Raw genomic sequence first — 57671 nt, 5'->3', positions numbered from 1 at the left:
GCACGTTACAACGACTTACGTGATGCGTTAGAAAAATTAGAGTTAAACGATTCTGCTCTTGAGTTTGAACCAGAAACATCTCAAGCACTAGGATTTGGTTTCCGTTGTGGTTTCTTAGGACTTCTTCACATGGAAATCATTCAAGAACGTATTGAACGTGAATTTAAAATCGATTTAATTACAACAGCACCAAGCGTTATTTATAAAGTTTATTTAACGAACGGTGAAGATGTTATTGTTGATAATCCATCTAATATGCCAGATCCACAGTCTATTGATCGTGTAGAAGAGCCGTTTGTGAAGGCTTCAATTATGGTTCCGAATGACTATGTTGGAGCTGTAATGGAAATTTGCCAAGGTAAACGTGGAACGTTTATTGATATGCAATATTTAGATGAAACACGTGTTACACTAACATACGAAATCCCGTTATCAGAAATCGTATATGACTTCTTCGATCAGTTGAAATCAAATACGAAAGGATATGCATCGTTTGACTACGAGTTAATTGGCTACAAACCATCGAAACTTGTGAAAATGGATATTCTTTTAAATAACGAACAAGTCGATGCTCTATCATTTATCGTACACCGTGATTCAGCGTATGATCGTGGTAAAGTAATCGTAGAGAAATTAAAAGAATTAATTCCAAGACAACAGTTCGAAGTACCAATTCAGGCGACTATCGGAAACAAGGTTGTAGCACGTTCTACAATTAAGGCGATGCGTAAAAACGTACTTGCGAAATGTTACGGTGGTGACATTTCTCGTAAGCGTAAACTTCTTGATAAGCAAAAAGAAGGTAAAAAACGTATGAAGTCTGTTGGTTCTGTAGAAGTACCGCAAGAAGCATTCATGGCTGTACTGAAAATGGATGACAACTAATAATTGATTGTTATTTCATGCGGATTGAGATAAAAAAAGAAGTCGTTTATACGGCTTCTTTTTTATGTATAATTACTTTTTAGACAACGTAGCTTCTCTCATTTACAATAGTGAGGTGGCTATATTTATGAATGATTGATATAGAGTTAGGAGACTATTAATGTCCGAAAATATTCGAAAAGATATTCACGAAAAAATACAAAATGGCAATTTTAATTGTGAAAAGGAATTGACGCTTTCTATTATTAGCGGGAAGTGGAAAGTTGTGATACTGTGGCATCTTGGTGTGGAAGGGCCTCATCGTTTTAGTGAATTACAACGATTATTCCCAAGCATTTCTCATAAAGTTTTGTCGAACCAATTAAAAGAGTTAATGGAAGATGGGATTGTTGACCGAACAGTATACCCAGAAATTCCTCCGCGAGTAGAGTATTATATGACGGAATTAGGCATGTCGCTTTTACCGATCGTTGAAATGATGTATGATTGGGGAAAAATGCGAATGGAACAAATTCGTAATACGTTAGAGAAGTGAAGATTCCTCCGGAGTGCGGAGGTTTTCTTTTTAGAAAGGTAGGAGTTATATTTGGTTCAAGCTGCATATATTCATATTCCATTTTGTCAGCATATTTGTCACTATTGTGATTTTAATAAAGTGTTTATTGAACGCCAACCGGTCGATCAATATTTAGAGTATTTAGAGAAAGAAATAATAAATACAGTTCAAAAAGTACCGTTTGATAGTATGAAAACGATTTTTGTTGGTGGAGGAACTCCGACAGCGTTAAATATGGAACAGACAAAAAAGTTACTAGATATTATAAACCGTCGCTTACGTCCGTTTGCTCCAAATTGTGAATTAACATTTGAAGCGAATCCAGGTGATTTACCAAAAGAGAAGTTAAATGTATTGCTAGAAGGTGGAGTGAACCGAATTAGTTTTGGTGTGCAAACATTTCGGGATGAGTTGCTTGAGAAAATTGGGCGTAAGCATACGAGGGAAGATGCATTTGTAGCAATTAGAGAAGCGCAGGAAGTGGGCTTTAAAAATATAAATGTAGATATTATTTATGCTCTGCCAGGGCAGACGATAGAAGATGTAAAAGAAACATTAGACATTGCTTTTACGCTTGGTGTACAACATTTCTCAGCATATTCATTAATTGTGGAACCGAAAACTGTGTTTTATAACTTAATGAATAAAGGGAAATTAAGACTTCCAGGTGAAGATCATGAAGCAAAAATGTATGAAATGGTAATGGATGAAATGGAGAAACACGGCTATAGCCAGTATGAAATTAGCAATTTCTCAAAAGGTGATAATGAAAGTAGACACAATCTCACATACTGGAATAATGAGGAGTATTATGGATTTGGAGCTGGAGCGCATAGTTATGTAAATGGAGAACGTATTCAAAATGTAGGGCCGCTCAAGCAATATTTCAATAAAATCGATGAAACTGGATTTCCGTATTTAGATGTTCACGCGGTGACGGAGAAAGAAAGAATGGAAGAAGAGTTGTTCTTAGGACTTCGAAAAACACAAGGTGTATCTAAAATATTGTTTCAAAAGAAATTTAATATGGAGATGAATCAAGTTTTCGCGAAGCAGTTGCAAAAAAATCAAGAACAAGGATTGCTTGAAGAGAAAGATGGATATGTTCGTTTAACGCGAAAAGGAAAATTATTAGGGAATGAAGTATTCCAATCATTTTTGATTGACTAATTAAATGTTCCATAAACGTGAAAAAGTTTCATTATTTCGTGACGTTTCCGTTGACAATTGAATGTCAATTTTGGTAAGTTATTAATAGATTTAGCACTCGAAGACAAAGAGTGCTAACAGAGGTGATGATGAGATGCTTACGGAACGTCAGCTCTTAATTTTACAAACAATTATTGATGACTTTATTGGATCAGCGCAACCTGTTGGGTCGAGGACGTTGGCTAAGAAAGATGAAATTACGTTTAGTTCAGCTACTATTCGAAATGAAATGGCTGATTTAGAGGAACTAGGATTTATTGAGAAAACGCATAGTTCTTCAGGACGTGTTCCTTCTGAAAAAGGATATCGTTTTTATGTAGACCATCTTTTAGCGCCGCAAAACTTACCGAACGATGAAATTGTACAAATTAAAGATTTATTTGCTGAAAGAATTTTTGAAGCGGAAAAGATTGCACAGCAATCGGCTCAAATTTTATCAGAGCTTACGAATTATACGGCCATTGTTCTTGGACCGAAGTTAAGCACAAATAAACTTAAAAACGTACAAATTGTACCGCTTGATCGTCAAACTGCAGTCGCTATTATTGTAACTGATACAGGGCATGTACAAAGCAAAACGATTACCGTTCCGGAATCTGTTGATTTATCAGATTTAGAAAAAATGGTTAATATTTTAAATGAAAAGCTGTCGGGTGTACCAATGGCAGAACTGCATAACAAAATCTTTAAAGAGATTGTTACAGTTTTACGTGGATATGTTCATAATTACGATAGTGCAATAAAAATGTTAGATGGTACATTTCAAGTTCCTTTATCGGAAAAGATATACTTTGGAGGCAAAGCAAATATGCTCTCGCAACCAGAGTTCCATGACATTCACAAAGTAAGATCCTTGCTGACGATGATTGATAATGAAGCCGAGTTTTATGACATTTTGCGTCATAAACAAGTAGGTATTCAAGTGAACATTGGTAGGGAAAACTCTGCGACGGCCATGGAAGATTGTAGTTTAATTTCTGCAACATATTCGATTGGAGAAGAACAGCTTGGAACAATTGCTATTTTAGGTCCGACAAGAATGCAATACTCTCGGGTAATTAGTTTGTTACAGTTATTTACGAGACAATTTACTGATGGACTTAAAAAGTAAATGAGAGTAATACATTCGCTCAAGTAATGAAATTTTCATTGCTGTGTGTAATATATAATGCTTAAGGAATTGTGTTCAGCATAATACCTAATACCTTTTAAGGAGGTGAATATTGTGGAAGAGCGTAACGAACAAGTGGTAGAAGAAGTAAAAGAAGCGCAAGTTGAAGAAGCTGTCACGACAGAAAACAGTGAAAAAACTGTAGAAGAAAAAAGTGAGGCTGCTCTTTTACAAGAAAAAGTAGATGAGTTACAAGCGAAGCTAACGGAAACGGAAGGTCGCACATTACGTCTACAAGCTGATTTTGAAAATTATAAGCGTCGTGTCCAAATGGATAAACAGGCTGCTGAAAAATATAGAGCACAAAGTCTAGTTTCAGATATTTTGCCAGCTCTTGATAATTTTGAAAGAGCGATGCAAGTGGAAGCAACTGATGAGCAAACGAAATCCTTGTTACAAGGTATGGAAATGGTGCATCGTCAATTGCTAGAAGCGTTGACTAAAGAAGGCGTTGAAGCGATTGAAGCTGTTGGTAAACAGTTTGATCCTAATGAACACCAAGCTATTATGCAAGTGGAAGATAGTGAATTTGAATCAAACGCGGTAGTTGAAGAATTCCAAAAAGGTTATAAACTAAAAGACCGTGTGATTCGCCCATCAATGGTAAAAGTAAATCAATAATTTACATAAAAGTAGGAGGATTCGCCATGAGTAAAATTATCGGTATTGACTTAGGTACAACAAACTCTTGTGTAGCTGTTATGGAAGGTGGAGAACCAAAGGTTATCCCAAATCCAGAAGGAAACCGTACAACACCTTCTGTTGTAGCTTTCAAAAATGAAGAGCGTCAAGTTGGGGAAGTTGCAAAGCGTCAAGCAATTACAAACCCAAATACAATCATGTCTGTTAAACGTCATATGGGTACAGACTACAAAGTAGAAGTTGAAGGTAAAGATTATACACCTCAAGAAATTTCTGCAATCATTTTACAAAACTTAAAAGCTTCTGCTGAAGCATACTTAGGTGAAACAGTAACGAAAGCTGTTATTACAGTACCTGCATACTTCAACGATGCAGAACGTCAAGCAACAAAAGATGCTGGTCGTATCGCTGGTTTAGAAGTTGAGCGTATCATTAACGAACCAACAGCAGCAGCGCTTGCTTACGGTTTAGAAAAACAAGATGAAGAGCAAAAAATCTTAGTATATGACTTAGGTGGCGGTACATTTGACGTATCTATCCTTGAGTTAGCAGATGGAACATTCGAAGTTATTTCAACTGCTGGTGACAACCGTCTTGGTGGAGATGACTTTGACCAAGTTATTATTGACCACTTAGTAGCTGAGTTCAAAAAAGAAAATAACATTGATTTAAGCCAAGATAAAATGGCACTTCAACGTTTGAAAGATGCAGCTGAAAAAGCGAAAAAAGATCTTTCTGGCGTAACACAAACACAAATTTCATTACCATTCATTAGTGCTGGAGCTGCTGGTCCATTACACTTAGAATTAACGTTAACAAGAGCGAAATTCGAAGAGATTTCAGCAGGTCTTGTTGAAAGAACGTTAGAGCCAACTCGTCGTGCATTAAAAGACGCTGGTTTTGCTCCAAGCGAATTAGATAAAGTTATCCTTGTTGGTGGATCTACTCGTATCCCAGCTGTACAAGAAGCTATTAAACGTGAAACTGGTAAAGAACCATATAAAGGTGTAAACCCTGATGAAGTTGTAGCATTAGGTGCTGCAGTTCAAGGTGGCGTACTTACTGGTGATGTAGAAGGCGTACTATTATTAGACGTAACTCCACTTTCTTTAGGTATTGAAACTATGGGTGGTGTGTTCACGAAATTAATCGAGCGTAACACTACAATTCCAACAAGTAAGTCACAAGTATTCTCAACAGCTGCTGATAACCAACCGGCAGTAGACATTCACGTATTACAAGGTGAGCGTCCAATGTCAGCTGACAACAAAACATTAGGTCGTTTCCAATTAACAGACCTTCCACCAGCACCACGTGGTATTCCACAAATCGAAGTAACATTCGATATTGATGCGAACGGTATCGTTAACGTACGTGCAAAAGACTTAGGAACAAGCAAAGAGCAAACTATTACAATCCAATCTTCTTCAGGTCTTTCTGATGAAGAAGTAGATCGTATGGTACAAGAAGCGGAAGCAAATGCTGACGCTGACCAAAAACGTAAGGAAGAAGTTGAACTTCGTAACGAAGCTGACCAACTTGTATTCCAAACGGATAAAGTTGTAAAAGATTTAGAAGGTAAAGTGGATGCGGCTGAAGTTGCAAAAGCAACAGAAGCGAAAGAAGCATTACAAGCTGCGATCGAGAAGAACGAGCTTGAGGAAATCCGTGCGAAAAAAGACGCTTTACAAGAAATTGTACAACAATTAACTGTTAAATTATACGAGCAAGCTCAAGCAGCTGCAGGGCAAGCAGAAGGTGCACAAGGAGCACAAGATGCTGGCGCGAAGAAAGACAATGTAGTAGACGCTGAGTTCGAAGAAGTAAAAGAAGATAAGTAATATAAATAAGTAAGATGACAAAAAGTCAAAGTCAAGCGTGCCTTGACTTTGGCTTTTTTCACGAATGAAAAGAAAAGTGTGAGGTTCTTAAGTTTTTTACTTTGCATACTGTAAGTGAGGAAACTTTGTTGCAAAGCACTTTCTTTCGGTGTTAAAATTACGTTTATGTGAAAGATTCGGGGGTTGTAAATTTATGAGTAAACGAGACTATTATGAGGTCCTTGGACTTAGCCAGGGTGCTTCAAAAGATGAAATAAAAAAAGCGTATCGTCGTTTGGCTAAAAAATACCATCCAGACGTAAGTAAAGAAGAAAATGCAATTGAAAAGTTTAAAGAAGTACAAGAAGCATACGAAGTATTAAGCGACGATCAAAAGCGCGCGCAATATGATCAATTTGGTCATGCTGGTGCAAATCAAGGTTTCGGTGGCTTTGGCGGCGGAGGAGACTTCGGCGGTGGCTTCGGTTTCGAAGATATCTTTAGTTCGTTCTTTGGCGGCGGTGGCGGTAGACGTCGTGATCCAAATGCTCCGCGTCAAGGTGCTGACTTACAATATCAAGTTACTTTAGAGTTTGAGGAAGCTATTTTTGGTAAAGAATTAAATGTTGAGATTCCAGTAGAAGATCCATGTGATACTTGTAAAGGTAGCGGAGCGAAACCAGGAACTTCAAAAGAAACATGTAAACATTGTTCAGGATCAGGGCAAGTAAGTGTAGAACAAAATACACCATTTGGTCGTATCGTAAACCGTCAAGCTTGTGGTCATTGTTCAGGAACTGGTCAAATGATTAAAGAAAAATGTACGACGTGTCACGGTTCTGGTAAAGTACGTAAACGTAAAAAAATCAATGTTAAAATTCCAGCAGGTATTGATAATGGTCAACAAATTCGTGTATCTGGAAAAGGTGAAGCGGGCGTAAATGGCGGACCGGCAGGAGATTTATATGTTGTTGTTCATGTGAGAAATCATGAATTCTTTGAGCGTGAAGGAGATCACATTATTTGTGAAATGCCATTAACATTTGCGCAAATGGCACTTGGTGCTGAAGTGGAAGTTCCTACTGTTCATGGGAAAGTGAAGCTAAAAATTCCAGCAGGAACACAAACCGGAACAGAATTCCGCTTAAAAGGAAAAGGTGCTCCGAACGTACGTGGATACGGTCAAGGAGATCAATATGTAGTCGTTCGTGTTGTTGTACCGACGAAATTAACTTCACATCAAAAAGAGTTATTACGTGAATTTGCGGGACAAGAAGAGCAGGATGATAGTTTATTTGGAAAGCTTAAACGTGCTTTCAAAGGGGAATAATGGAAATAAAAAATGGAGTTGGTAAATTGTGAAATGGTCAGAAGTTAGTATTCATACAACAGAAGAAGCCGTAGAAGCTGTCTCTCATATTTTACATGAAGCTGGTGCTAGTGGAGTTGCGATTGAGGATCCAGCGGAGTTGACGAAAGAGCGCGAGCAACAATATGGTGAAATTTATGCACTGAACCCAGATGAATATCCGGCGGAAGGTGTATTAATAAAAGCATATTTCCCACAAACGGATTCTTTACAGGAAACGATTGCGGGTGTAAAATCATCTATTGATATGCTTCCATCTTACGACATCGAAATTGGTACTGGAAATATTACCGTTAACGAAGTCAATGAAGAAGATTGGGCTACTGCTTGGAAAAAATATTACCATCCAGTACAAATTTCTGATACATTCACAATTGTGCCGACGTGGGAAGAATATACACCAGCTTCTCCGGAAGAAAAAATTATTGAATTAGATCCAGGTATGGCGTTTGGGACAGGAACTCATCCGACAACAACGATGTGTATTCGTGCTTTAGAAAAAACAGTTCAGCCAGGTGATACTGTCATTGATGTAGGAACAGGTTCTGGTGTACTTAGTATTGCAGCGGCAAAATTAGGTGCGTCTTCTGTTCAAGCGTATGATTTAGATCCGGTTGCAGTGGAAAGTGCAGAAATGAATGTACGTTTAAATAAAACAGATGATATCGTGTCTGTTGGGCAAAATAGTCTTTTAGAAGGTATTGAAGGTCCTGTTGATCTAATCGTAGCTAACTTATTAGCAGAAATTATTCTTTTATTCCCTGAGGATGCAGCAAGAGTTGTGAAGTCGGGCGGATTATTTATTACATCGGGCATTATTGCAGCGAAGGAAAAGATAATTTCTGAAGCGCTAGAAAAAGCTGGATTTACAATTGAAGAAGTATTACGAATGGAAGATTGGGTAGCAATTATTGCACGAAATGCGTAATATAGATTTTAGTTTATAATGAAAAGGGGAGTCTCTCACTATAAGGTGAGGGACTTGCCGTTTGTTATATGAAAAAATGATAACGTTTCGTTCTTTTCGTAAGTGTTGACTTACGAAAGGAACGAAACTCTACTAAGGTGATTATATGCAACGTTATTTTGTAGAAGAGAAATATGTAAATGAGACAAGTATTCGCATTGTAGGTGATGACGTACATCATATCGCAAGAGTGATGCGTATGTCAGCTGGTGATCACATTTATTGCTGTGTAAACGGAAAAACAGCAGTATGTTCAATTGATGAAATTACCAGTGAATTTATTAATACGGCTATTGTAGAATGGGTAGAGGCGTCAAGTGAACTTCCTGTTTTCGTGACGATTGCAAGTGGACTGCCAAAAGGAGACAAGCTAGAGTTAATTTTCCAAAAAGGAACTGAGCTTGGGGCGGCCGCATTTTTACCATTTCAAGCATCTCGCTCTATTGTAAAATGGGATGCGAAAAAAGCTGATAAAAAAGTTGAGCGTTTAAGAAAAATTGTGAAAGAAGCTGCGGAACAATCGCATAGAAGCGAAATTCCAGAAGTGCATGCTCCGGCATCATTTAAGCAATTGCTTTCAATGAGCAATGAGTATGATGTATGTCTTGTTGCGTACGAAGAGGAAGCAAAACAAGGTGAGAAATCCAATTTTGCTAAAGCTTTAACGACGATGAAACCAGGCCAAAAACTATTGATTGTATTTGGACCAGAAGGTGGTTTAGCGGAGGAAGAGATTACTACGCTTCGTGAACATAAATTTGTACCATGTAGTTTAGGACCAAGAATTTTAAGAACAGAAACGGCGCCGTTATATGCGTTAAGTGCTGCTTCGTATCATTTTGAATTGATGGGGTGATGATCAATGTCAACTGTTGCGTTCCATACGTTAGGTTGTAAAGTAAACCACTATGAAACAGAGGCCATTTGGCAATTGTTTAAACAAGGTGGATATGAAAGAACTGAATATGAAAAGAAAGCTGATGTATATGTTATTAATACGTGTACAGTAACGAATACGGGGGATAAGAAAAGCCGTCAAGTTATTAGACGTGCTGTTCGTCAAAATCCGGATGCGGTTATTTGTGTAACGGGATGTTATGCACAAACATCTCCAGCGGAAATTATGGCGATTCCAGGTGTAGATATTGTAGTTGGTACACAGGATCGTGAAAAGATGTTAGGATACATTGAAGAATTCCGCAAAGAGCGTCAACCAATTAATGCGGTCCGCAACATTATGAAAACACGTGTATACGAAGAACTGGATGTACCTTATTTCACGGATCGTACACGTGCATCTTTAAAAATACAAGAAGGTTGTAATAATTTCTGTACATTCTGTATTATTCCTTGGGCACGTGGTTTAATGCGTTCTCGTGATGGAAAAGAAGTTATTAAACAAGCGCAGCAATTAGTAGATGCAGGTTATAAAGAAATCGTATTAACAGGTATTCATACAGGTGGGTACGGTGAAGATATTAAAGATTATAACTTAGCTGGATTACTTCGTGATATGGAAGCGGAAGTAGGCGGATTAAAACGTCTTCGTATTTCTTCTATTGAAGCGAGTCAGATTTCAGATGAAGTAATTGAAGTGTTAGATAAGTCTGAAGTAGTTGTACGCCACTTGCACATTCCATTGCAATCTGGATCTAATACTGTATTAAAGCGTATGCGTCGTAAGTATACGATGGAATTTTTCCAAGAGCGTTTAGATCGATTGAAAGAAGCGTTACCAGGCCTTGCGATTACATCGGATGTAATTGTTGGTTTCCCAGGTGAAACAGAAGAAGAATTCATGGAAACATACAATTTCATTAAAGAGAATCGCTTCTCTGAGTTACACGTATTCCCTTACTCAAAGCGTACAGGAACACCTGCAGCGCGTATGGAAGATCAAGTTCCTGAAGATGTGAAGAATGATCGTGTTCATCGTTTAATTGAATTATCTAACCAATTAGCGAAAGAGTATGCGTCACAGTTTGAAGGGGAAGTGCTTGAGATCATTCCGGAAGAGCAATTTAAAGAGGGCGACCGTAAAGGGTTATATGTAGGCTATACGGATAACTACTTAAAAATTGTATTTGAAGGATCAGAAGAGTTAATTGGTAAGCTAGTGAAAGTGAAAATTACGAAAGCTGGTTATCCATATAACGAAGCGCAATTTGTTCGTGTTCTTGAAGATGATGTAAAAAAAGAATCAGCAAGCGCATAAAATGAAACTTTAATCAGTGGGGTTTTTGTTCCTCCCCACTAATTATCAGCCGGATTCCTACCTAAGTTCTTTGCTTGTGCTGAATTTTGAGGTGGGGGGGCTTACTGCCCGGCAAATAGCGGAATAAAAAAAGCATGCAAACGGAAACGATTTGCATGCTTTCTTTTTTTCGTGGAGAAGTCAAGTACTGAAAAAGGCAGGTACGTCGAATGAGTAGTTGTTTCGTACATTCCTGCATTAAAAAAGATGTAATGATAAAAATATAGTTGTCTTCAGGGGAAATGGATAATAGCTATCTACGTAGCTTTTGAACAGGAAAGGGCATCTATTCTTCTTTTATTCTGCCAAATAGTTGACCTGAAGTGATAAAATGTATTATAATCGTAAAAGACATGCTGAAGAAGGGTTTCTTTTTGCATGCTGAAATTAGTATGTAAGTGTGATGTTTCGGAGGGAGGGAAAGAGAATGTCAAAAACAGTCGTTCGTAAAAACGAGTCTTTGGAGGATGCACTTCGCCGTTTTAAAAGATCGGTTTCTAAAACTGGTACACTTGCTGAAGCAAGAAAGCGCGAGTTTTATGAAAAACCAAGTGTAAAACGTAAGAAGAAATCTGAAGCGGCAAGAAAGCGTAAATTCTAAGAGAGGGTGTAAGTGATGAGTCTTCTCGGTCGTTTAAACGATGATATGAAACAAGCGATGAAGAATAAACAAAAAGAAAAATTAACCGTTATTCGTATGGTTAAGGCTGCTTTACAAAATGAAGGTATTAAACTGCAACATACTCTTACTGAAGAAGAGGAATTAACAGTTTTAGCTCGTGAAGTAAAACAGTATAAGGACTCCCTCCTTGAATTTAAAAAAGCTGGTCGTGAAGACCTTGTTAATAAACTGCAAAGTGAAATTCAGATTTTAAGCGCATATTTGCCGGAGCAATTAACAGAAGAAGAACTAGCGAATGTAATTAAGCAAGTTATTTCTGAAGTTGGTGCAACTTCTAAAGCAGATATGGGTAAGGTGATGACTGCTGTTATGCCGAAAGTAAAAGGTAAAACAGACGGATCACTTGTGAATAAGTTGGTTATCCAGCTATTAGCATAAAAAAACGTCTCATTTCGTATGAGACGTTTTTTTATGCTTTTTTTCAGTTTGGACGTGATATTACAAGCTCTTTTTTCATACATATGGGATGAGAGGGGGTCTTTTGAGATGAAAAAATTAGAACAAATGAAGAATTGGTTAACAAAGCAAATAGACCTGCCAGTGGATGTGCTAATGGATCTACCTCGGATCACGCTTGTTGGGCAAGTGCATATCTATATAGAAAATCATCGGGGTTTATTAGTGTTTTCAGATAAAGAAGTAAGATTGTTATTAAAGCACGGTCAATTATTAATTAAAGGGCAATCCTTTATTATTAAAACAATCCTTCCAGAAGAACTTTTGCTTGAAGGAATAATTGAGCAAGTGACATTTTTAGAAAACGAAAAAAAAGAGGAGTGAGGGAAACTTCCATATGTGAAGTTTTTCTTCGTTATTTTCGTGATTCGACCTTACTATTCAGTTTATCTCGCTATTTATGGGTGGTAGAACTCTTTATTTCATTTTCGTACGAGCTATTTTGCTAATTAAAGTGAAAAAAGTAGTGTGTATACTTTTGGAAAGGTAGTGGAGATAGTAGATGAAAAATAAATGGTTTATAAAGTGGCTTGGATATGTAAAAGTACGAATTGAAGGTAGAGGTGCAGAACGGTTCGTTAACGAATGTGTACGTAGAAAATTATTAGTTTGGGATGTTAAGAAAATTGCTGATGAAACGTTAGTTTTTTGTATGTTATTACGAGATGTGAAGAAAATAAAACCAATTTATAGAAAAAATGAATGTAAATTATATTTTATTGGGCGTTACGGTTTTCCTTTTTTGAATAAGCGTTTAATTAAAAATAGTGGATTCTTAATTGGTTTTTTAATTTTCTTTTTTGGCATGATTGCATTATCCAATATGGTTTGGAAAATTGAAATTACAGGAGCGAAACCTGAAACAGAATATATATTGATGAAAGAATTGGACAAAATGGGTATTAAAAAAGGAAAATTACAATTCCAAATGCCTAATGTAGAAGATGTACAACGTCATTTGACAGACAATATTAATGCGATTACTTGGGCGGGATTAGAAATAAGAGGAACGACGTACCATTTTAAAATTGTTGAAAAAAACGAGCCGAAAAAAGAAAAGGAACAAAGACCGCAAAATTTAGTTGCAAAAAAAGAAGCGATTGTGACAAAAACATTTGTTGAAGTAGGAAAACCAGTTGTCTTGAAAAATGACCATGTCGAAAAAGGACAGCTTCTCGTATCAGGGATATACGGTAATGAGGAGAGTCCGACGATTGTTTCGGCGAAAGGTATTGTATATGGAGAAACGTGGTACACATCTGAGGTGAGTGTACCACTAAAGACGCAATTTCAAGTATATACTGGCAATGCGTATAATGAGCATTACCTTACATTTGGGAGTGCGAAAATAAAAATATGGGGATTTCAACATGATAAGTATAAACGCTCTCGTACTGAAAGTGTAAAACACGATGTGAAACTATTTGGTTTTACACTGCCGATCGCGTATGAAAAAGATATTGTACGAGAAGAGGAAGAAGCGAATCGGGAATATACAGAAAAACAGGCAATGAAAGTAGCGAAAGAGATGGCTGAAAAAGAACTAAAGAAAAAATTGGATGAACATGCTATGATTGTAAGTGATAAGATTTTGAGTAAAGAGGTTGAGGCGGATCAACTAAAAGTCACATTGCATTATACTGTGATCGAAAATATTGCAGAGCCACAACCAATATCCGAATCCGATATTCAAGGAGACTGAGTAATGGCAGAACAATTAGTAGAAATGAACCAACAATTGGAAAATGCTAACGAAGCAATCGCTCTTTTTGGAGTCAATGATGCTCATTTGAAAGTAATTGAACGGGAATTGAATGTATCGATTGTAACTAGAGGTGAAACTGTTCATGCATCTGGAGCAGTTGAAACTGTGACACTCGTAGAAAAAATCTTACAGCAATTACTTGTTGTTATTCGAAAAGGTATATCAATTACTGAAAGAGATGTTGCGTATGCAATTCAGCTCGCACAACAAGGGAAAATTGCTCAATTTGAAGAGTTATATGAAGAAGAAATCTTTAAAACGGCAAAAGGTAAATCCATTCGTGTAAAAACAATGGGGCAAAGAAGATATATTCATGCAATGAAGAAGAATGATATTGTATTTGGAATGGGACCTGCTGGGACTGGGAAAACATACTTAGCTGTAGTAATGGCTGTGAGAGCTTTAAAGCAAGGGTATGTAAAGAAAATTATTTTAACGAGACCGGCTGTAGAAGCTGGAGAAAGTTTAGGTTTTTTACCAGGAGATTTGAAAGAGAAGGTAGATCCGTATTTACGTCCATTGTATGATGCTTTGCACGATATTCTTGGACAAGAATATACGCAACGTATGATGGAGCGAGGGGTAATTGAAATTGCACCTCTTGCTTATATGAGAGGGCGTACGCTCGATGATTCATTTGTTATTTTAGATGAAGCGCAAAATACAACGGGTGCACAAATAAAAATGTTTTTAACTAGATTAGGTTTTAGTTCTAAAATGGTTATTACGGGGGACCCTTCACAAGTAGACTTACCAAAAGGGGTAAAATCAGGGCTTTCGCTAGCTTCTAACATTTTATCTGGTGTATCAGGTCTTTCATTCATTACATTAGAACAAACGGACGTTGTGAGGCATCCGCTGGTGCAACGTATTATTGAGGCATATGATAAAATGGAATGATCCTATTTGTCAGGATCATTTCTTTTTGTATTAAGGTTGGCGAACGGCATATTTTTTACTATCATAAAAGATAAGAGAAATAAACTATAGGTGCTGGTGTATCAAAATGTTACTTAAAAGTATTGTTGGCTAGAAGAAATGAAAGCTATAAATAGTTTCACTTTATTTCTGGAGAGGAGAAGGTATTGAAATCATGTTAAGATCTGAAGAAATTTCTAAGTGGTTTCGTAATTTACAACATTCGAAAAAACTAAGTTGGATTTCTTACGTTTTATTAGGAGCAGTGCTGTTTTTTGCACTTATGAATAATGTAAAACCAGAGCAATTAGATGTTGATATGTATTCTATTGCAAAAAAAACAATTCATTCTCCTATTAAAATTGAAGATAAGGTTATAACGGACAGAAAAAAACAAGAGGCCGCTCAAAAAGTTGGAGATCAATATACATATAGAAGTGAATATAAACAAAATAGAGTAGATATTGTAAATGATGTTTTTGCTAAGGTAAATGAAGCAATTCAAGAGATGAAAGCTGCTGGACCTGAAGAGCAAAAAAAGATGACCGATGCAAATAAATTAGAAAAATTGAAGAAGAAGTTGCCATCTAATTTAACAAAGGAATTATCTGATGAGAATTTATTATATTTTATTAATGCAGAACCGGATCAATTAGAATTAGCAAAGAACGCGGCTCTAACGTCTATTAGTGTTATTATGGGTGGAAATATTAAAATGTCCGAAGAAATAGCAGCAAAAGAGCGATTTGTTAATGAAATGAAAAGCCTCAATGTGAATAGTGGATTGAAGGAAGCTGTGAACGCGCTAGGATCATATGCGATTACAGCAAATTATTTTTATGATCCGGCTGTAACGAAAGAGAAGAAGAAAGCGGAAGAAGATTTAATTCCACCTGTTTATATTCTTCAAGGACAAGTTATTGTTAGAGAAGGTGAAACAATTTCAAGTGATATGTATAATCAGTTGAAATTAGTCGGTTTATTAGAGAAAGGTAATAGTTTTCAGCCTTATGTTGGATTAGCAGTGCTCATTGGTGTGTTACTGTACTTTATGCATAAGCAGTTTGAAGTATTTTTACAGCGTAAAAGAGAAGATAGACCGTATATTTTAGCGTATATTACAATTTTATCTATCACGATTGTTTTAATGAAAACGATTAGTTTGTTTCAAAAGCTTGAATATGCAGGAATTGCGTATGTTGTCCCGGTTGCGATGGGAACAATACTTGTAAAACTAATGATTGGCGACCGATTTGTATTTTTAACAAGTATGATTTTTTCTGTGTGCGGAAGTATTATGTTTAATGAAGGGGTAACAAGTACACTGAATTATAGTGTAGGTATTTATGTGTTGTTAAGTTCATTATCAGTAAGCATTTTCTTAAGAGAAAAAAATCGTCGTACGATGATTTTGCAAGCTGGTATACTCGTTTCTATCTTAAATGTGGTCGTCTTAGCGGCGTTATTATTATTACGTAATGGGAATTTTTCACCTCTTGAAATTGGAACGCAATTATTGATGGCTTCCGTTTCAGGAATTATCTCATCCGTTTTGGCTATGGGGATATTACCATATTTAGAGAGTGGACTTGGAATTGTATCAAGCATGAAGCTTATGGAACTATCAAGTCCGAATCATCCGCTTTTACGTAGAATTTTGTTAGAAGCGCCAGGAACGTATCACCACAGTGTAATGGTAGCGAATCTTTCTGAGGCAGCGTGTGAAGCGGTTGGAGCAAATGGTGTATTAGCACGTGTAGGGGCGTATTATCATGATGTAGGAAAAACAGTACAACCGCAATTCTTTATTGAAAACCAGATGGGAATTGAAAATCCACATGATAAATTAGATCCTGTGACGAGTAAAGATATTATCATTGCTCATGTAACAGATGGAGTCAGAATGCTCGAAGAATACCATATTCCGCAAGAAATTATCGATATTGCTGGACAACACCATGGTACAACATTACTTAAATATTTTTATTATAAGGCGATTAAAGAAGATAAAGAAAAATATACAGAAGAGATGTTTCGCTATCCAGGATCAAAAGCAACTTCTAAAGAGTCGGCAATTGTTGGTATTGCTGATAGTGTTGAGGCGGCAGTACGTTCTATGAATCACCCAACGCCAGATCAAATTAATAATTTAGTACAAAGTATTATTAAAGATCGCCTGCAAGATGGGCAATTTAGTGAATGTGATTTGACGTTTAAGGAACTACAAATCGTTGGAAAAACGTTATGTGAAACGTTAAATGGTATTTTCCATTCGCGTATTACATATCCGGAACCACCGGAAGAGAAGGAGAAAGAATGAGTTTATTAATTGATTTCATTGATGAAACAGAAGAAGTGAAAGAAGAATATGTGAATTTAATTCGTGAGATATTAGAAAAAGCAGCTCAAATGGAAAAAATAGAGGATGGTGCGGAGTTATCAGTGACATTTGTAGATAACGAACGCATTCGCGAGATTAATCGTGATTACCGAGATAAGGATCAGCCTACTGATGTCATTTCCTTTGCTATGGAAGAAATGGGAGAAGGAGAAATGGAAATTGTAGGTGCAGAGATGCCTCGTATGTTAGGTGACCTTATTATTTCTATTCCGAGAGCGAAAGAACAAGCTGAAGAGTATGGACATTCTTTTGATCGTGAACTTGGCTTTTTAGCGTTACATGGCTTTTTACATTTACTTGGTTATGACCACATGACAGAAGAGGATGAAAAAGAAATGTTTGGAAGACAAAAAGAAATTTTAGAGGCATTTGGATTAGGTCGATGAAAAAAGGAAAACTTATAAATAGTTTTGGATATGCTATAGCAGGTATATTCTTTTGTCTTCGTCATGAACGCAATATGAAAATTCATTATGTAGCCGCAGTCATTGTTATATGCTGCGGCTTTTATTTCCATATTACGAAAGTAGAGTGGATAGTATTACTTATTGTAATAGGAATTGTAATGAGTTTAGAGATGGTAAATACGGCTGTGGAAAAAACAGTAGATTTAGCGACTACCGATAGACATCCGTTTGCGAAAATTGCAAAGGATGTCGCAGCCGGATCGGTTTTATTGTTTGCGATAATAGCCGTTATAATTGGTGCTATTATCTTTTTGCCGTATGTGGTATAGTTGCATTCCAAAGCTTTTATGAAGCTTTGAAAGTGCCGTAAAGGCCTTTAATGAGAGAGTGTATCTATTCACAGCTGTGGACAGGAAGGATGCGGGAATATGAATAGTAAACAATTAATTCAAGAAGCAATCGAAGCGCGTAAACAAGCGTACGTACCATATTCTAAATTTCAAGTAGGTGCAGCATTATTAACACAGGATGGAAAAGTATATCGTGGATGTAATGTTGAGAATGCATCATATGGCTTATGTAACTGTGCAGAAAGAACAGCTTTATTTAAGGCGGTTTCTGAAGGAGATAAAGAGTTTGTAGCTATCGCGATTGTGGCGGATACAAAGCGTCCAGTACCTCCTTGTGGAGCATGTCGACAAGTTATGGTAGAATTATGTAAACAGGATACGAAAGTATACCTATCAAATTTACATGGTGACGTTCAAGAGACGACAGTCGGAGAATTGTTACCAGGAGCATTTTTAGCGGAGGATTTACATGAATAGAAAAGGTTATAAATCAGGTTTTGTCTCTATTATTGGCAGACCGAATGTTGGGAAATCTACATTTTTAAATCGTATTATCGGCCAGAAAATTGCCATTATGAGTGATAAGCCACAAACAACTCGTAATAAAATTCAAGGCGTATATACAGAAAATGATTCACAAGTAATTTTTATTGATACACCAGGAATACATAAACCTAAACATAAATTAGGCGACTTCATGGTGAAGATGGCTCAAACGACATTAAAAGAAGTTGATATTGTTCTGTTTATGGTCAATGCAGTTGAAGGATTTGGTCGCGGTGAGGAATTCATTATTGAGAAATTAAAAGAAACGAAACAACCAGTATTTTTAGTAATTAATAAAATTGACCAACTTCATCCAGAGCAATTATTAGAGTTAATTGATCAATACCGTAAACTATATGAGTTTGCAGAGATTGTACCAATTTCTGCATTAGACGGCAATAATGTGGATGCTTTAATTGGAACAATTAAAAAGTATTTACCAGAAGGACCGCAATACTATCCAGATAATCAAGTAACGGATCATCCAGAGCGATTTATTATTTCAGAGCTTATTCGTGAAAAAGTATTACATTTAACACGTGAAGAAGTGCCGCACTCTGTAGCGGTTGTTATTGATGCAATTCAAAAACGTGAGGGCGGAGCGGTTTATATAAACGCAACGATTGTTGTTGAACGTGCATCACAAAAAGGAATTATTATAGGTAAGCAAGGAAAGATGTTAAAAGAAGTCGGTAAGCGAGCTCGTTTTGACATTGAAGCATTACTTGGTTCTAAAGTATTTTTAGAAGTATGGGTAAAAGTGCAAAAAGATTGGCGTAATAAAATGTCTCAGCTTCGTGACCTTGGTTTCCGCGAAGACGAGTACTAAAATAGAGTAAATCTGTAATCAGCGGATGTTTTGTTCATCCGCTGATTATTGGTTTTTATGAGTTTTGATAAATTAGGAAAAATTTTTCTCACATGAAAATGGACAAAATGGGTCAATTTAATAACAACAAAGGAAATTGGTTTATAGGCTACGCTTATTGAGAAAGGTGGATTCTTATGCTAGATTTTACCTGGAAGTTTTTCTCCAAAACAGGAAGCATTGAAACGTACTTGCTTTTGAAAGAAATGGAAAAAGACGTAAACGATGAGATGGATCAACATGAAGAGGAGCTAGCGCATCTAGACTCTCCAATTTCTTGACCCGTTTTGTTCAAACCTTGGATGGTGACGAACATGTTTCAAAAAGTTGAGGGCATCGTTATCCGTACGACAGATTACGGAGAAACGAACAAGATTGTTACAATATTCTCAAGAGAATTGGGTAAGGTAAGTGCAATGGCAAGAGGAGCGAAAAAACCGAAAAGCCGGTTAGCATCTGTTTCGCAACTTATGACCCATGGTAATTTTCTTATTCAAATGGGATCTGGACTTGGAACTTTGCAACAAGGCGAGATTATTTCAACTATGAAAGAAATTCGCGAGGATATATTTTTAACTGCTTATGCATCATTTATTGTTGAGTTAACTGATAAAGCAACAGAAGATAAAAAACATAATCCATATTTATTTGAAATGTTATATCAAACGTTGCATTATATGTGTGAGGGTGTTGATTCAGAAGTATTATCATTAATTTATCAAACGAAAATGCTTCCGGTATTAGGGATGCGCCCGTACTTTGATACATGTGCGATTTGTCATCAAGAAACAGATTTTGTCGCCTTCTCTGTCCGGGAAGGCGGTTTTCTGTGCTCGCGTCATGCTGAGCAAGACCAGTATCGTATACCAGTGGGGGAAGCTGTTCATAAATTATTACGTCTTTTCTACCACTTCGATTTACATAGACTTGGCAATGTATCGGTGAAGGATAGCACAAAAAAACAAATGCGTTTAGTATTGAATACATATTATGATGAATATTGCGGGATTTATTTGAAGTCAAGACGTTTCTTAGAACAACTTGATAAGTTTCAAATATAATTTGGGGCCGTATACGGTCCTTTTTACATCCTATCTTTTTCAAATAGCATATTTAGTATATAATATTTAAGAGATAGTATAACTTTTTTCGTTGTGCATTAAAGGTGGTGATTATCATAGAGCTGAATAAACGGCAAGAACATATCATTCAGATTGTAAAAGATCACGGTCCTATTACAGGGGAGTCAATTGCTGCGCAATTAGGATTAACACGTGCAACACTAAGACCAGACTTAGCAATTTTAACGATGGCTGGTTATTTAGAAGCGCGTCCACGCGTAGGTTATTTTTATACGGGTAAAACCGGGGGGCAGCTATTATCTGAGGCTGTTAAGAAAATTAAAGTACAAGATTATCAATCTAGACCAGCTGTAATTGATAAAAATGTATCAGTATACGATGCGATTTGTACAATGTTTTTAGAGGACGTAGGTACCTTATTTGTTGTAGATCAGGCGATTCTATTAGTTGGTGTTGTGTCTCGTAAAGATTTATTAAGAGCTAGCCTTGGAAAGCAGGATTTAACCTCTCTTCCGGTTAATATTATCATGACAAGGATGCCAAACATTACGATGTGTCGTAGAGAGGATTCTTTATATGATATTGCGATGGAATTAATAGAAAGACAGATTGATGCGATGCCGGTTGTGAAAGATACGAAGCAAGGTTTAGAAGTGATTGGACGAATTACAAAAACAAATATTACACGTGCGTTTGTAAACTTAGTAAATAACGAATAAGTGTAATTTGTTTAAAGTGAGGTAATATAATGGATAATAAAATCGTATATGTCGTATCTGACTCTGTTGGAGAAACGGCTGATTTGGTTGTTCGAGCAGCGATGGGGCAATTCCCATTTGCTCCTGATATTAGACGTGTACCGTATGTAGAAGATACAGGGACATTAAAAGAAGTGATTTCGATTGCTAAGAGCAATCAAGCGCTTATTTGTTTTACGTTAGTAAAGCCTGACATGCGTCAGTATTTAGTGACAGAGGCTGCGAAAGAAGGCGTAGAGGCATATGATATTATCGGGCCTCTTATCGATCAAATTGAAGAAATTACAGGGCAAGTACCAAGATATGAGCCGGGTGTTGTTCGTAGATTAGATGAAGAATACTTTAAAAAGATTGAAGCGATTGAGTTTGCTGTAAAGTATGATGATGGTAGAGACGCGCGTGGTATTTTAAAAGCAGATATCGTGTTGATTGGGATTTCGCGCACATCAAAAACACCACTTTCTCAATATTTAGCTCATAACAAACGTTTGAAAGTTGCTAATGTACCGCTCGTACCAGAAGTAGATCCGCCTGAAGAGTTATATCAAGTGGCTAAAGAAAAATGCTTCGGTTTGAAAATTACGCCAGAGAAGTTGAATCATATTCGAAAAGAGCGATTGAAATCACTTGGACTAAGTGATGGTGCAACATATGCCAATATTAATCGTATTAAAGAAGAAATTGATCACTTTGAGAATGTAGTTGGTAAAATAAATTGTCAAGTAATTGATGTATCGAATAAAGCGATTGAAGAAACAGCCAACATTATTGTGAATGCAGTGCAAAACCAAAAATTGTTTTAGCACATTTACCAAAGGTGAATGTGCTTTTTTCGCTCGTGAGAAACACAATACCTGTTGATTTCGTAATAGATTATAGCGGAGTGGTTATACTTATATTCTTCTGTCTTTTTATTATGCTAAAGGCAGGGTTTCGTTATCCTGAAATAGAAGATGAAAAAATAAAGGGATATGTAGCGTAGTTGAAGAAAATATATTATAATAAAAAATTGTGATAAAAACCTATATTTTACGTTTAGACTTTAATTTTTCAGAATAAACTAGGGATAGGATTTACGAAAAGACATGTAATTACGTTAAATCGACAAAATCTATACAAGAAAACGCACATTATGGAAGGATTCGCAGAAGGGATGTAGAATACAGAAATATGCAAAACATCAATATCGTATTAGTTGATGCAGATGCATAGCCTGTGAATGCTGAAAACTGTGCAAGTTGGAACGAAAGTTCATGTCGAAATTTTGTTTGTCACATCGTATGCTCATCGTTTAAGGAAGAAGCAAGGGAAATTGGATCTATGTAGATACTGAATAAGCTAAAGTTGATTTTTTATATGTATCAACATGCAAAAAACAGATCTCGTGATCACATAGGATATGGTGCTTGCTAGTCTTCTTGTAAAAAAGTGTATATGTATTGTCTCCAGGAGGTACATTTGTAACAGGTGAGCAAATGGATACAATTTTATATAGTAGGTACGTATCTGCGAAATTACGCAGAAAAGGGCCTACAAAATCGTTTGATAACGTGATCGACAACACTTTCTAATAAGTTTAGAAAAAATATTGTCGAATTATAAAGGAATTTTTTAATTTTTATCGAATACAAAATACGACACGGAGATGGATTTATGGGGAACAGAATTCCCGAAGAAGTTGTTGAACAGATTCGGACGTCATCGGATATTGTAGAAGTGATTGGTGAATACGTTCAACTTAGAAAACAGGGGCGTAACTATTTCGGCCTTTGTCCATTTCATGGTGAGAATTCTCCTTCATTCTCTGTTTCATCTGATAAGCAAATTTTTCATTGCTTCGGATGTGGAGAAGGTGGAAATGTATTTTCCTTTCTAATGAAAATGGAAGGATTGGCTTTTACCGAGGCTGTTCAAAAGCTAGGTGAAAGAAATGGAATGGCGGTTGCAGAGTATACATCAGGGCAAGGACAACAAGAAGACATATCTGATGACACTGTCATCATGCAACAGGCTCATGAACTTTTGAAAAAGTATTATCATCATTTATTAGTAAATACAGAAGAAGGAAATGAAGCACTTTCGTATTTGTTAAAACGTGGTATTACGAAAGAGATGATTGAGAAGTTTGAAATTGGTTATGCGTCACCTGCTTGGGATGCAGCAACGAAAATTTTACAAAAAAGAGGTTTATCGCTGTCTAGTATGGAACAAGCTGGTCTTCTCATAAGAAGCGAGAAGGATGGTAGTCATTATGATCGCTTCCGTGGAAGAGTTATGTTTCCAATCTATACGTTACAAGGTAAAGTGATAGCGTTTAGTGGAAGGGCATTAGGAGATGACACTCCGAAATATTTAAATAGCCCTGAAACACCGATTTTTCATAAAAGTAAATTGTTGTATAACTTCCACCAAGCGAGACCGTTTATTAGAAAACGTGGGCAAGTGGTCCTTTTTGAAGGGTATGCCGACGTAATGGCTGCGGTAAAAAGTGGTGTGGAAGAAGCTGTCGCGACAATGGGAACAGCTTTAACTGAAGAACAAGCAAAACTTCTGCGACGTAACGTTGAAACTGTTGTTCTTTGCTATGATGGTGATAAAGCAGGGCGAGAAGCAACGATGAAAGCAGGGCAATTATTGCTAAAAGTTGGTTGCCAAGTGAAAGTTACATCCTTGCCAGATAAGCTTGATCCTGATGAATATGTGCAACAATATGGGACAACTGCTTTTGAAAATCTTGTGAAATCAAGTATAAGTTTTGTTGGTTTTAAAATAAATTATTTGCGTTTAGGGAAAAATTTGCAAGATGAGTCTGGCAAAGAAGAATATGTGAAAAGTGTTTTAAAAGAGTTATCGTTGCTACAGGATGCGATGCAGGCAGAATCATATTTGAAGTCATTATCGCAAGAATTTTCGTATTCAATGGAAACTCTTTTGAATCAATTGCACCAATATCGCAAAGAACAAAAGGTACAGCAAAAACAAGTAAAGCAGGTTTCTAAGCCGTCTCAAATTGTTCAAACAAAACCGAAGTTAACAGGTTTTGAAAGGGCAGAAAGAGAAATTATTTATCATATGTTGCAAAGTCCAGAAGTGGCTGTTCGTATGGAATCCCACATAGAAGATTTTCATACAGAAGAACATAAAGGGATTTTATATGAACTATACGCATATTATGAAAAGGGAAATGAACCTTCAGTCGGAACATTTTTAAGTTGGCTCTCTGATGAGAAGTTGAAAAATATTATCACTGATATTTCGACGGATGAATTTATTAATCCAGAATACACAGAAGAAGTGTTACAAGGCCATTTAGAGACGCTCAGCCGTCATCAAGAAAAACTTGAAAAGATGGAAATCATCTTTAAGGTAAAACAAATGGAAAAAACAGATCCTGTAGAGGCTGCTAAATATTATGTAGCATATTTACAAAATCAAAAAGCGAGAAAATAGCTTTTTTGATAAATTTTTAGTATAATGAATGTTTGTATCTCGCGTAAGGAGGGGAACAGATGGCTGACAAACCAGCTCGTTCTAAACAAATTGAAACTGAAATGACCCTTGAGCAAGTGAAAGAACAACTCACTGAGCTCGGAAAAAAACGTGGCGTTCTTACATATGAAGAGATTGCAGAACGCATGAATGGATTTGAAATTGAATCCGATCAAATGGATGAATACTATGAATATTTAGGTGAACAAGGGATTGACTTAGTTGGTGACAATGATAACGACGAAGGTCCTAATAATCGCCAAATTACAAAAGCGGAAGAAGAATTCGACCTTAATGATTTAAGTGTACCACCTGGGGTTAAAATCAATGATCCTGTTCGTATGTATTTAAAAGAAATTGGTCGTGTAGATTTACTATCTGCAGAAGAAGAAATTCGACTTGCAACGCGTATTGAAGAAGGCGATGAAGAAGCGAAACGTCGTCTTGCAGAAGCAAACTTACGTCTTGTAGTAAGTATTGCAAAGCGCTACGTAGGCCGTGGTATGCTTTTCTTAGACTTAATCCAAGAAGGGAATATGGGTCTAATTAAAGCGGTTGAAAAGTTCGATTATCGTAAAGGTTTCAAATTTAGTACGTATGCAACTTGGTGGATTCGCCAAGCGATTACACGTGCGATTGCAGACCAAGCACGAACAATTCGTATTCCAGTTCATATGGTTGAAACGATTAATAAGTTAATTCGTGTACAACGTCAATTACTACAAGATTTAGGACGCGAACCATCTCCTGAAGAGATTGGTGAAGAAATGGATCTTGCTCCAGAAAAAGTACGCGAAATTTTAAAAATTGCACAGGAGCCAGTTTCTCTTGAAACACCGATTGGTGAAGAAGATGACTCCCATTTAGGTGATTTTATTGAAGACCAAGAAGCAACATCGCCTGCGGACCATGCAGCGTATGAATTGCTAAAAGAACAATTAGAAGATGTGTTAGATACACTAACAGATCGTGAAGAAAATGTTCTACGTCTTCGTTTTGGTTTAGATGATGGACGAACTCGTACGCTTGAAGAAGTTGGGAAAGTATTCGGCGTAACGAGAGAACGTATCCGTCAAATTGAAGCAAAAGCACTTCGTAAATTAAGACATCCAAGCCGTAGTAAGCGTCTTAAGGATTTCTTAGAATAGGCTACTTTTAAGTTTACTTCACCTTTGTGAAGTAAACTTTTTTATTTTGTTAACTTTTGTTAAACTTTAGCTATCGGCAACGATTACAATTTCTTGTAATTTATTTTACAGAATTGTCTTTTGATTTGCAAATGCTCATTTTTCGATTTTTCGATTAATTTTGTGTATTCTATACAAAAATATATGTAGAAAAGTGAAAAATATGATGAGAAACGTTAATAATTATCGAAATAATAAGCGATATAACAATAAAAAACAATAAACTGAATTTATGGAATATTTTTAACGATTGGTAGTTTACTCTTTTCTGATAGAGCGTTTTCAAGTACAATGTAAATGACTGAATCATCTAACTATTTAGGGGTATAGAGGGGGGAGAAGAGATATGAAACGTAATCCGCTGATTCCGTTCGCTCTTATTGCAGCATTAGGTATTATCGTTATGTTTGTATTTTCATTTCAGGGGCTAAATAAATCTAAAGAGTTAGCTGATGCAAAAAATGGCGGGAAGCCAGCACAAACAGCATCAAAACCAGAGGATATTGTGAAGCAAAGCTGTACGAGCTGCCACGGTGACCAGTTACAAGGGGCAGTAGGACCTAATTTACAAAAAATTGGTGGGAAACTTTCAAAAGATGAAATTAAAGAAATTCTTTCGAAAGGAAAAGGAAATATGCCTGCCAATATAGTTCCAGCTGATCAAGCCGCTAAAGTAGCTGATTGGTTATCGAAGAAAAAATAAAGTTCCGTATGACAAGTCTTTTGCTTATGCAAAGGGCTTGTTTTTCTATATTTTCTAAAATACGATGAGTGATAGAGAAGTGAATTGTTTTTATAGGCTTGCAACAACTACTATAAATTCATTATCATGGAGACAGACTGACAAGAGAAGGAGTAATGGAAATACATGAATGAAGTAAAGCTTTCAAAACGATTAGAAGAAGTAGTGCGTGAAATACCAGTAGGATCTACAGTAGCTGATATTGGATCGGATCATGCGTATTTACCGTGTTATACAATTATAAATAATATTGCTACAAAAGCAGTTGCTGGAGAGGTTGTAGATGGACCATTTCGCTCTGCACAAGCAACTGTAGCTGAAAGTGGCTTACAAGATAAAATAGATGTGCGTAAAGGGAATGGATTAGCTGTTATCGCGCCAGGAGAAGTAGATGTAATTACGGTTGCTGGAATGGGTGGAGCGTTAATTCGTGACATTTTAGAAAGTGGTAAAGAAAAATTAGAAGGGGTAACTCGTTTAATTTTACAGCCGAATATTGCAGCGCATCACATTCGTGAATGGTTTATTGAGAATGGATGGGAGCTTATCCATGAAAAAATCGTAAAAGAAGATGGGAAAATTTATGAGATTTTAGTAGGCGAGCGAGGAAACATCGCGGTGCCTTATTCTGAGAATAAACAAGCGGAATTATTTATGGGGCCATTTTTAATAAAAGAAAAAGGTGAAGCTTTCGTTGAAAAATGGGAAGGGGAATTAAAAAACTTCCAAAATATTTTAAAGCAGTTAGAACGTGCGGCTGATTCTGAAGAAACAAAAGCGAAGCGTGCGGAAGTAGAAGCGAAAATGAAAATGATACGGGAGGTTTTATCATGAGTAAAATTCCAAATGGCCATGAAATTATTTCTTTATTTGAAAGTATGTATCCGAAGCATTTGGCGATGGAAGGAGATAAGATTGGCCTGCAAATTGGAGCGCTTAATAAACCCGTACAACACGTATTGATTGCGTTAGATGTAACGGAGGAAGTTGTGGATGAAGCAATTCAATTAGGGGCGAATGTCATTATTGCGCATCACCCTTTAATTTTTAATCCGTTAAAAGCGATTCATACAGATAAAGCGTACGGAAGAATTATTGAAACGTGTATTAAAAATGATATTGCCATTTATGCAGCACATACAAATGTGGATGTTGCTAAGGGCGGGGTAAATGATTTACTTGCTGAGGCGTTAGGATTGCAAAATACAGAAGTTTTGGCACCGACATATGCAGAAGAAATGAAAAAAGTTGTTGTGTTTGTGCCAGTAACTCATGCAGAAGAAGTACGAAAAGCATTAGGAGACGCAGGTGCTGGTCATATCGGCAATTATAGCCACTGTACGTTTAATAGCGAGGGTACAGGTACGTTTGTACCTCAAGAGGGAACAAATCCTTATATCGGGGAAACTGGGCAGTTAGAACGCGTAGAAGAAGTGCGAATCGAAACGATAATTCCAGCTTCACTACAGCGAAAAGTGATTAAAGCAATGGTAACGGCACATCCATATGAAGAAGTAGCATATGATGTGTATCCACTTGATAACAAAGGTGAAACATTAGGGCTTGGAAAAATAGGATATTTACAAGAAGAAATGACACTTGGACAGTTTGCGGAACATGTAAAGAAATCATTAGATGTAAAGGGTGCACGAGTTGTTGGGGATTTAAATGATAAAGTGCGCAAAGTAGCTGTACTTGGTGGCGATGGTAACAAATACATCAATCAAGCTAAATTTAAAGGAGCGGATGTATATGTAACAGGTGACATGTATTATCATGTTGCTCATGATGCGATGATGCTCGGTTTAAATATAGTTGACCCAGGACATAACGTTGAAAAAGTAATGAAGCAAGGTGTACAAAAGCAATTACAAGAAAAATTGGATGAAAAGAAACTCAATGTACACATTCATGCTTCGCAATTACATACAGATCCATTTACATTTGTATAAGAAAAATAAAAACCGTTGCTTATAGGCAACGGTTTTTATTATTGTTCTTTTTTCACTTTTACACGAGGCAATATTTTTTGTAATGGTACTTTTCGAACTCTCTCCCATGTAGCGGGATTCATTGGATCATATTGATCTAAGAAAGCGATAACTTCTTTTGTAATTGGAGTTGGAGTAGAAGCACCTGCTGTAACAGCTACGTTTTCTACACCTTGTAGCCACTCTAATTTTATCTCACTTACGTCTGCAACGCGGTATGCTTTCGTACCAGCGATTTCTTGTGATACTTGTGCTAAACGGTTTGAGTTGTTACTTTTCGGATCACCGACAACAATTGTTAAGTCTGCAACATCAGCTTGTTTAGCGACAGCTTCTTGGCGAACTTGAGTTGCTAAACAAATTTCCTTATGGAATTCTGCTGTTGGGAATTTCTTCTGAATGTCCTCCATTAAATGTTGAACATCCCATTGGCTCATCGTTGTTTGATTTGTAACTAAAATTTTATCTGTTGGAATTTCTAATGTTTTTAAATCATCAGCTCTTTCGATAAGGTGAACGATGTCAGGTGCAATACCAACTGCACCTTCTGGTTCTGGATGATTTTTTTTGCCGATATAAATGACATGGTAACCTTCAGCTTTCTTTGCTTCAATAAGGTCATGTGTTTTTGTAACATCTGGACAAGTGGCATCGATTGTCGTTAAACCTTTTTCTTTTGCACGTTGTTTAACTTCTGGAGAAACACCGTGTGCAGTGAAAATAACAGTACCAGAATCGATTTTATCTAAAATTTCTAATCGACTTGGACCGTCTAATGTAATGATGCCATCTTCTTCAAATGCATCTGTTACATGTTTGTTGTGAACAATCATACCTAAAATATAAATAGGTCTTGGTAATGATGTATCTAATGCGGCGTTACGTGCAATAACCATCGCGTCCACAACACCGTAGCAATAACCACGAGGGGAAATTTTAACAATTTTCATATGAGTAATCCTCTCCTTCTAAACAAGGGATACTTTTGTGCATAGTCTTTTACATTATAAAGGAGGAATGGATAGAAAACAAAGGATTGTTACACATATAGTTTTGGTTTTGTTGCTATTTTTTGAACAGGCTCCTCTCGTAATTCTTTTTCTATGACAGGCTCAATCACTATTTTTTTTCTTTTTCTTTTTTTTTGTGGAGGAGGCGGAGTTGCTACCTCAACCTTTTCTGTTATGTCTTCAGTTGGATTTTTAGTTGGATCTTCTTCCGTACTTTTTCCAGAGGTGAGGATTTTAACAATGCTTGGTAGGTTACGCATAATAGGACCGTACTGTTCGACGACAGGGCTTACAGATTGAACGACTTGGGATACTTTTTCAATATTGTTTATCATATTAGTTGGATTCGAAATTAAATTTGCAAAAAAACTGCCGATGCCGCTACTTGATGCTGCTGTAGTTGCTGCACCGCCGCGCGTTTCATTTGATTCATACATTTGAGGGGGAATCATTTGCTCTGGATGTTGCTGCATGTATGGTTGATATTGTTGTGAGTATTGCTGCGGGTATTGTTGTTGGTATTGGTATTGTTGTTGATATTGGGGCGGCGGTTGCTGGTGCATCATTGGCGGTGGTCCATCCATTTGTCGATAAGGTGGAACCATTTGCATGAAAGGCTCGGTTGGATCGTGTTTTTTAAAGAGTTTAGCAAGGAACCCTTTCTTTTTTTGTGCCATCGGTGGTAGTTGTGGAATTGGATATGGTGTATAAGGTTGCTGTCCTTGATTCGGATACATTTGCCTTGTATGGGATTTTGGAAACATGTGAGAAATCCTCCTTTCTTCAGTTAGGTATATACACATACAATATGCAATAAGAGGGAAGAAGGTTAGTTTTTGAAGTAAAAACCTAAACTAAAGATGGATTTTACTTGTAGATTTCGATATAATGTAGACTTGGCTGATTTGTGCGCGCAGTAGAAATTTAGAAAGAAGGTGTAACTTATGACACAACAAACTTTTACACAGTATGATTTTAAACCATTTTTAATAGATGCAGTTCGTGAACTACGCTTTACAGAGCCGACAGGAATTCAAAAGAAAATTTTCCCGGTCGTGAAAAAAGGTGTAAGTGTAATTGGACAATCCCAAACAGGTTCTGGGAAAACACATGCATACTTACTTCCTACATTGAACAGAATTAATGCAAGTCGTGAAGAAGTACAACTTGTTATTACAGCGCCTACTCGTGAGTTAGCACAACAAATTTACGAAGAAATCGTGAAATTAACAAAGTTTTGTGCGGAAGATCAAATGATTACAGCACGTTGCTTAATTGGTGGAACTGATAAACAACGATCAATTGAAAAGTTGAAAAAACAACCTCATATTGTAGTTGGAACACCAGGACGTATTAAAGATTTAGTGGAAGCACAAGCATTATTTGTTCATAAAGCAAATACTATTATTGTCGATGAAGCAGACTTAATGCTTGATATGGGATTCATTCATGATGTAGACAAAATTGCATCACGCATGCCTAGAAACCTGCAAATGCTAGTTTTCTCTGCAACAATTCCTCAAAAACTAAAACCGTTTCTGAAGAAATATATGGAGAATCCAGAGCATATTCATATCAATCCAAAACAAGTTGCGGCTGGGAATATTGAGCATTATTTAGTACCTTCTAAACATCGTAACAAAATCGATTTAGTGAACAAAATGTTGCTACAATTTAAACCGTATTTAGCAGTTGTTTTCACGAATACGAAGAAGATGGCGGATCAGGTTGCTGACGGATTAATGGAACGTGGCTTAAAAGTTGGACGAATTCACGGAGATTTATCACCGCGTGATCGTAAAAAAATGATGAAACAAATTCGTGATCTTGAATTCCAATATATTGTTGCAACTGATTTAGCAGCACGTGGTATTGATATTGAAGGAATTAGTCATGTTATTAACTACGAACTTCCATCAGATTTAGATTTCTTCGTTCACCGCGTTGGAAGAACAGCACGTGCGGGGCATTCAGGTATTGCAGTGACGATTTATGATCCAGCAAACGAAGAAGCGTTAGATAGTTTAGAAAAACAACGTCATATTGAGTTCAAGCATGTAGAGTTACGCGGAGATGAGTGGGCGGATTTAGGTGAACGTCGTCGTCGTAAGAGCCGTAAAAAACCAAATGATGAACTTGATGTTATGGCAACGAAAGTTATTAAAAAGCCGAAAAAAGTAAAACCAAACTATAAACGTAAACTTGCAACAGAACGTGATAAAGTGAAGAAAAAATATAGCAATAAAAAAAGATAAGGGGAGCCCCCCTTATCTTTTTTTATCCGGATATTTGCGGGATAATAATCGGTGGGGAATGAAAAAACACTGATTAAAGTTTCGGTGTAGCTAGTTACAATTTGCGTAGTGTTTTAGGAACAAACAATTCGCTACATATTTCTACAAATTATGCTATCATTATATCTATTGTATATTGAAGAGGTGATTGTATGTTAAAGATTGGATCTCATGTTTCTATGAGTGGTAAGAAAATGTTATTAGCAGCAAGTGAAGAGGCTGTTTCATACGGTGCAACGACGTTTATGATTTATACAGGTGCACCGCAAAATACACGAAGAAAACCAATTGAAGAATTGAACATAGAAGCAGGAAGAAAACATATGGAACTAAACGGTATTGAGGAAATTATCGTACATGCACCATATATTATTAATCTTGGGAATACGACGAAGCCAGAAACATTCCAATTAGGTGTAGACTTCCTTCGCATGGAAATTGAAAGAACATCGGCATTAGGTGTAGCGAAACAAATCGTTCTTCACCCAGGTGCGCACGTTGGTGCAGGAGCGGATGCTGGTATTCAACAAATTATTAAAGGGCTTAATGAAGTATTAATGCCAGAGCAGACGGTTAACATTGCGTTAGAAACGATGGCAGGAAAAGGAACAGAATGCGGTCGTAGCTTTGAAGAAATTGCAAAGATTATTGATGGTGTAAAATATAATGAAAAATTATCAGTATGCTTTGATACGTGTCATACGCACGATGCAGGATATGATATTGTAAATGATTTTGACGGCGTATTAAATGAATTTGATAAGATTGTTGGTATGGATCGTTTGCAAGTACTTCATATTAATGATAGTAAAAATGTATGCGGCGCAGGAAAGGACCGTCATGAAAATATCGGCTTCGGTCATATCGGTTATAAAGCGTTACATCATATTGTGCATCATCCGCAGTTAATGCACGTACCAAAAATTCTTGAAACGCCATATGTAGGTGAAGATAAAAAAGATAAGAAGCCACCATATAAATTAGAAATCGAAATGCTGAAAAATGGTACTTTTGATGAAGGAATTCTTGAGAAAATTAAAGCGCAATAAGCAATAAGGAGGGGATTTTCCCCTCCTTATTTTAGTAGTTGCTGAAATAAAGTATTTACTTGTTGGGCAGTAGCAGGGGAGGTTACTTTTGCTATTTGTTTTAAGAGCTCTAGCCGTTCGTCATTATCGTAAATGTTAATATTCTTTCCTTTCATAAGTAAAACAATTTGATCCGCTTGTGCAGTCGTAATAGAAACTTCATATTCTTTACTATATTTCAATAACTCTTTTGTAGAAATATGATTTAATTTTTTATTTACAAGTTGTTTAATGAGGTTCATCGAGTTATCCTCCTTCACACGTTCTTCTATCGAAATATATGAGTACGTAGCTTGTACATATTCGTATAGAGTTTCTTTTTCCATGAGAAAAAGAAGCGTATGTTATAATATAAGGACAAAACTATAGAAAAAGAGTATAAGGAGGACCTATGGAACAAAAGCAACATCGAAAAGAAAGTGTTATCCATCTTATTTATCGTTTAGTTATGATTATTTTTGGGGCAGCATGCGCAGCGGTAGCGATTGAACTATTTTTAATGCCAAATAAAATTATTGATGGTGGAATTATTGGTATTTCTCTTATATTAGATTATCTTACTCCTAATATTTGGTGGTTAAGTTTCTCTACTTTAGTCGTTATTCTCAATATCCCATTTATGTATTCAGGTTATAAGCAAATTGGGAAAACGTTCATGTTATCTTCGGCGTTCGGTATTGTAGCTTTAGCGTTTATTGAATCAACGTTACATGCTGTTCCGCCATTTACAACAGAGCCGATTTTAGCAACAGTGTTTGGTGGTCTTATTTTAGGTATTGGTGTAGGGCTCGTTATTCGCCATGGTGGATCAATGGACGGAACAGAAATTATGGGTATTTTATTAACGAAGAAATTACCTTTCTCTGTTGGCGAATTTGTAATGTTTGTGAACTTATTCATTTTTGCATGGGCAGCATTTGTATTTGGTGTTGAACAAGCTATGTATTCTGTTATGACGTACTATATCGCATTCAAAACAATTGATACAGTCATTCAAGGTTTAGATGAAACGAAAGCAGTTTTAATTGTATCAGATCAATATGAGGAAGTATCAAATGCGATTTTGCATCGTCTTGGTCGTGGAACTACAAAGCTTGTAGCGAAAGGCGGTTACACGGATAAAGAAAAAGAAGTTATTTATGCAGTTGTAACGCGTCTGGAAGTGACGAAGTTAAAATCAATTGTGTATGAAATTGATGCGAATGCGTTTGTTACGATTATGAATACACAAGAGACAAATGGTGGCAAGTTTAAATCGGCTATCCACTAGAAAATTTATCCGGTAAAAACCCTCGCCAATCGTTAGGGGATGGCCTCATCTGATTAAGGTTTCATTTTATAGGAATATTTTTCGGAAGCAGAGAATTTTTCTCTGCTTTTTGTTATAATAGTAAGGTTTCTTGAAAAAATTGATATATTTTAGGCAGATTGGTTTACAACTATAATAAGCTGTACTATAATTCAAATAGATATAAATCGGAATCATTCTGAATTAAAATAGGTGAGATGCTATGAATAATATATTAGAAATAGAAGGATTGTCATTTCGATATGAAGATCGAAATGTGTTAGAAGATATTAATTTGCAAGTTCCGAAGGGAGCTTTTTTAGGTTTAGTTGGGCCAAATGGTTCTGGGAAATCTACTTTGCTAAAATGTTTATTAGGCGTTTTAAAGCCAAAACAGGGAAGTATTCGTTTGTTTGGTGTTGACAGTAAGAAGTTTAAAGAATGGAACAAAGTTGGTTATGTGTCGCAAAAGGCAAATAGCTTTAATTCTGGTTTTCCGGCCACTGTTTTTGAAGTTGTATCAATGGGACTCGTTTCGAAAAAAGGGCTGTTTCGCTTTTTCACGAAAAACGATAAGGAAAAGGTAGAAAAAGCGATTGCTGATGTAGGGATGAGTGCGTTTCAAGGGCGCAATATCGGAGAACTTTCTGGTGGACAACAACAGCGTGTATTTATTGCTCGTGCGCTCGTTAGTGATCCTGAATTACTTATTTTGGACGAGCCCACTGTTGGAATCGATGTGAAGAATGTAGAAAGTTTTTATGAGATATTAGAGGATTTAAACAAAAGGTTAGGAATCACATTAATTCTCGTTACTCATGATATGGGAGCTGTTACAGAGAAGGTAACACATGTTGCATGCTTAAACCAACATCTACATTTCCATGGAAATGTAGAGAAGTTCCGAGAGTTAGAAGATGCAGAAATGTCCGTCTTATATGGACATCATGTTCATCGTTTAGAACACGAGCATGAGCATCACGGGAGGATATAATGATACAAGATTTTTTACAATATGACTTTTTACGGAACTCTTTATATGCAGGGATTTTAATAGGACTTGTTGCGCCGCTTATCGGTGTATTTGTTGTCATTCGCCGAATGTCGCTTATTGCGGATGCTTTAAGTCACGTGACATTATCGGGTATTGCTGCAAGTTTACTACTAGAAAAAACAATTTTCACAGGAGGATTTTTAAATCCGTTATATATGGGAATGATTTTTTCTATTGGTGGGGCGTTACTAATTGAAAAATTACGTACTGTATATAAACATTATCAAGAATTAGCAATTCCGATTATTCTTTCAGCAGGAATGGGGATTGGGGTTATTTTTATATCACTTGCAAATGGATTTAACACTGATTTATTTAGTTATTTATTTGGGAGTGTAAGTGCTGTAACAAGTACGGATTTAATAATCATCGGCATTGTAGCAATTGTTGTTATTGTAACGATCACTTTATTATACAAAGAGTTATTTTTACTATCGTTTGATGAGGAATATGCTGTATCAACCGGTTTGAGTGCAAAGTGGATTCACTTTATTTTCATTATATTGGTTGCTCTTGTTATTGCAGTATCAATGCGTGTAGTAGGGGTTCTTCTCGTATCATCATTAATGACGTTACCAGTTGCAGCAAGTATTCGTATTGCGAATGGATTTAAACAAACAATTTTCTTTTCCATTTTATTTGGTGAAATTGCAGTAATTGGTGGAATGTTTGCTTCATATCAACTTGATCTAGCACCAGGTGGTACAATTGTTATGATAGCAGTTCTTATTTTAATTGGTGCGATTTTATGGAAAAAGAAAAAAACTGCATAAAGTAGGGATAGATATGAATCTAACAGAAGCTTTACGCCTAATGAAAGATAAAGGATACAAACATACGGGGAAAAGGGAAGAAATGCTCAGGTTATTTGCAGCTCACAATCGTTATTTAACGGCGAAAGACGTTTTAGAGCATATGAAGGATGATTATCCAGGTCTTAGCTTTGATACGATTTATCGTAACTTAACGGTGTTTGCTGAAATCGGTGTTTTAGAACAAACGGAATTAAATGGTGAAAAACATTTTCGTTTTACATGTTCTATTATGGAACATCATCATCATTTTATTTGTTTAGATTGCGGGGGAACGAAAGAGATCACTTCCTGCCCGATGGATTTTATGAATAAAGATTTTAACGGTTATGAAGTAACCGGTCATAAGTTTGAAATATATGGCCGTTGTCCAAAATGTGCAAAATAAGAACTCGTCGGTTACATAACTGACGAGCTTTTTTACGTAAAAAAGAAGGTTGCCCACAAATATTGTGGCAACCTTCTTTTTATTGTTCTTGTGTTTCTTTTTCTTTTTCTCGTTCAGCAGCCATTTCAGCAGCAATTACATCAATTTCTTTTTTCAGTTCTTCTACCATTATTTCTTCTGGTACTTTACGAACAACTTGCCCTTTACGGAATAATAATCCTTCTCCACGTGCACCGGCAATACCGATATCAGCTTCACGAGCTTCACCAGGACCGTTTACAGCGCAACCAAGTACTGCAACTTTAATTGGTACTTTTAGTGTAGAGATGTATTCTTCCACCTCGTTAGCGATGCTAATTAAATCAATTTCAATACGACCACAAGTTGGACAAGAAATAAGTGTTGCTGCATTAGATGCAAGACCGAATGACTTTAATAGTTCACGCGCAACTTTTACTTCTTCAACTGGGTCAGCACTTAATGAAATGCGTAGTGTATTTCCGATGCCTTTATTTAAGATTGCGCCAAGACCAGCGGCACTTTTTACAGTTCCGGCAAATAATGTTCCGGATTCTGTAATACCTAAATGTAATGGGTAATCAAAAGCACGAGCAGCTTTTTCATATGCTTCAATTGCTAAGTTAACATCAGAGGCTTTCATAGATACGATAATATCGTGGAAATCTAAATCCTCTAAAATTTTAATGTGATGTAGGGCGCTCTCGACCATACCATCTGCAGTTGGGTATCCGTACTTTTCTAAAATGTGACGTTCTAATGAACCTGCGTTTACACCGATACGGATTGGAATACCGCGTTCTTTTGCTGCATTTACAACAGCTTCTACTTTATGGCGACGACCAATGTTACCTGGATTGATACGTACTTTATCAATGCCACCTTCAATTGCTTTTAAAGCAAGACGATAATCAAAATGAATATCAGCAACAAGTGGAATGTTGATTTGTTTTTTAATATCAGCAATAGCATTTGCTGCGCGTTCGTCTGGAACAGCAACACGGACGACTTGACAGCCAGCTTCTTCTAAACGTTTAATTTCAGCAACTGTTGCTTCAACATCATGTGTTTTTGTTGTTGTCATACTTTGTATAATTAATTCATTATTACCGCCAATTGTTAAATTACCGACTTTAACTGGACGTGTTTTTGTACGATGAGTCATTTCATTCACGAATAGATCGCTCTCCTTATAAAAGAAGTTTCTTATTTAGTCCCTCATATCAATGAAAGTATACGTGATACAGGGCTATAGAAACCGAAGTGCTCGGTTTCACTTTTACTATTGTATCAGCGCCTTTATGTAATTGACAAGGATTAAGTGATTGCTCATTGATATAACGGGAATTTATAAGACTTTCCAATTTGTATTTTTGTAGCAGATGTACTTTTGTTTAGTTGTTTAAAGTCATCAATTACCTTTTCAATGGAAGGGATTTTTTTCTTATTAATTTGTTCGGTAATAGAAAGAACTGTCTCACCTGTTTTGACTTCGATTGTTTTATAAGTTACATCTGTTTCTTTTTCTGCTTTGTTCTCTTTCTTTTGTTTTGTATCTGTATTTTCTTGCTTTATCGTTTGGGCAGCGGTTGTTTTTTTATATGAACTTAACATCGGTAAAGTGCCGATTTTTATATCGTAATAAAATATATAACCAAGAACAAGCACGAATAAGAATATACCTAATCTTTTCATATTCTTCACTCCTTTGCTAGGAATATATGCTTGTCCAAAAAAAAAATGCCTATTTAGGCATTTTTTCGTTTTTATTTTTCTTTCGGTTTTGGAACTTCTTTAATCGTTAAGTAAAGAACAATTAAAACAACTGCGATATAAATGAATGTTGAACCAGGTACAACAATTTTGAATAGATCCATAATCATAAAGAAGATTGTTGGAATTGTGTAGCTGTATGCAGTTAACGTCCATACTTGCTTATAAGATAATTTACGTTGACCGCTCATAGCAGAACCTATAAACGCAAGTAAAGTAATTCCTAAGAAAGTAATAAACAATTGGAATAGATATACTAACACGCCGATAACAGCTAGTAAAATTGGATAAATACTATCGAATACAGAAATGAAATCTTGCAAGTCTTTCTTCTCAAGAGATGTCCCTAATAAATCATTATAGGAGTATGTTTGTGTTTGACCATTTCCTATAGAAACTACTTTATCTTTTAAAATAAATAAACCAGTTTTGTTTTGATATGTTTCTATATCTGTTGTATTGGGATCAAATACGAAAAGAGCATCTCCTTCTTCCTTTAGAATAGGTTGTTCAATATCTGCTTTTAGTTCACCGTTTTCGATTTTAAAATCAGGTAAATCTTTTTCAATTGCTTGATTTACCATGGTAACACTATCTTGAATAAAGCTGCCGTAAAAGAATGTTCTTGGAATAGTAGTGATTAGACAAAGTAGCATAATATACAAAATGGTTTTTCCGATTTTTTGAAAACGGAATAACGCCATATCTTTAGGCGAATATACGCTTTTTGCTAATTGGGTAAATATGGACATAGATTCACTTCCTTTATGTATGTATAAAATCATTGTAACGTAGGAATCTAGGGAACCACAAGATATATTGTGGTTTTATGTTTATATTTAGAAAGGTACTAAATGGGTGAAAAAGAAATAAGTAGTTCAGATTCACGAGGAAGTTTTGCTGCTAATTTTAAGTTGAGTATATCTATAAATATTATAAAAAGAGGCATTAAAAATACTATTTTTAAATTTCTATTTGCAAAAACTTATAATAGTGTATATTTCGGTGATTAATTTGAAATGCACGAACTATTATAACCTTCAATTAAATGGTGTTTATTGGAAGGGAGGGCAAGAAAGATAATGAATAAGGATTTAACTTAAGAAAGGGGCATGATTTCCTATAGGGAAAGGTTGTGTAAATTACGATGTTCTACGATTGAGTAGAGTTTCGTGGGTGATAAAGAACTGCATAGCCATTTTTATCACTTTTTCTTATTTTATACTTATGAAAAATCAAATCATTTCCAGAGTATTGGTGCATATTCCTTTTTTGGTATTTGATTCTTGAATTGGTATTTTTGGGTTGTTGGTTACGGAAACTTGTGATAGAATACACTATGTAAATATATATATATATAGTTTTGGAGGGAAGGACATGAAAAAAATCTTTAAAAATTTAACTATCGCAGCTGTAGCTGTAGCAAGTTTGGTAACGCTGACACCAAATGATAAAGCTGAAGCGGCTACGACTGGTTGGCAAACGTTATGGGGAAATTGCCAAGTACGAATTTGGGTGGATGCTTATACTTATACTAAAGGGGCTACGACAATTGACACGTGGGCTGAACAAAATGGAGCTTGTGGGCGCCTGGATTATGAGGCTTATTTGAGAGTAGGTCAAGGGCATTTTACAGAAAGCCAAGTGACTGGTTCTTTTAATAAAAAAAGTTCTACTAAATCATTAAATTTAAGAGCAATTCGTAATGCAGGATTAAATTCGGGTTCAAGTGCACGAGTAGAATATAATTTCTATAATGGGAATTTTGCACAATCGCATAACATTACAGTTTACTAAAATATAGGAAAGGGTACCTTGAACTGTTGGTACCCTTTTTTATATGGTTAAATAGTTTAAATTAGGTTAGATAGAGTTTCAATCAAAATATAAAAGTGGCTTACTAGGTACGTAAAGTTTATGACTTTTTTCTATATTTTAAGTTTTGAATAATGGTGGTAGTCCGCGCAATAATTTTCTTACTGTTGTTTGATAAATAATTGAGATGTAAAGTGAATTGGATGTCATATTTGTGGGAATTTCGCATAAATATAATTGACATATCTTAATTTTATAAAATATAATATGTGTTATAAAATAATTTGTGGATAGTTTTAAAAGGATACATCTCATACTTATTCTTTTGATTAGTACATACATAATTGTGGACCCTTAGCTCAGCTGGTTAGAGCAGACGGCTCATAACCGTCCGGTCGTAGGTTCGAGTCCTACAGGGTCCATATCCATTTCGCATGTTTATTACGTAAGCGGGAAGCTTCCTTGTAGAAGGGAGCTTTTTTTACGGAATATATGAGCATTTTAATTGAAAAGAAGTGGGATTTTTGCTACGTTAATGATAGCAAGACAATGTGATTTATTTGTTTGCACCCTATGGCAATTAGGGTAGAATGAAGTTGTATGTCACTTAAGTGGCAATACATAAACTGGGAGGAATATAACAATGGCAAAACACGAATTACCAAATTTACCTTATGCGTATGATGCTTTAGAGCCTCACTTTGACAAAGAAACAATGAACATCCATCATACAAAACATCATAACACTTACATTACAAACTTAAACGCTGCTTTAGAAGGTCATGCAGAATTAGCTGACAAAAGCGTAGAAGAATTAGTTGCAAACTTAAACGAAGTACCAGAAGCAATCCGTACAGCAGTACGTAACAATGGTGGCGGACATGCTAACCATACATTCTTCTGGACAATCTTATCTCCAAACGGCGGCGGACAACCAGTAGGCGAACTTGCAACTGCAATTGAAGCGAAATTCGGTAGCTTCGATGCATTCAAAGAAGAATTCGCAAAAGCTGGCGCAACTCGTTTCGGTTCTGGTTGGGCTTGGTTAGTAGTAAACAATGGTGAGTTAGAAGTAACAAGCACGCCAAACCAAGATTCTCCTCTAACTGAAGGTAAAACTCCAGTTGTAGGTTTAGATGTTTGGGAACATGCTTACTACCTAAATTACCAAAACCGTCGTCCTGACTACATCGGTGCATTCTGGAACGTTGTAGATTGGAACGCTGCTGAAAAACGTTACCAAGAAGCAAAATAATTGTAATAACGATAGAAAAAGCTAGGAGAATGCTCCTAGCTTTTTTCTATGCTTTCCTTTTACATAATTGGGCTTGTCTTTGGAAGACTAGAACATGAAGTAAAGGAGAGTTGTGTATGAAGTGGAAACATATAATTGGTGACGTTGAAGTGAATCGGGATTTAGTGTTGTTGCTCCTTATTGGAGGTTTATACACGCTCGCAATTTCTTTATCGAATACGTTTGTTAATATTTATTTATGGAAACAAACACAAAATTATGTGAATCTTGGCTTGTATAATTTGGCCAGCGTTGTATTGCAGCCTCTCACATTTCTTATAGGTGGGAAATTAGCGAAGCGTATTGATCGCTCAATCTTGTTACGAATAGGTGTAGGCACGTTAGCTATTTTTTTTATCGTTGTTTTAGTAGCGGGAAAAAGCGCTTCTCACTATATTTTATTAATGGGGGCTCTTTTAGGAGTCGGATATGGTTTTTACTGGCTTGCGTTTAACTTATTAACATTTGAGATTACAGAACCAGAAACAAGAGATTTCTTTAATGGGTTTCTTGGACTTCTTACATCCTTCTCTGGCATGATTGGACCGATAGCAGCTGGATACACAATTTCACGTATGGAAAAATGGAGTGGCTATACGGTCATATTCTTTCTTTCGTTAGTGTTATTTGCAATTGCTGTTATTTTAAGCTTTTTTGTATCTAAGAGAGAATGTGAAGGACGGTATGAAATTGTACAAGTATTGAAAGAGCGGCAGATTGATAAAAATTGGGGAAGAATTACACGTGCTCATTTTTTCCAAGGGTTGAGAGAGGGAACGTTTATTTTTGTGATTTCCGTGTACGTGTATTTAGCGACGGATAGCGAACTCGCCTTAGGAAAATATAGCTTAGTGAATTCTGCTGTATCATTTGTATGTTACTACTTAGTCACTCGTATGTTAAAGAAAGAGTGGCGGAAAAAAGCAATTTTGCTTGGAGGCATTATTTTATATGCTGTCGTATTTTTAGTTATATTCGACGTTACATACGCAAAATTACTTATTTATGCAGCGTGTATTGCGGTTGCATACCCTATTTTGCTCGTTCCGTACGGGTCCATGACATATGATGTAATTGGCAGAGCGAAAAATGCGAGAGAGTGGCGTGTAGAGTATGTAGTTGTCCGGGAATTATGGTTAAATGCAGGAAGAATTTGTTCGATTTTAAGTTTTTTATGTGCTGTATTATTCTTTCCGCCTGAAAAAAGTTTACCTTACTTATTATGTATTTTAGGTGCAGGACATTTCCTTATTTATTTTGCAGTTAAAAATGTCAAATATGATGAGGGAAATGCAAGTAAAACAAGTGTTGTAAGGCAAGGGACTGCGCAGAATCAAACAGAACCAGAAGGTTAACTTCTCGGTTGTTTTATGCTAGAATAGAAAAAGATGTAAGACAGCAGTGAGGACACCTGTATGAAGGTGTCCCTTTCACATTACATAGCTGTTGGTAGAGGGGGTTTGTATGAGCAAGAAGCAGAAACAACAAAAGAAAAAGACTCACGTTCCTTTTCGGTTAAACGTGCTGTTTTTCTGCGTGTTTTTAATGTTCTCCGCGGTCATTGTAAGGCTTGGTTATGTACAAATTGTTCGCGGTGAGGAATATAAGAATGAAGTGGAGAGGAAAGAAAACTCGACGATAAGTAATCCTGTACCACGTGGGAAAATATTTGACCGTTTTGGGCGAGCTGTAGTAGATAATGCAGCTGTACGTACGATTACATTTACAAAAATGAAAGGGTCAACTGCAGAGGCTCGCTTAGAAACAGCGGAAAAGTTAGCAGATTTGATTGAAGTCCCGACAGATAAATTAACAGATCGCGATAAAAAAGACTATTGGCTTGCTACGCACAAAGAGGAAGCTAAAGAAAAAATTACGAATAAAGATCGTCAAGAGTTAAAAGATAAAAAAATTGACGATAAAGAATTAGATGAGCGTCAACGAAATCGCGTGACAGAAGAAGAAGTGAATCAATTATCCGCAAAAGATTTAGAAGTGCTAGCGATTAAAAGCAAAATGGACGGCGGATATGCGATGACGCCACAAGTCATTAAAAAGGATGCTACAGAAAAAGAATACGCGATTATTAGTGAAAATCTAGCAACATTACCGGGTGTAGATACAAATGTTGATTGGGATCGAAAGTATATTTATGATGATTTATTCCGAAGTGTACTTGGCGGGGTGTCAACGTCTGATGAAGGTTTACCGAGAGAAAGACTAGATTACTATCTTGTTCGTGATTATAATCGAAATGAACGAGTAGGAAAAAGTTATCTTGAACAGCAATATGAAGATAGCCTACATGGTACGAAAGCGGAAGTGAAAAATATTACAGATAAAAACGGTAATATTTTAGAAACGATTAATGTATCAAAAGGGCAAAGTGGTAATGATCTGAATTTAACAATTGATATGGAATTACAAAAGCGTGTAGAAGAAATTATCACTAAAAGTTTATTGAAATATAAAGGTGGGCAACCACTTTTAGATCGTGCATTCGTTGTAATGATGAATCCGAAAAATGGTGAAGTTTTATCTATGGCAGGGAAACAGTTAGTGAATGAAAATGGCGAAACGAAAGTACAAGATTTCGCATTAGGAACGATGACAAGTTCTTATCCGATGGGATCAACTGTAAAAGGCGCGACAATACTTACTGGATATCAAACAGGCGCGATTCAACCAGGTTCAGTTCAACTCGATGAACCAATTGTATTAAAAGGACCGCTAAAAAAATCTTCTTGGAAGCCAATGGGATCTATTAATGATCTTACAGCGTTAAAAATGTCTTCAAACGTTTATATGTTTAAAACAGCGATGAATATTGCTGGTGTTCCCTATGTACGAGGCGGTACGTTAGATATAAAACAAAAATCATATGATACGATGCGTTACTATTTCGGTCAATTTGGACTTGGTGTAAAAACTGGCATCGATTTACCGAATGAAACGGCTGGACAAAGAGGTAGAACAGATCATATGCCAGGTTTCTTATTGGATTTATCAATTGGACAGTATGATACGTATACACCACTTCAATTAGCACAATATGTTTCAACAATTGCAAATGGTGGTTACCGTATGCAGCCGCAAGTTGTAAAAGAAATTCGTCAACCGGCAGTGAAACCAGATGAAGTTGGAAAAGTTGTTCATTCAATGGAACCGAAAGTACTAAACCGTGTAGATATGCCTGAATCACAAATTAAACGTGTTCAGGAAGGATTTAAGCAAGTGTTTAACAGTCCGGGTGGTACGGCTTTAAGCTATTTTTCGACTGCAAAATATACAGCTGCTGGTAAAACAGGTACAGCTCAAACTGTGTATGGCGGAGATAAAGAGATTGGTAGAAATGCAAAAGGTGAGCGCAAAGAGACATATAACTTAACTTTAGTAGGTTATGCGCCATTTGAAGACCCTGAAGTAGCATTTTCTGTTGTTGTACCTTGGGTAGATGATAAATCAGGTATTAATGGATATATTAGCCGTGATATCATGGATGCGTACTTTGATTTGAAAAAGGTAGAAAATGGCGAAGCTACAAAAGATGAAATAGATAAGAAAAATAAAGAGCAAGATGATGAATAAAAAAGTTGTAAAAAAAGCACACTATCTGAAAAGATAGTGTGCTTTTTTTTATGGTTGATGCATACGTTTTAATAAAGTGGACAAGCATATCATAGCGGGAAATTAAGGGGCCTCATAAATGATACTTATGCATCTTTCTGGAGGATAACGGTTTTATGGACCAATCATCAGTGAAGATGAACGGTGGCTACGGATTCAAGTTTCCCCTTATGTTGATTCTTGTGGAACTTTACAAAACTTTTACAAACAATTAAAACCGAATTAATAGTTTAGCAGTATTCTTATATCTGTAATCCTGTTATTTCCGGTTACTTCTAGGAGGAAGAACACGTGAAATGGATAAGTGCATCGATTAAAGTTTTCATACTGTCGACATGTTTTCTTTATGTTGGCACGTCTACTGCATTTGCTGTGAATGAAATGGGAGAAGTGAGAGTTGATGGATCCTCAACAGTTTTCCCTATTATAGAAGCAGTAGCGGAGGAATATACAAAGGCGCATCCAAACGTGAAAATTTCTATCAGTGTTTCTGGAACAGGAGGAGGATTTAATCGTTTCAGTAAAGGAGAAGTAGATATAAATAATGCTTCGAGAGCAATGAAACAAGTGGAAGAAAATGAGATGAAAAAAAACTCCATTCAGTTTACACCGTTTGAAGTCGCTTACGATGGCCTTACGATCGTTGTGAGTCGCCAAAATACTTGGGTAGACAATATGACGGTAGACGAGTTACGTCTATTATGGAGTGAAGATGGAAACGAAAAGCGATGGTCACAAATTCATTCTTCATGGCCACGTGAACAGGTGAAGTTTTATGCGCCAGGTGTAGATTCTGGTACGTATGATTATTTTCAAAATGTCATCTTACAAAATAGTCGCATTGTAAAAAAAGTCTCTTTGTCTGAAGATGATCAAGTTATTATGCAAGGGGTAATGAATGATAAAAATGCCATTGCTTTTGTAGGATATGCTTATTATATGGCCAATCGAGATAAGGTGAGAGCAATAAAAGTAAATAGTGTACTTCCGACGAAAGATACCATTCAATCAGGTAAGTATGAGCCATTATCTAGGCCACTATTTGCTTATGTGAATGATGCCTCTATCCGAAATAAAATGAATGTAGCAAATTATATTGAGTTTATGATTCAGCATGTTGGTAATCTCGCTGAAGAGGTTGGATATGTAAAATTACCAAAAGAAAAATATAATGAACAGCTGCGGATGTTAACAGAAATAAAAAGGTAATGTCAGGGTGGAAAGGGGTTTTCATCTTTGGCTCATAATGACAAAAGTCAAATTACATTTTCTGTACAACATTTGATTGAAAGAAATACAAAACAAAGAAAAAAAACGCAGCGAATCAATCGAATAGTTCCGTTATTACTAAAAATAATTGCTAGCGTGTCTATTGTAACGACACTTGGAATTATTTTTACATTGGCAAATGAAACAATGATGTTTTTTCAAAAAATACCATTACACTCCTTTTTGACGGGAAAAGAATGGTTACCTTTTTTTGAAAATCCTAAATTCGGTATATTACCACTTATATGTGGAACGTTCCTTGTAACAGCAATTGCTATGTTCGTAGCAATTCCTATCGGTTTAGCCTGTGCCGTATTTTTAAGCGAATATGCTTCAAACGGTGCAAGGAAAGTATTAAAACCGATGTTAGAACTATTAGCAGGTATTCCGACAATTGTATATGGTTTTTTTGCATTAACAGTTGTCACACCACTTTTACAACGGATTATACCAGATTTACAGTTTTTTAATGCGATTAGTCCAGGTATTGTTATTGGCTTTATGATGATACCTACAATTGCATCTCTATCTGAAGACGCGATGAGAGCTGTAGCGAAAGGAACGAAAGAAGCTTCGTTAGCACTTGGAGCAACTCGGTTTGAGGTGGTAAAACAAGTCGTGTTTCCTTCGGCTTTTACAGGGATTATGGCAGCAATCCTATTAGCTGCTTCCAGAGCAATTGGCGAAACGATGATAGTTGTAATTGCAGCGGGATCTACACCGAATGTATCGCTCGATCCGACACACTCTATTCAAACGCTAACAGCCTATATTGTGCAAGTGAGCTTAGGTGATGCTCCGCATGGAACAATTACGTATTACAGCATGTACGCTGTAGGCGCAACGTTATTCTTTTTTACTCTTATAATGAACATCATTTCACACTCTATTATGCGCCGTTTTAGGAGGGTGACATAATATGCGCATGTTGAATCATAAAAAAATACAAGAAAATATGGCATCACGTTTTTTAAAAGACCGAGTTTACAAGTTGTTATTTTATATAGCAATTTTGTTTTCAATAGTAATACTGCTTATTTTACTTTTTCAAATTTTTGAAAAAGGTATAAGTTACCTTTCGTTAGATTTCTTTACAAACTTCGCTTCGCGTAATCCGAAAGAAGCTGGGATTGCTGCAGCTTTGTCAGGAACAATATTATTTATGAGTATTGTTATACCAGTCTCTTTTATATTTGGAGTTGGAACTGCTCTTTATTTGGAGCAATATGCGAAGGAATCTATATTTAAAAAGGTAATAGAAATTAATAATCAAACGTTAGCAGGAGTACCTTCCGTTGTATTTGGATTACTCGGCTTAACTATTTTTGTATATGCTCTTCATTTAGGAGAGAGTATTATTGCGGCGGCACTGACGATGAGTTTACTCGTTTTACCGACAGTTGTTGTAGCGAGTCAAGAAGCGATACGATCTGTACCAAGTTCATTATTAGAAGCTTCTTACGGATTAGGTGCTACGAAGTGGCAAACGATGTATCAAATTGTATTGCCATCTGCTTTCTCAGGAATTATAACGGGTTGTACGTTAGCGATATCAAGGGCGATTGGAGAAGCGGCACCGCTATTAGTTATCGGGGCACTTGCATTTGCAAATTATGTTCCATTTAGTATGTTTGATAGATTTACAGTTTTACCAATTCAAATTTTTAATTGGATGAGTAGACCGCAAGAAGAATTTCAGTATGTAGCAGCTGCTGGGATGATTGTTTTGTTAGGTTTATTACTCTTTATCAATATATTTGTCTTATGGTTACGAAATCGAAAATAAGTTGGAAATGGATGAAAGGGGAATTCAAATGGTAGCAACAGTAGTAAATGTACAGGTGAAAAACGAGGAGAAAATCGAGACTGCACCAAAGAAAGTAGTATTTGATACGAAAAACTTAAATTTATGGTACGGAGAAGACCATGCTTTAAAAGATATTAACTTAAGCATTCATGAGAATGAAGTTACAGCAATTATCGGGCCAAGTGGTTGTGGTAAATCAACGTACTTAAAAACATTAAATCGTATGGTAGAGTTAGTACCAATCGTGCGAACTACAGGTGTAATTGAATATAGAGAGCGCAATATATTTGAAAAATCATACCCAGTTGAAGAATTAAGAACTCATGTGGGAATGGTGTTCCAAAAGCCAAACCCATTTCCGAAATCTATTTATGAAAATGTAGCATATGGCCCGAAAATTCATGGTATTCGTGATAAAAAAACATTGGATGAAATTGTTGAAAAAAGTTTACGTGGAGCAGCGATTTGGGATGAGTTAAAAGATCGTTTGCATGATAATGCATACGGTTTATCTGGTGGACAGCAACAGCGTCTATGTATCGCACGTTGTTTAGCAATTGAACCAGACGTTATTTTAATGGATGAGCCAACATCGGCACTAGATCCAATTTCAACATTAAAAGTAGAAGAATTAATTCAAGAGTTAAAGAAAGACTTTAGTATTGTGATCGTAACGCATAACATGCAACAAGCGGCACGTATTTCAGATAAAACTGCTTTCTTCTTAAGTGGAGAAGTTGTGGAATATACAGATACAAATAAATTATTTACGACACCTTCAGATAAGCGTACAGAAGATTATATTACAGGCCGATTCGGTTGATATCGTTGCAAGGCTAAGAGCAAATACCCTCTTAACAGAGGGTATTTCTTATTTTTACCTCATTTAATTAGAGAAGTAATACTTCTCCTATCTTAAGGCTTATTACAAGTAGGCTAGGTAGGAGATCTATATATAATGGCACATAATATTGAGGGGGAAGAAACAATGGTAAGAGAACAGTTTCAATGTGATTTAAAAATGTTACAGCAAAAGGTGATTGAGCTTGGAGAGCTAGCGAGGGAAGCTTTATTGCTTGCTATGGAAGGTCTTCATAAAAGGGATGTAGAGAAAGCGTTAGAGGTAATAGATGGTGATTATCGTATGGATAATTTAGAAGAGGAAATAAATGATCTTGCGCTTATGCTTATTACGAAGCAGCAACCTGTAGCAAGTGATTTAAGAAGGATTTTCATTTCAATTAAAACAGCGACAGATTTAGAGCGTATTGCAGATCATGCTGTTAATATTGCGAAATCAACAATTCGTCTTGGGGAAAAAGAGGTGGTTGTTAGTTTGCACAATCTTGATGAAATGTTTGCAATTGCAAATAAGATGTTACAGTTAGCGTTAGAAGCATATGAGCAAGAGAATCTAACTTTTGCGAAACAAATTGCCGAAATGGATGATTCAGTTGATGAAATATATGGGAAAGCGATTCGTGAATTTATATCTTCAGTTCCAGAACAACCAGAAGCAATTACACAAATTACACAATTATCCTTTGTGGCGAGATATATCGAGCGTGTAGCAGATCATATTACAAATATTGCTGAAAATGTTTTTTATTTAGTAAAAGGAAAGCATTACTTATTAAATGAATAAAGAAAAAAGGCAGGTGAAACATCACCTGCTTTTTTTAGTCAAAACATGACAAAAAAAGCTCGTTGTTTCCTTTAGTTTATGATGATAAGATGTATCATAATATAATGGAAAAAATAGGACATATATGTTGTTCACTTATTAAGGGATATTTTACTAAGTTAATGGTAAGCGCTTTCTTTTGTGGTGTTGAAAAGGTACATGTATATAGGGAGTTTTACTGCCTGTAAAAGCCAGATTCGAGTGGTCAAGGCTAATAATCAGTGGGAGATGCACAAAATCCCTACTAATTAAAGTTTCATTTTATACTGCTAGTTAATGCGGGGGAGATAATATACATATCGTATATGAAGTTACTGATCATTATATAAGTGGAGGCTGAAGTATATGAAGGGGGTTATTTTAGCTGGAGGAAAAGGACGACGCCTTAGACCATTAACATGTAATACTCCAAAGCCGATGTTACCGTTATTAGAAAAGCCAGTTTTGGAATACAATATTGAATTATTACGTCAGCATGGGATTCGTGAAATTGCAATTACTGTTCAGTATATGAGTACGGCCATTAAGCAATATTTTGGAGACGGTAGCAAATGGGGAGTTAACTTGTACTACTTTGAAGATTCTCCCCCGCTTGGAACCGCAGGGAGTATTAAACAAGCGGAAACATTTTTAGATGAAACGTTTGTTGTGATAAGCGGGGATGCGTTAACTGATTTTCAATTATCAGAAGGAATTACGTTTCATGAACAAAAGAAAAGAATGGTAACTATGTTTGTAAAGGAAGTAGAAAACCCACTCTCATTCGGTTTAGTTGTAATGAACAAAGAACAAGAGGTTACACGATATATAGAAAAACCGAGCTGGAATGAAGTAGTCTCTAATATTGTGAATACAGGTATATATATTATGGAGCCAGAAATTTTTTCTTACATACCGCCCCGAGAGTTTTTTGATTTCAGTCAAGATGTGTTTCCGCTCTTGGCAAATAAGAACGCGTTATTTGCATATTTGTCAGAAGGTTATTGGTTAGATATCGGTACATTTGATCAATATCGACAAGCACAATTTGATTTGTTAACGAAAAAATTGCAAGTACCTATTCCTTACACGGAAGTATTGCCGATGGTGTGGATGGGGGAAGGTGTGACGATTGGAAAAGGAACGAAAATTCACGGTCCTTCTTTTATTGGAGAAGGAGCAAAGATTGGTGTTGGAGCTGTAATTGAGCCATACTCTATTATCGGGAAAAATAGTGTTGTTTCAAGTTATTCTCATCTTCAAAAAAGTATTGTTTTTGCAAATGCGCACATTGGTCAGTATTGCGAGCTATTAGAAACGACCATAGGAGAGCATACAATGGTGGAAGATGACGTTACACTGTTTCAAAAAAGCATTGTAGCGGATCATTGTCATATAGGGAAAAGTACGGTAATTAAGCAAAAGGGAAAACTATGGCCATATAAGGCAATTGACAGCTATTCAGTAGTAGGATCGGCTGGTGTTCAAGAAAGTGAAAAGAGTGCAGGATGGTTGCAAAAAAGCCGCATTGTAGGAAGAGGTAATGTTGAAATCACTCCTCAATTTATTGTGAAGGTTGCGATGGCGTATGGATCTCTTTTTGCCAAAGGAGAAAGTATATTAATTGGGAGTCAAGAACATATAGAAACGACTTCTTATAAAAATCTCTTTCTTCATGCGATTCATGGTATCGGGGTTCATACGATGGAATGCAAAGAAATGAACGAATCGCTTTTTCAGTATAGCATTCAGGATTTACAATGTGCTGGTGGGGTTTTCATTCAAGTAGAAAATGAAAAAGAGGTTGTTATAAAGTTATATGGTAAGGATGGGGTACAATTAACGTATAAGCAGCAAAAAGCGATAGAACAAGTATATATGTCTGAGTCGTTTTATTACGTATGTGAGAAAGAAATGGGACGGAATAAGCTAGTCCACGTTTCTTTACATGATTATATAGAGGCTGTATTAGAGCGCGTTGATATTGAGAAAATACAAAAACAAAAGTTTCATCTTCTTATTAATAAGAGGAATGATATGTTACAACATTTATTGATGCTCTTTTTACAAAGGCTCGGATGCACAGTTACATGGATTTATGCGGGCGAACAAAAGGATCATGTGAAAGCTTTGATGAAATCAAGTAAAGCAAATATGGCACTTATGTTTTCAGAGCAAGGAAATTATTTCGAGTTATATGATAATCATAGTAATATTTACCAAGGAACAGATTTTGAAGAGGTGGATATTCCAGATTTATTACTTGAATCGGCAGGAAATATTTACCCGATGTCTTTGAAATTAGGAGAATGTTACCTTCTATTTTATACGCAGGATGAAAAAAAGTCGTTTCAAGCGAGATGGAAGCGAGATATTTTATATCGAATTGGAAAATTATTCGAGTTAATAGCATTGCAGGGGAAAACATTTCTCAGCATAGTAGAGCAATCACCGCCGCTCTATCTACTTTGTGATGAAGTTGTATGTTCATGGAATGAAAAAGGAAAAGTAATGAGGAAATTATTGGCTGATATGGAAAGAAAGGAAGAAGGTATATTTGAAGGAGTACAGTTCAAATATACCGAAAAAGAGTGGTCTTATATCGTTTCTGACACAAAACAACCGAAATTTTTAGTGTATTCGCATGCCAGAAACCCAGTAATAGCAAGGGAAAACATGAAAAATCTTATAGAAAAAATTAGACAATATCAAAAGGTGTAGAATTTTTATTTTAAAAGTGGTATTATAGTATAGTCTGATTTAAGTTATTAGTACTGGAGGGAATAAGAATGCGTGTGAATATTACTCTAGCATGTACAGAATGCGGAGATCGTAACTATATCTCAAAGAAAAACAAACGTAACAACGCTGAGCGTATCGAGCTTAAAAAGTATTGCAAGCGTGACAAGAAGTCTACGTTACACCGTGAAACAAAGTAAGCAGTAGGAATATTTTCCTACTGTTTCTTTTTTTATTCGATTCCTCTGTTAAAAGTGATACACTATCATCGTAGAGCAAAGTATCACTGTGAGGGGGAAAGTGTGTGAGAGAAGAGAAAGTACGTTTACGTAAACAAATAATAGAGCACATGAATTCTTTATCAGAAGAACGGTATACAACTTTATCAGAGCAAATTGCATTTTCGTTGTATGCGCAAAAAGAGTGGGCTGAAGCTAAAACAATTGGAATCACTCTCTCAATGGAAAATGAAGTGAATACATATGCTATTATCGAAAAAGCTTGGGAAGAAGGAAAGAAAGTTGTTGTTCCAAAGTGTAACAAAGGAACACGAACAATGTCTTTCCGGCAAATTAGTAATTTTGATCAATTAGAAATAGTGTATATGAATTTACGTGAACCAATTCCAGCGCGTACGGAAGAAGTGAATGCAGATGACATTGATCTTCAAATCGTGCCAGGCGTAGCTTATACAGAGCGAGGAGAACGGATTGGATATGGCGGTGGGTATTATGATCGTTATCTCGTGCATTATAAAGGGAAAACGCTATCATTAGCTTATAGTTTTCAAATAGTAGAACATATTCCAGTAGAGCCGTTTGATAAAAACGTAGAAAAAATTATTACAGAAAAAGGAACAGTGGTTAAAAATGGGCTTGTATAGACAAATAAAAATTGACGAGACTTTTTCTTCTTGATTATAATAAAATATGTGAACGTTTTCTTATTATAATTTTTTATAGTAAGTGAGCATAGAGGGTGATAAAATGGTATCTATTTATGATATTCAGCAATTGCTAAAGAAATTTGGTACGATTATTTATACGGGTGATCGAATTGCAGATTTGCAATTAATGCAAGATGAATTGCGTGAATTAAATCAATCACAGTTAATCGATCCACAAGACTATCAAACAGCTTTATTTTTATTGAAGCAAGAAATTCAAAAAGAGCTAAATAAGAATTAGATAAAGGTAGGTAAGCAACATGGAAGAGAAATGGTTAGTTGGGGTTGACCTTGGTGGTACAACAATTAAATTAGCATTTATTAATGTGTACGGTGAAATTTTACATAAGTGGGAAATCCCTACGAATACAAATGAGCAAGGAAAACATATTACGCTTGATGTAGCGAAAGCTATTGATAAAAAGTTAGAAGAGTTAGGTGAATTGAAAAGCAAGTTAATCGGTATTGGTATGGGAGCTCCTGGTCCTGTACACGTGGCGTCTGGAATGATTTATGAAGCGGTCAATTTAGGATGGAAAAACTATCCGTTAAAAGATTTATTAGAAGTAGAAACAGGATTACCTGTTGTTATTGATAATGATGCAAACTTAGCAGCACTTGGTGAAATGTGGAAAGGTGCTGGTGAAGGAGCAAAAGATTTAATCTGTATGACACTTGGCACTGGTGTTGGTGGTGGTGTAATCGCCAATGGTGAGATTGTACACGGCGTAAGCGGAGCTGCTGGTGAGATTGGACATATTACAGTAGTTACAGAGAATGCTTTCCCATGTAATTGCGGGAAGTCTGGTTGCTTAGAAACTGTAGCATCTGCAACGGGTATTGTGCGTGTTGCTATGCAAAAAATACAAGAGACTAATAAAGAGAGTGTTCTACGTTCTATGTTAGCAGAAGAAGGGCGTATTACATCAAAAGATGTGTTTGAAGCACTTGGACAAGGTGACGAGCTAGCAGGCGAAGTAGTAGAAAAAGTAGCTTCTTATTTAGGGTTAGCTGTAGCGAACCTTGCTAGTACGTTGAACCCAGAGAAAATTGTTATTGGCGGGGGCGTGTCTAAAGCTGGAGATGCACTATTAGAGCCAATTCAACGTTATTTCGAGCAATATGCTTTCTCACGTGCTGTAAAGAGTACAAAGTTAGCGATTGCAATACTTGGTAATGATGCAGGTGTTATCGGAGGAGCTTGGCTTGTAAAAAAGCACAAATACGAAGCGAAGATGGTATAAGTTGTGAAATATGAAAAGAGGAAGGGGAAACCCTTCCTCTTTTTGTGTGAAATCTTGATGAAGAATAACATGTAAATGAATTAAGCTGCTGGTGGGTACCCGTTATATAGAACAGTCATGATCGTAAACCATCCGAAAACGAGTACAGTTGCAATTGCAAAGCCGCCCGCGAATAAGTTTTTTTCGCGAAGAGTTCTAAGCGTAGCGAATACAGCTAACAGAGTGACTAGCGCAAAAATAATAACAAGGCCCATACAATATCCTCCTCTGTCTACCCATTCCTTAATATGAGTTTTTAGAATATTAACTCTTTTCTATTGTACATGTTTTAAAAATGATTGTCGAGATAGCATCCTTTCTTTTCCTAAGAGAAAAAAATGTTGTATCATTGAAAGTAAGTTTAATAATTGGAGGAGATTTTCATATGAAATGGATACAAATGCCGTTAGGCCCATTACAAACGAATGCTTATATTTTAACGAATGATCAAAATGAGTGTATTATCTTTGATCCTGGTCACGAAGGAGAGAAGCTCGTTACATATTTACAAGAAGAACAATTAAAGCCACTTGCTGTTTTATTAACACATGCTCACTTTGATCATATTGGTGCTGTTGACGCGGTAAGAGACGCTTTTCATATTCCTGTGTACGTACATAAAGAAGAAGCAGATTGGTTAGGCGATGCAACTGTAAATGGCTCTCAAATTTTTATGATGAATCGCAGTATTACAGCAAAACCAGCAGATCATATTATTGATGCAGAAGGTGCATTAGCAATTGGTTCATTTAATTTTGAGATTTTTGAGACGCCAGGACATTCTCCAGGCAGTATTTCTTATTATTGTAAAGAGGCGAATGCTGTATTTTCTGGTGATGTATTGTTCCAAATGAGCATCGGAAGAACAGATTTACCCGGTGGAAGTTTTGCTGAATTGATTGGAAGTATTGAAGGAAAATTATTTGTATTACCAGATGAAACAGCGGTGCTATGTGGACATGGTCCAGAAACAAGCATTGGTTTTGAAAAAGAAAATAATCCATTTTTACAGTAAGGAGCTAGTATGGAGATGGAGCTCATTTTAAAAGAATGGATGGAGAAAGAGAAGGATTATTCAATTTCATATAGTACGTATATGAACCTCGTATTGTACACAGAGGGACATGGCTATTATATGAAGGAACGTGAAAAAATTGGAAGACAAGGGGATTTTTTTACAAGTAGCAACGTATCCTCTGTTTTTGCAAAAACATTTGCTAAATTTTTTATTCGTCTTGTTGAAAATGGTGAAGTTGCTCCGAATATTTGTGAGATTGGTGGGGGAACAGGAAGGTTTGCCTATGATGTTTTACAAGAGTGGAAGCAAGTATCTCCAGAAACCTTTATTGATTTAAACTATTCAATGATTGAAATGAGCCCTTTTCATAGAAACTTACAGCAGAAAAATCTTTGTTCGTTTTCTAATGTGTCGTATTATACGTCGCATAGTGAAATGGGAGAATCGTTCGAAGGGATTCTTTTTTCGAATGAGTTATTTGATGCATTTCCTGTTGAAGTAATTGAGAAGAGAAATGGAATATTGTATGAAGTACGTGTTACGTACACAGAGGAAGGGAAACTCGCAGAAGTATGTAGACCGCTACAGAAAAGTATTGGTCGATACTTATTGAAATATAATATTCATCTTGCTGAAGGTCAGCGTTTTGAAGTGCCACTTGCGATGGAAGAATATATAGAAGAAATTGCGAAATGGTTTCAACGAGGTGTATGTATTACCGTTGATTATGGATACACAAAAGAAGAATGGATGCATCCTGCACATCAAGAAGGAAGTTTACGAGGATATTACGAGCATAAGTTAATCCGTAATCCTTTAGCGCATCCAGGTGAAATGGATCTTACTACTCATATTCATTGGGACGAGCTGAAAGAGATGTTTAGCCTGCAAGGCATGAATATAGTTTGGCATAAGAAGCAATCTGAGTTTTTGTTAGCAGCAGGAATATTAGATCAGCTTACGGGTCACCAAGATCGAAATCCTTTTTCTGAAACTCAAAAACAAAATCGTGCAGTTCGTTCTATGATTTTGAGCGGAGGGTTAGGGAGTGCATTTGATGTTGTGATACATACGAAACATATGCAACAGTTACACTTGGATCAGTATTTGAAAATATAAAAAAACAAGACACAGCATATTTCTGTGTCTTGTTTTTTAATACGACTTTTTAATTATGTAGCATCATATATTTTCTCTCATGATATATATTTATATTAAAGATATGAGATGAAAAATATAAAATACGCCCTTTTTCTCTGTTTATGAGCTCTTAACCTAATAATACGCGCACGAGTTGAATAATTGTCTCGTTTTCTACTTTGTAATAAATTTCCAATCCTTTTCTTTCACTGGAAACGATTTTAGCACTTTTTAATTTTGCTAAATGCTGTGAAATTGTAGATTGTGGCATATTTAAGCCAGTGTACATTGTAGAAACGTTGCTTGGACCACGTTCAATTAATCCTTTTACAATACATAAGCGAACAGGATGAGCAAGTACTTTCAATAATTCTGCATTGCTTTCATATAGTTCTATTTCTTTTTGAAAGGTTTCTAACATGTTCTTTTCCACCTCCGTGTGAGCTGTTATACCATACTATACATACCAAAAAATTAAAGAAAAGAAAACAGTTGTTGCAGAAAAAAAGTCCTAAAGTAAAGAAATTGTAAGAAAAGAGACCCTGATGTAAATAAAGTAGATAAATTTGCATGGTTTTGTAAAATGCCATTTTTGGGTGAAAATTTCAATGCGTTTTAAAAATTGAAAGATATAGATATATTTGTAACACAATTTTATCATGATTTTCTTATTCTTTCAAATGAATATACAAAATTTTTAAAATAATAAGAAAAAGGAATTATAATGTTATATATAGAATATAAAACAGGTTAAAAGAAAAGAAGCTGAATGTAGTCAGCTTCTTTATGGTGATAACAAAATATTTGAGTATAGCTGATAAATTTTAGAA

At 36.1% G+C, this 57671-nt stretch carries 59 protein-coding genes and 1 tRNA gene (1 of these 60 running past the window's edge); 52 read left to right on the top strand and 8 right to left on the bottom strand.

Going from position 1 to position 57671, the window contains the following annotated elements; genetic code table 11:
• The 29 genes from lepA to DM800_RS21260 all read left to right on the top strand — a co-directional run.
• Positions 1-885: the 3' portion of an elongation factor 4 gene (gene lepA, locus DM800_RS21400; RefSeq protein ID WP_001030960.1), read on the top strand. 939 nt of this gene lie to the left of the window's left edge; the window shows 885 of its 1824 coding nt (coding positions 940-1824); the start codon falls outside the window, past its left edge; its stop codon occupies positions 883-885.
• Positions 886-1045: 160 nt separating this feature from the next.
• Positions 1046-1420 (top strand): winged helix-turn-helix transcriptional regulator, encoded by a 375-nt coding sequence (locus DM800_RS21395; RefSeq protein WP_001293536.1) that lies wholly within the window; start codon positions 1046-1048, stop codon positions 1418-1420.
• A 51-nt stretch (positions 1421-1471) separates the two neighbouring features.
• Positions 1472-2611, top strand: a complete 1140-nt coding sequence (hemW, locus tag DM800_RS21390) for a radical SAM family heme chaperone HemW (protein ID WP_000249446.1) — start codon at positions 1472-1474, stop codon at positions 2609-2611.
• A gap of 133 nt (positions 2612-2744) precedes the next feature.
• A complete protein-coding gene (hrcA, locus tag DM800_RS21385; RefSeq protein ID WP_000954947.1) occupies positions 2745-3761 on the top strand; it encodes a heat-inducible transcriptional repressor HrcA in 1017 nt (338 codons plus the stop codon).
• A gap of 114 nt (positions 3762-3875) precedes the next feature.
• Positions 3876-4442 (top strand): nucleotide exchange factor GrpE, encoded by a 567-nt coding sequence (gene grpE, locus DM800_RS21380; protein WP_000392716.1) that lies wholly within the window; start codon positions 3876-3878, stop codon positions 4440-4442.
• Between the two features lie 26 nt (positions 4443-4468).
• Positions 4469-6304 (top strand): chaperone protein DnaK, encoded by a 1836-nt coding sequence (gene dnaK, locus DM800_RS21375; protein ID WP_000034697.1) that lies wholly within the window; start codon positions 4469-4471, stop codon positions 6302-6304.
• A gap of 193 nt (positions 6305-6497) precedes the next feature.
• On the top strand, positions 6498-7613 hold the full coding sequence (dnaJ, locus tag DM800_RS21370) for a chaperone protein DnaJ (protein WP_000043954.1): 1116 nt from the start codon (positions 6498-6500) through the stop codon (positions 7611-7613).
• Positions 7614-7641: 28 nt separating this feature from the next.
• A complete protein-coding gene (gene prmA, locus DM800_RS21365; protein ID WP_000872122.1) occupies positions 7642-8580 on the top strand; it encodes a 50S ribosomal protein L11 methyltransferase in 939 nt (312 codons plus the stop codon).
• A gap of 145 nt (positions 8581-8725) precedes the next feature.
• Positions 8726-9475, top strand: coding sequence for a 16S rRNA (uracil(1498)-N(3))-methyltransferase (locus DM800_RS21360; RefSeq protein WP_064474770.1), 750 nt, complete (start codon positions 8726-8728; stop codon positions 9473-9475).
• 6 nt (positions 9476-9481) lie between these two features.
• Complete coding sequence (gene mtaB / locus DM800_RS21355) at positions 9482-10834, top strand: tRNA (N(6)-L-threonylcarbamoyladenosine(37)-C(2))-methylthiotransferase MtaB (RefSeq protein ID WP_000108688.1); 1353 nt, start codon at positions 9482-9484, stop codon at positions 10832-10834.
• 466 nt (positions 10835-11300) lie between these two features.
• Complete coding sequence (gene rpsU, locus DM800_RS21350; protein WP_000048061.1) at positions 11301-11474, top strand: 30S ribosomal protein S21; 174 nt, start codon at positions 11301-11303, stop codon at positions 11472-11474.
• Between the two features lie 15 nt (positions 11475-11489).
• Positions 11490-11933, top strand: a complete 444-nt coding sequence (locus tag DM800_RS21345; RefSeq protein WP_000054579.1) for a GatB/YqeY domain-containing protein — start codon at positions 11490-11492, stop codon at positions 11931-11933.
• Between the two features lie 108 nt (positions 11934-12041).
• Entirely contained in the window at positions 12042-12335 is a 294-nt protein-coding gene (gene yqfC, locus DM800_RS21340) for a sporulation protein YqfC (protein ID WP_000732264.1), read from the top strand.
• 178 nt (positions 12336-12513) lie between these two features.
• Positions 12514-13713: a sporulation protein YqfD gene (yqfD, locus tag DM800_RS21335; protein ID WP_000792473.1), complete on the top strand. Its 1200-nt coding sequence runs from the start codon at positions 12514-12516 to the stop codon at positions 13711-13713.
• 3 nt (positions 13714-13716) lie between these two features.
• Entirely contained in the window at positions 13717-14676 is a 960-nt protein-coding gene (locus tag DM800_RS21330) for a PhoH family protein (RefSeq protein WP_000840500.1), read from the top strand.
• Positions 14677-14869: 193 nt separating this feature from the next.
• Entirely contained in the window at positions 14870-17014 is a 2145-nt protein-coding gene (locus DM800_RS21325) for an HD family phosphohydrolase (protein WP_048541521.1), read from the top strand.
• Positions 17011-17481: an rRNA maturation RNase YbeY gene (gene ybeY / locus DM800_RS21320; RefSeq protein ID WP_000054689.1), complete on the top strand. Its 471-nt coding sequence runs from the start codon at positions 17011-17013 to the stop codon at positions 17479-17481. The genes DM800_RS21325 and ybeY overlap by 4 nt, the downstream gene beginning before the upstream one ends.
• A complete protein-coding gene (locus tag DM800_RS21315; RefSeq protein WP_147787553.1) occupies positions 17478-17831 on the top strand; it encodes a diacylglycerol kinase family protein in 354 nt (117 codons plus the stop codon). The genes ybeY and DM800_RS21315 overlap by 4 nt, the downstream gene beginning before the upstream one ends.
• A gap of 99 nt (positions 17832-17930) precedes the next feature.
• Positions 17931-18329, top strand: coding sequence for a cytidine deaminase (locus DM800_RS21310; RefSeq protein WP_001086294.1), 399 nt, complete (start codon positions 17931-17933; stop codon positions 18327-18329).
• Positions 18322-19227, top strand: coding sequence for a GTPase Era (gene era / locus DM800_RS21305; RefSeq protein ID WP_001080239.1), 906 nt, complete (start codon positions 18322-18324; stop codon positions 19225-19227). Before DM800_RS21310 ends, era begins: the two co-directional genes overlap by 8 nt.
• Before the next feature lie 176 nt (positions 19228-19403).
• Positions 19404-19547, top strand: a complete 144-nt coding sequence (locus tag DM800_RS21300; RefSeq protein ID WP_000883924.1) for a YqzL family protein — start codon at positions 19404-19406, stop codon at positions 19545-19547.
• 33 nt (positions 19548-19580) lie between these two features.
• The gene (gene recO, locus DM800_RS21295; protein ID WP_000487012.1) at positions 19581-20327 is read left to right on the top strand and encodes a DNA repair protein RecO; all 747 of its coding nucleotides are present in this window, start codon (positions 19581-19583) and stop codon (positions 20325-20327) included.
• 107 nt (positions 20328-20434) lie between these two features.
• On the top strand, positions 20435-21067 hold the full coding sequence (locus DM800_RS21290; RefSeq protein WP_000583754.1) for a transcriptional regulator CcpN: 633 nt from the start codon (positions 20435-20437) through the stop codon (positions 21065-21067).
• Positions 21068-21096: 29 nt separating this feature from the next.
• Positions 21097-21909, top strand: a complete 813-nt coding sequence (locus DM800_RS21285) for a pyruvate, water dikinase regulatory protein (RefSeq protein WP_000368941.1) — start codon at positions 21097-21099, stop codon at positions 21907-21909.
• Positions 21910-22759: 850 nt separating this feature from the next.
• Positions 22760-24556, top strand: coding sequence for a DNA primase (gene dnaG, locus DM800_RS21280; RefSeq protein ID WP_000528234.1), 1797 nt, complete (start codon positions 22760-22762; stop codon positions 24554-24556).
• A gap of 59 nt (positions 24557-24615) precedes the next feature.
• Positions 24616-25743, top strand: coding sequence for an RNA polymerase sigma factor RpoD (rpoD, locus tag DM800_RS21275; protein WP_000764061.1), 1128 nt, complete (start codon positions 24616-24618; stop codon positions 25741-25743).
• A 385-nt stretch (positions 25744-26128) separates the two neighbouring features.
• Positions 26129-26485 carry a cytochrome c550 gene (cccA, locus tag DM800_RS21270; protein ID WP_000828141.1) on the top strand — a complete coding sequence of 119 codons (357 nt, stop codon included), beginning with the start codon at positions 26129-26131 and terminating at the stop codon, positions 26483-26485.
• A gap of 165 nt (positions 26486-26650) precedes the next feature.
• Positions 26651-27358, top strand: coding sequence for a tRNA (adenine(22)-N(1))-methyltransferase (locus DM800_RS21265; RefSeq protein WP_001006534.1), 708 nt, complete (start codon positions 26651-26653; stop codon positions 27356-27358).
• Positions 27355-28476 (top strand): Nif3-like dinuclear metal center hexameric protein, encoded by a 1122-nt coding sequence (locus DM800_RS21260; protein ID WP_088123411.1) that lies wholly within the window; start codon positions 27355-27357, stop codon positions 28474-28476. Before DM800_RS21265 ends, DM800_RS21260 begins: the two co-directional genes overlap by 4 nt.
• A gap of 38 nt (positions 28477-28514) precedes the next feature.
• On the opposite strand, the gene DM800_RS21255 is transcribed toward DM800_RS21260, so the two are convergent.
• Together DM800_RS21255 and vrrA are read right to left on the bottom strand one after the other, a co-directional pair.
• Positions 28515-29465 (bottom strand): 4-hydroxy-3-methylbut-2-enyl diphosphate reductase, encoded by a 951-nt coding sequence (locus DM800_RS21255; protein WP_087985254.1) that lies wholly within the window; start codon positions 29463-29465, stop codon positions 28515-28517.
• Positions 29466-29554: 89 nt separating this feature from the next.
• A complete protein-coding gene (gene vrrA, locus DM800_RS21250) occupies positions 29555-30289 on the bottom strand; it encodes a VrrA/YqfQ family protein (protein WP_097907663.1) in 735 nt (244 codons plus the stop codon).
• 180 nt (positions 30290-30469) lie between these two features.
• Here vrrA and DM800_RS21245 point away from each other — a divergent pair, with 180 nt between their 5' ends.
• Together DM800_RS21245 and DM800_RS21240 are read left to right on the top strand one after the other, a co-directional pair.
• Complete coding sequence (locus DM800_RS21245; RefSeq protein ID WP_000194012.1) at positions 30470-31780, top strand: DEAD/DEAH box helicase; 1311 nt, start codon at positions 30470-30472, stop codon at positions 31778-31780.
• Positions 31781-31971: 191 nt separating this feature from the next.
• Positions 31972-32868: a deoxyribonuclease IV gene (locus tag DM800_RS21240; RefSeq protein ID WP_048541534.1), complete on the top strand. Its 897-nt coding sequence runs from the start codon at positions 31972-31974 to the stop codon at positions 32866-32868.
• A gap of 26 nt (positions 32869-32894) precedes the next feature.
• Here DM800_RS21240 and DM800_RS21235 read toward each other — a convergent pair whose 3' ends face one another.
• Positions 32895-33149, bottom strand: coding sequence for a DUF2624 domain-containing protein (locus tag DM800_RS21235; RefSeq protein WP_001048965.1), 255 nt, complete (start codon positions 33147-33149; stop codon positions 32895-32897).
• Between the two features lie 149 nt (positions 33150-33298).
• On the opposite strand from DM800_RS21235, the gene DM800_RS21230 reads away from it, so the two are divergent.
• The 4 genes from DM800_RS21230 (at position 33299) to DM800_RS21215 (ending at position 36449) form a co-directional block, all read left to right on the top strand.
• On the top strand, positions 33299-34177 hold the full coding sequence (locus tag DM800_RS21230; RefSeq protein WP_000435955.1) for a YitT family protein: 879 nt from the start codon (positions 33299-33301) through the stop codon (positions 34175-34177).
• A 241-nt stretch (positions 34178-34418) separates the two neighbouring features.
• Positions 34419-35189 (top strand): metal ABC transporter ATP-binding protein, encoded by a 771-nt coding sequence (locus tag DM800_RS21225; RefSeq protein WP_001059648.1) that lies wholly within the window; start codon positions 34419-34421, stop codon positions 35187-35189.
• The gene (locus DM800_RS21220) at positions 35189-36022 is read left to right on the top strand and encodes a metal ABC transporter permease (protein ID WP_000613823.1); all 834 of its coding nucleotides are present in this window, start codon (positions 35189-35191) and stop codon (positions 36020-36022) included. Before DM800_RS21225 ends, DM800_RS21220 begins: the two co-directional genes overlap by 1 nt.
• Positions 36023-36035: 13 nt before the next feature.
• Positions 36036-36449: a Fur family transcriptional regulator gene (locus DM800_RS21215; RefSeq protein WP_001054512.1), complete on the top strand. Its 414-nt coding sequence runs from the start codon at positions 36036-36038 to the stop codon at positions 36447-36449.
• Positions 36450-36528: 79 nt separating this feature from the next.
• Here DM800_RS21215 and ispG read toward each other — a convergent pair whose 3' ends face one another.
• The 3 genes from ispG to DM800_RS21200 form a co-directional block, all read right to left on the bottom strand.
• The gene (gene ispG / locus DM800_RS21210) at positions 36529-37632 is read right to left on the bottom strand and encodes a flavodoxin-dependent (E)-4-hydroxy-3-methylbut-2-enyl-diphosphate synthase (protein WP_075308387.1); all 1104 of its coding nucleotides are present in this window, start codon (positions 37630-37632) and stop codon (positions 36529-36531) included.
• 164 nt (positions 37633-37796) lie between these two features.
• Positions 37797-38162, bottom strand: coding sequence for a protein YqfZ (gene yqfZ, locus DM800_RS21205; protein ID WP_048541536.1), 366 nt, complete (start codon positions 38160-38162; stop codon positions 37797-37799).
• A gap of 71 nt (positions 38163-38233) precedes the next feature.
• Positions 38234-38992, bottom strand: a complete 759-nt coding sequence (locus tag DM800_RS21200) for a DUF1189 domain-containing protein (protein WP_000021902.1) — start codon at positions 38990-38992, stop codon at positions 38234-38236.
• Between the two features lie 625 nt (positions 38993-39617).
• Between DM800_RS21200 and DM800_RS21195 the strand changes: the two genes are divergently transcribed.
• The 15 genes from DM800_RS21195 (at position 39618) to glcK (ending at position 54644) form a co-directional block, all read left to right on the top strand.
• Positions 39618-40037 carry a cell wall-binding protein gene (locus DM800_RS21195; protein ID WP_147787552.1) on the top strand — a complete coding sequence of 140 codons (420 nt, stop codon included), beginning with the start codon at positions 39618-39620 and terminating at the stop codon, positions 40035-40037.
• Positions 40038-40403: 366 nt separating this feature from the next.
• A tRNA-Ile gene (locus tag DM800_RS21190) sits at positions 40404-40477 on the top strand.
• A gap of 221 nt (positions 40478-40698) precedes the next feature.
• Positions 40699-41310, top strand: a complete 612-nt coding sequence (sodA, locus tag DM800_RS21185; protein WP_001052034.1) for a superoxide dismutase [Mn] — start codon at positions 40699-40701, stop codon at positions 41308-41310.
• Between the two features lie 116 nt (positions 41311-41426).
• Complete coding sequence (locus DM800_RS21180; RefSeq protein ID WP_088064421.1) at positions 41427-42704, top strand: MFS transporter; 1278 nt, start codon at positions 41427-41429, stop codon at positions 42702-42704.
• A gap of 109 nt (positions 42705-42813) precedes the next feature.
• Positions 42814-44937, top strand: a complete 2124-nt coding sequence (locus tag DM800_RS21175; protein ID WP_147787551.1) for a peptidoglycan D,D-transpeptidase FtsI family protein — start codon at positions 42814-42816, stop codon at positions 44935-44937.
• Positions 44938-45267: 330 nt separating this feature from the next.
• A complete protein-coding gene (gene phoX, locus DM800_RS21170; protein WP_147787550.1) occupies positions 45268-46185 on the top strand; it encodes a phosphate ABC transporter substrate-binding protein PhoX in 918 nt (305 codons plus the stop codon).
• Between the two features lie 27 nt (positions 46186-46212).
• Entirely contained in the window at positions 46213-47163 is a 951-nt protein-coding gene (gene pstC / locus DM800_RS21165; protein ID WP_147787549.1) for a phosphate ABC transporter permease subunit PstC, read from the top strand.
• A 1-nt stretch (position 47164) separates the two neighbouring features.
• Positions 47165-48031, top strand: a complete 867-nt coding sequence (gene pstA / locus DM800_RS21160) for a phosphate ABC transporter permease PstA (protein WP_147787548.1) — start codon at positions 47165-47167, stop codon at positions 48029-48031.
• 28 nt (positions 48032-48059) lie between these two features.
• Positions 48060-48875 (top strand): phosphate ABC transporter ATP-binding protein, encoded by an 816-nt coding sequence (gene pstB / locus DM800_RS21155; RefSeq protein WP_000226689.1) that lies wholly within the window; start codon positions 48060-48062, stop codon positions 48873-48875.
• A gap of 165 nt (positions 48876-49040) precedes the next feature.
• The gene (gene phoU / locus DM800_RS21150; protein ID WP_033657724.1) at positions 49041-49697 is read left to right on the top strand and encodes a phosphate signaling complex protein PhoU; all 657 of its coding nucleotides are present in this window, start codon (positions 49041-49043) and stop codon (positions 49695-49697) included.
• Positions 49698-50081: 384 nt separating this feature from the next.
• Positions 50082-52436, top strand: coding sequence for a sugar phosphate nucleotidyltransferase (locus tag DM800_RS21145; RefSeq protein WP_087985250.1), 2355 nt, complete (start codon positions 50082-50084; stop codon positions 52434-52436).
• A gap of 68 nt (positions 52437-52504) precedes the next feature.
• Positions 52505-52654, top strand: a complete 150-nt coding sequence (gene rpmG, locus DM800_RS21140) for a 50S ribosomal protein L33 (protein WP_001265616.1) — start codon at positions 52505-52507, stop codon at positions 52652-52654.
• Positions 52655-52758: 104 nt separating this feature from the next.
• A complete protein-coding gene (locus DM800_RS21135; RefSeq protein ID WP_088064416.1) occupies positions 52759-53337 on the top strand; it encodes a 5-formyltetrahydrofolate cyclo-ligase in 579 nt (192 codons plus the stop codon).
• A 103-nt stretch (positions 53338-53440) separates the two neighbouring features.
• A complete protein-coding gene (locus DM800_RS21130; protein WP_000253699.1) occupies positions 53441-53641 on the top strand; it encodes a YqgQ family protein in 201 nt (66 codons plus the stop codon).
• A gap of 19 nt (positions 53642-53660) precedes the next feature.
• On the top strand, positions 53661-54644 hold the full coding sequence (glcK, locus tag DM800_RS21125; protein ID WP_000391711.1) for a glucokinase: 984 nt from the start codon (positions 53661-53663) through the stop codon (positions 54642-54644).
• 80 nt (positions 54645-54724) lie between these two features.
• Here glcK and DM800_RS21120 read toward each other — a convergent pair whose 3' ends face one another.
• The gene (locus DM800_RS21120) at positions 54725-54898 is read right to left on the bottom strand and encodes a DUF2759 domain-containing protein (RefSeq protein WP_000524847.1); all 174 of its coding nucleotides are present in this window, start codon (positions 54896-54898) and stop codon (positions 54725-54727) included.
• Between the two features lie 170 nt (positions 54899-55068).
• Between DM800_RS21120 and DM800_RS21115 the strand changes: the two genes are divergently transcribed.
• The gene (locus DM800_RS21115) at positions 55069-55698 is read left to right on the top strand and encodes an MBL fold metallo-hydrolase (RefSeq protein WP_147787547.1); all 630 of its coding nucleotides are present in this window, start codon (positions 55069-55071) and stop codon (positions 55696-55698) included.
• A 9-nt stretch (positions 55699-55707) separates the two neighbouring features.
• Positions 55708-56820 (top strand): class I SAM-dependent methyltransferase, encoded by a 1113-nt coding sequence (locus DM800_RS21110; protein WP_097907756.1) that lies wholly within the window; start codon positions 55708-55710, stop codon positions 56818-56820.
• A gap of 151 nt (positions 56821-56971) precedes the next feature.
• Here DM800_RS21110 and DM800_RS21105 read toward each other — a convergent pair whose 3' ends face one another.
• Positions 56972-57262, bottom strand: a complete 291-nt coding sequence (locus DM800_RS21105; protein WP_000894375.1) for an ArsR/SmtB family transcription factor — start codon at positions 57260-57262, stop codon at positions 56972-56974.
• Positions 57263-57671: the final 409 nt, after the last annotated feature.

Source organism: Bacillus sp. AY18-3, assembly GCF_008042305.1.
GTDB lineage: Bacteria > Bacillota > Bacilli > Bacillales > Bacillaceae_G > Bacillus_A > Bacillus_A wiedmannii.
The sequence above is the reverse complement of the archived record's forward strand: the minus strand, read 5'-3'. Positions and strand labels throughout refer to the sequence as shown.

Coding starts and splice junctions, on each gene's coding strand:
- DM800_RS21245 (WP_000194012.1), top strand. CDS start 30,470: ATGACACAACAAACTTTTACACAGTATGATTTTAAACCATTTTTAATA.
- pstB (WP_000226689.1), top strand. CDS start 48,060: ATGGTAGCAACAGTAGTAAATGTACAGGTGAAAAACGAGGAGAAAATC.
- DM800_RS21110 (WP_097907756.1), top strand. CDS start 55,708: ATGGAGATGGAGCTCATTTTAAAAGAATGGATGGAGAAAGAGAAGGAT.
- DM800_RS21115 (WP_147787547.1), top strand. CDS start 55,069: ATGAAATGGATACAAATGCCGTTAGGCCCATTACAAACGAATGCTTAT.
- DM800_RS21195 (WP_147787552.1), top strand. CDS start 39,618: ATGAAAAAAATCTTTAAAAATTTAACTATCGCAGCTGTAGCTGTAGCA.
- DM800_RS21145 (WP_087985250.1), top strand. CDS start 50,082: ATGAAGGGGGTTATTTTAGCTGGAGGAAAAGGACGACGCCTTAGACCA.
- DM800_RS21220 (WP_000613823.1), top strand. CDS start 35,189: ATGATACAAGATTTTTTACAATATGACTTTTTACGGAACTCTTTATAT.
- dnaJ (WP_000043954.1), top strand. CDS start 6,498: ATGAGTAAACGAGACTATTATGAGGTCCTTGGACTTAGCCAGGGTGCT.
- DM800_RS21105 (WP_000894375.1), bottom strand. CDS start 57,262: ATGTTAGAAACCTTTCAAAAAGAAATAGAACTATATGAAAGCAATGCA.
- DM800_RS21315 (WP_147787553.1), top strand. CDS start 17,478: ATGAAAAAAGGAAAACTTATAAATAGTTTTGGATATGCTATAGCAGGT.
- rpoD (WP_000764061.1), top strand. CDS start 24,616: ATGGCTGACAAACCAGCTCGTTCTAAACAAATTGAAACTGAAATGACC.
- dnaK (WP_000034697.1), top strand. CDS start 4,469: ATGAGTAAAATTATCGGTATTGACTTAGGTACAACAAACTCTTGTGTA.
- dnaG (WP_000528234.1), top strand. CDS start 22,760: ATGGGGAACAGAATTCCCGAAGAAGTTGTTGAACAGATTCGGACGTCA.
- yqfZ (WP_048541536.1), bottom strand. CDS start 38,162: ATGAAAAGATTAGGTATATTCTTATTCGTGCTTGTTCTTGGTTATATA.
- cccA (WP_000828141.1), top strand. CDS start 26,129: ATGAAACGTAATCCGCTGATTCCGTTCGCTCTTATTGCAGCATTAGGT.
- DM800_RS21300 (WP_000883924.1), top strand. CDS start 19,404: ATGCTAGATTTTACCTGGAAGTTTTTCTCCAAAACAGGAAGCATTGAA.
- DM800_RS21395 (WP_001293536.1), top strand. CDS start 1,046: ATGTCCGAAAATATTCGAAAAGATATTCACGAAAAAATACAAAATGGC.
- DM800_RS21330 (WP_000840500.1), top strand. CDS start 13,717: ATGGCAGAACAATTAGTAGAAATGAACCAACAATTGGAAAATGCTAAC.
- ispG (WP_075308387.1), bottom strand. CDS start 37,632: ATGACTCATCGTACAAAAACACGTCCAGTTAAAGTCGGTAATTTAACA.
- ybeY (WP_000054689.1), top strand. CDS start 17,011: ATGAGTTTATTAATTGATTTCATTGATGAAACAGAAGAAGTGAAAGAA.
- DM800_RS21260 (WP_088123411.1), top strand. CDS start 27,355: ATGAGTAAAATTCCAAATGGCCATGAAATTATTTCTTTATTTGAAAGT.
- vrrA (WP_097907663.1), bottom strand. CDS start 30,289: ATGTTTCCAAAATCCCATACAAGGCAAATGTATCCGAATCAAGGACAG.
- rpsU (WP_000048061.1), top strand. CDS start 11,301: ATGTCAAAAACAGTCGTTCGTAAAAACGAGTCTTTGGAGGATGCACTT.
- phoU (WP_033657724.1), top strand. CDS start 49,041: ATGGTAAGAGAACAGTTTCAATGTGATTTAAAAATGTTACAGCAAAAG.
- DM800_RS21240 (WP_048541534.1), top strand. CDS start 31,972: ATGTTAAAGATTGGATCTCATGTTTCTATGAGTGGTAAGAAAATGTTA.
- DM800_RS21130 (WP_000253699.1), top strand. CDS start 53,441: ATGGTATCTATTTATGATATTCAGCAATTGCTAAAGAAATTTGGTACG.
- DM800_RS21235 (WP_001048965.1), bottom strand. CDS start 33,149: ATGAACCTCATTAAACAACTTGTAAATAAAAAATTAAATCATATTTCT.
- DM800_RS21345 (WP_000054579.1), top strand. CDS start 11,490: ATGAGTCTTCTCGGTCGTTTAAACGATGATATGAAACAAGCGATGAAG.
- pstA (WP_147787548.1), top strand. CDS start 47,165: ATGCGCATGTTGAATCATAAAAAAATACAAGAAAATATGGCATCACGT.
- DM800_RS21225 (WP_001059648.1), top strand. CDS start 34,419: ATGAATAATATATTAGAAATAGAAGGATTGTCATTTCGATATGAAGAT.
- era (WP_001080239.1), top strand. CDS start 18,322: ATGAATAGAAAAGGTTATAAATCAGGTTTTGTCTCTATTATTGGCAGA.
- glcK (WP_000391711.1), top strand. CDS start 53,661: ATGGAAGAGAAATGGTTAGTTGGGGTTGACCTTGGTGGTACAACAATT.
- DM800_RS21200 (WP_000021902.1), bottom strand. CDS start 38,992: ATGTCCATATTTACCCAATTAGCAAAAAGCGTATATTCGCCTAAAGAT.
- DM800_RS21265 (WP_001006534.1), top strand. CDS start 26,651: ATGAATGAAGTAAAGCTTTCAAAACGATTAGAAGAAGTAGTGCGTGAA.
- mtaB (WP_000108688.1), top strand. CDS start 9,482: ATGTCAACTGTTGCGTTCCATACGTTAGGTTGTAAAGTAAACCACTAT.
- DM800_RS21230 (WP_000435955.1), top strand. CDS start 33,299: ATGGAACAAAAGCAACATCGAAAAGAAAGTGTTATCCATCTTATTTAT.
- sodA (WP_001052034.1), top strand. CDS start 40,699: ATGGCAAAACACGAATTACCAAATTTACCTTATGCGTATGATGCTTTA.
- DM800_RS21175 (WP_147787551.1), top strand. CDS start 42,814: ATGAGCAAGAAGCAGAAACAACAAAAGAAAAAGACTCACGTTCCTTTT.
- DM800_RS21325 (WP_048541521.1), top strand. CDS start 14,870: ATGTTAAGATCTGAAGAAATTTCTAAGTGGTTTCGTAATTTACAACAT.
- recO (WP_000487012.1), top strand. CDS start 19,581: ATGTTTCAAAAAGTTGAGGGCATCGTTATCCGTACGACAGATTACGGA.
- DM800_RS21285 (WP_000368941.1), top strand. CDS start 21,097: ATGGATAATAAAATCGTATATGTCGTATCTGACTCTGTTGGAGAAACG.
- yqfC (WP_000732264.1), top strand. CDS start 12,042: ATGAAAAAATTAGAACAAATGAAGAATTGGTTAACAAAGCAAATAGAC.
- hrcA (WP_000954947.1), top strand. CDS start 2,745: ATGCTTACGGAACGTCAGCTCTTAATTTTACAAACAATTATTGATGAC.
- yqfD (WP_000792473.1), top strand. CDS start 12,514: ATGAAAAATAAATGGTTTATAAAGTGGCTTGGATATGTAAAAGTACGA.
- DM800_RS21180 (WP_088064421.1), top strand. CDS start 41,427: ATGAAGTGGAAACATATAATTGGTGACGTTGAAGTGAATCGGGATTTA.
- DM800_RS21215 (WP_001054512.1), top strand. CDS start 36,036: ATGAATCTAACAGAAGCTTTACGCCTAATGAAAGATAAAGGATACAAA.
- DM800_RS21360 (WP_064474770.1), top strand. CDS start 8,726: ATGCAACGTTATTTTGTAGAAGAGAAATATGTAAATGAGACAAGTATT.
- rpmG (WP_001265616.1), top strand. CDS start 52,505: ATGCGTGTGAATATTACTCTAGCATGTACAGAATGCGGAGATCGTAAC.
- DM800_RS21310 (WP_001086294.1), top strand. CDS start 17,931: ATGAATAGTAAACAATTAATTCAAGAAGCAATCGAAGCGCGTAAACAA.
- DM800_RS21120 (WP_000524847.1), bottom strand. CDS start 54,898: ATGGGCCTTGTTATTATTTTTGCGCTAGTCACTCTGTTAGCTGTATTC.
- DM800_RS21255 (WP_087985254.1), bottom strand. CDS start 29,465: ATGAAAATTGTTAAAATTTCCCCTCGTGGTTATTGCTACGGTGTTGTG.